At 59.9% G+C, this 57,162-nt stretch carries 52 protein-coding genes and 2 pseudogenes (1 of these 54 only partly in view); 21 read left to right on the forward strand and 33 right to left on the reverse strand.

The window, feature by feature from the left end:
• A partial coding sequence (gene tnpC, locus ACTJLC_RS24530) for an IS66 family transposase (RefSeq protein WP_440845489.1) occupies nt 1-681 on the forward strand: 681 nt, incomplete at its 5' end.
• 149 nt (nt 682-830) lie between these two features.
• Nucleotides 831-1,189: pseudogene (locus ACTJLC_RS24535) on the forward strand (tyrosine-type recombinase/integrase); the annotation flags it as partial.
• 226 nt (nt 1,190-1,415) lie between these two features.
• Here ACTJLC_RS24535 and ACTJLC_RS24540 read toward each other — a convergent pair.
• From ACTJLC_RS24540 to yiaK, 4 genes are all read right to left on the reverse strand, one after another.
• Nucleotides 1,416-1,859: a hypothetical protein gene (locus tag ACTJLC_RS24540; protein WP_310134042.1), complete on the reverse strand. Its 444-nt coding sequence runs from the start codon at nt 1,857-1,859 to the stop codon at nt 1,416-1,418.
• Between the two features lie 388 nt (nt 1,860-2,247).
• Complete coding sequence (locus tag ACTJLC_RS24545) at nt 2,248-2,592, reverse strand: BON domain-containing protein (RefSeq protein ID WP_310134213.1); 345 nt, start codon at nt 2,590-2,592, stop codon at nt 2,248-2,250.
• A gap of 463 nt (nt 2,593-3,055) precedes the next feature.
• Nucleotides 3,056-4,345: an MFS transporter gene (locus ACTJLC_RS24550; RefSeq protein ID WP_310134044.1), complete on the reverse strand. Its 1,290-nt coding sequence runs from the start codon at nt 4,343-4,345 to the stop codon at nt 3,056-3,058.
• 162 nt (nt 4,346-4,507) lie between these two features.
• Nucleotides 4,508-5,530 carry a 3-dehydro-L-gulonate 2-dehydrogenase gene (gene yiaK, locus ACTJLC_RS24555; RefSeq protein WP_310134047.1) on the reverse strand — a complete coding sequence of 341 codons (1,023 nt, stop codon included), beginning with the start codon at nt 5,528-5,530 and terminating at the stop codon, nt 4,508-4,510.
• A gap of 467 nt (nt 5,531-5,997) precedes the next feature.
• Between yiaK and ACTJLC_RS24560 the strand changes: the two are divergent.
• A pseudogene (locus tag ACTJLC_RS24560) lies at nt 5,998-6,144 on the forward strand (NAD(P)(+) transhydrogenase (Re/Si-specific) subunit beta); the annotation flags it as partial.
• A gap of 135 nt (nt 6,145-6,279) precedes the next feature.
• Here the strand turns inward: ACTJLC_RS24560 and ACTJLC_RS24565 are convergent.
• From ACTJLC_RS24565 to ACTJLC_RS24595, 7 genes are all read right to left on the reverse strand, one after another.
• Nucleotides 6,280-7,188 (reverse strand): LysR substrate-binding domain-containing protein, encoded by a 909-nt coding sequence (locus ACTJLC_RS24565; RefSeq protein WP_154873657.1) that lies wholly within the window; start codon nt 7,186-7,188, stop codon nt 6,280-6,282.
• A 99-nt stretch (nt 7,189-7,287) separates the two neighbouring features.
• Nucleotides 7,288-8,280, reverse strand: a complete 993-nt coding sequence (gene iolG, locus ACTJLC_RS24570) for an inositol 2-dehydrogenase (protein WP_310317738.1) — start codon at nt 8,278-8,280, stop codon at nt 7,288-7,290.
• 415 nt (nt 8,281-8,695) lie between these two features.
• Nucleotides 8,696-9,499, reverse strand: a complete 804-nt coding sequence (locus ACTJLC_RS24575) for an SDR family NAD(P)-dependent oxidoreductase (RefSeq protein ID WP_310317735.1) — start codon at nt 9,497-9,499, stop codon at nt 8,696-8,698.
• A 142-nt stretch (nt 9,500-9,641) separates the two neighbouring features.
• Nucleotides 9,642-9,926: a YciI family protein gene (locus ACTJLC_RS24580; protein ID WP_154873653.1), complete on the reverse strand. Its 285-nt coding sequence runs from the start codon at nt 9,924-9,926 to the stop codon at nt 9,642-9,644.
• 22 nt (nt 9,927-9,948) lie between these two features.
• Complete coding sequence (locus ACTJLC_RS24585) at nt 9,949-11,025, reverse strand: maleylacetate reductase (protein ID WP_310317731.1); 1,077 nt, start codon at nt 11,023-11,025, stop codon at nt 9,949-9,951.
• Nucleotides 11,012-11,362, reverse strand: a complete 351-nt coding sequence (locus tag ACTJLC_RS24590; RefSeq protein WP_310317728.1) for a Dabb family protein — start codon at nt 11,360-11,362, stop codon at nt 11,012-11,014. The genes ACTJLC_RS24585 and ACTJLC_RS24590 overlap by 14 nt, the downstream gene beginning before the upstream one ends.
• On the reverse strand, nt 11,359-12,240 hold the full coding sequence (locus ACTJLC_RS24595) for an intradiol ring-cleavage dioxygenase (protein ID WP_310317725.1): 882 nt from the start codon (nt 12,238-12,240) through the stop codon (nt 11,359-11,361). Before ACTJLC_RS24595 ends, ACTJLC_RS24590 begins: the two co-directional genes overlap by 4 nt.
• Nucleotides 12,241-12,542: 302 nt before the next feature.
• On the opposite strand from ACTJLC_RS24595, the gene ACTJLC_RS24600 reads away from it, so the two are divergent.
• Nucleotides 12,543-13,466 (forward strand): LysR family transcriptional regulator, encoded by a 924-nt coding sequence (locus ACTJLC_RS24600; protein WP_073430256.1) that lies wholly within the window; start codon nt 12,543-12,545, stop codon nt 13,464-13,466.
• Between the two features lie 162 nt (nt 13,467-13,628).
• Here the strand turns inward: ACTJLC_RS24600 and ACTJLC_RS24605 are convergent, their stop codons facing one another.
• The 4 genes from ACTJLC_RS24605 to ACTJLC_RS24620 all read right to left on the reverse strand — a co-directional run bounded on the left by ACTJLC_RS24605 (nt 13,629) and on the right by ACTJLC_RS24620 (nt 18,739).
• Nucleotides 13,629-14,609, reverse strand: coding sequence for an ABC transporter permease (locus tag ACTJLC_RS24605; protein WP_310317722.1), 981 nt, complete (start codon nt 14,607-14,609; stop codon nt 13,629-13,631).
• A 14-nt stretch (nt 14,610-14,623) separates the two neighbouring features.
• A complete protein-coding gene (locus tag ACTJLC_RS24610; protein WP_310317719.1) occupies nt 14,624-15,634 on the reverse strand; it encodes an ABC transporter permease in 1,011 nt (336 codons plus the stop codon).
• The gene (locus ACTJLC_RS24615; RefSeq protein ID WP_310317717.1) at nt 15,627-17,210 is read right to left on the reverse strand and encodes a sugar ABC transporter ATP-binding protein; all 1,584 of its coding nucleotides are present in this window, start codon (nt 17,208-17,210) and stop codon (nt 15,627-15,629) included. The genes ACTJLC_RS24610 and ACTJLC_RS24615 overlap by 8 nt, the downstream gene beginning before the upstream one ends.
• Before the next feature lie 563 nt (nt 17,211-17,773).
• Entirely contained in the window at nt 17,774-18,739 is a 966-nt protein-coding gene (locus ACTJLC_RS24620) for a sugar ABC transporter substrate-binding protein (protein ID WP_440845494.1), read from the reverse strand.
• A gap of 361 nt (nt 18,740-19,100) precedes the next feature.
• Between ACTJLC_RS24620 and ACTJLC_RS24625 the strand changes: the two genes are divergently transcribed.
• Nucleotides 19,101-19,967, forward strand: coding sequence for a sugar phosphate isomerase/epimerase family protein (locus ACTJLC_RS24625; protein WP_310317710.1), 867 nt, complete (start codon nt 19,101-19,103; stop codon nt 19,965-19,967).
• A 653-nt stretch (nt 19,968-20,620) separates the two neighbouring features.
• Nucleotides 20,621-21,355 carry a hypothetical protein gene (locus tag ACTJLC_RS24630; protein WP_310134050.1) on the forward strand — a complete coding sequence of 245 codons (735 nt, stop codon included), beginning with the start codon at nt 20,621-20,623 and terminating at the stop codon, nt 21,353-21,355.
• 395 nt (nt 21,356-21,750) lie between these two features.
• On the opposite strand, the gene ilvB is transcribed toward ACTJLC_RS24630, so the two are convergent.
• On the reverse strand, nt 21,751-23,616 hold the full coding sequence (gene ilvB, locus ACTJLC_RS24635; RefSeq protein WP_310134054.1) for a biosynthetic-type acetolactate synthase large subunit: 1,866 nt from the start codon (nt 23,614-23,616) through the stop codon (nt 21,751-21,753).
• A 484-nt stretch (nt 23,617-24,100) separates the two neighbouring features.
• Between ilvB and ACTJLC_RS24640 the strand changes: the two genes are divergently transcribed.
• From ACTJLC_RS24640 to ACTJLC_RS24675, 8 genes are all read left to right on the forward strand, one after another.
• Nucleotides 24,101-25,129 carry a GlxA family transcriptional regulator gene (locus ACTJLC_RS24640; protein WP_073430249.1) on the forward strand — a complete coding sequence of 343 codons (1,029 nt, stop codon included), beginning with the start codon at nt 24,101-24,103 and terminating at the stop codon, nt 25,127-25,129.
• A gap of 184 nt (nt 25,130-25,313) precedes the next feature.
• Nucleotides 25,314-25,895: a G/U mismatch-specific DNA glycosylase gene (gene mug, locus ACTJLC_RS24645; RefSeq protein ID WP_310317707.1), complete on the forward strand. Its 582-nt coding sequence runs from the start codon at nt 25,314-25,316 to the stop codon at nt 25,893-25,895.
• Between the two features lie 245 nt (nt 25,896-26,140).
• Entirely contained in the window at nt 26,141-26,815 is a 675-nt protein-coding gene (locus ACTJLC_RS24650) for an antibiotic biosynthesis monooxygenase family protein (RefSeq protein WP_310134057.1), read from the forward strand.
• Nucleotides 26,812-27,036 (forward strand): hypothetical protein, encoded by a 225-nt coding sequence (locus tag ACTJLC_RS24655; RefSeq protein WP_310134060.1) that lies wholly within the window; start codon nt 26,812-26,814, stop codon nt 27,034-27,036. The genes ACTJLC_RS24650 and ACTJLC_RS24655 overlap by 4 nt, the downstream gene beginning before the upstream one ends.
• 198 nt (nt 27,037-27,234) lie before the next feature.
• Nucleotides 27,235-28,863, forward strand: coding sequence for an MFS transporter (locus ACTJLC_RS24660; protein ID WP_310134062.1), 1,629 nt, complete (start codon nt 27,235-27,237; stop codon nt 28,861-28,863).
• Nucleotides 28,864-28,875: 12 nt separating this feature from the next.
• Nucleotides 28,876-29,952 carry an HlyD family secretion protein gene (locus ACTJLC_RS24665; RefSeq protein WP_310134065.1) on the forward strand — a complete coding sequence of 359 codons (1,077 nt, stop codon included), beginning with the start codon at nt 28,876-28,878 and terminating at the stop codon, nt 29,950-29,952.
• On the forward strand, nt 29,949-31,472 hold the full coding sequence (locus ACTJLC_RS24670) for an efflux transporter outer membrane subunit (RefSeq protein WP_440845498.1): 1,524 nt from the start codon (nt 29,949-29,951) through the stop codon (nt 31,470-31,472). Before ACTJLC_RS24665 ends, ACTJLC_RS24670 begins: the two co-directional genes overlap by 4 nt.
• Before the next feature lie 169 nt (nt 31,473-31,641).
• On the forward strand, nt 31,642-31,899 hold the full coding sequence (locus tag ACTJLC_RS24675; RefSeq protein ID WP_310134071.1) for a hypothetical protein: 258 nt from the start codon (nt 31,642-31,644) through the stop codon (nt 31,897-31,899).
• Nucleotides 31,900-32,457: 558 nt separating this feature from the next.
• Here ACTJLC_RS24675 and ACTJLC_RS24680 read toward each other — a convergent pair.
• Nucleotides 32,458-33,417 carry a LysR family transcriptional regulator gene (locus ACTJLC_RS24680; RefSeq protein WP_440845500.1) on the reverse strand — a complete coding sequence of 320 codons (960 nt, stop codon included), beginning with the start codon at nt 33,415-33,417 and terminating at the stop codon, nt 32,458-32,460.
• Nucleotides 33,418-33,548: 131 nt separating this feature from the next.
• Here ACTJLC_RS24680 and ACTJLC_RS24685 point away from each other — a divergent pair, with 131 nt between their 5' ends.
• The 3 genes from ACTJLC_RS24685 to ACTJLC_RS24695 all read left to right on the forward strand — a co-directional run bounded on the left by ACTJLC_RS24685 (nt 33,549) and on the right by ACTJLC_RS24695 (nt 36,669).
• Nucleotides 33,549-34,715 carry a mandelate racemase/muconate lactonizing enzyme family protein gene (locus tag ACTJLC_RS24685; RefSeq protein WP_310134075.1) on the forward strand — a complete coding sequence of 389 codons (1,167 nt, stop codon included), beginning with the start codon at nt 33,549-33,551 and terminating at the stop codon, nt 34,713-34,715.
• Between the two features lie 163 nt (nt 34,716-34,878).
• Nucleotides 34,879-36,234 (forward strand): C4-dicarboxylate transporter DctA, encoded by a 1,356-nt coding sequence (dctA, locus tag ACTJLC_RS24690; RefSeq protein WP_310120374.1) that lies wholly within the window; start codon nt 34,879-34,881, stop codon nt 36,232-36,234.
• A 252-nt stretch (nt 36,235-36,486) separates the two neighbouring features.
• A complete protein-coding gene (locus tag ACTJLC_RS24695) occupies nt 36,487-36,669 on the forward strand; it encodes a Flp family type IVb pilin (RefSeq protein WP_114164607.1) in 183 nt (60 codons plus the stop codon).
• Nucleotides 36,670-36,904: 235 nt separating this feature from the next.
• Here the strand turns inward: ACTJLC_RS24695 and ACTJLC_RS24700 are convergent, their stop codons facing one another.
• The 7 genes from ACTJLC_RS24700 to ACTJLC_RS24730 form a co-directional block, all read right to left on the reverse strand.
• Nucleotides 36,905-38,056 (reverse strand): porin, encoded by a 1,152-nt coding sequence (locus ACTJLC_RS24700; protein ID WP_310134078.1) that lies wholly within the window; start codon nt 38,054-38,056, stop codon nt 36,905-36,907.
• A gap of 161 nt (nt 38,057-38,217) precedes the next feature.
• The gene (locus ACTJLC_RS24705) at nt 38,218-39,423 is read right to left on the reverse strand and encodes a DUF1624 domain-containing protein (RefSeq protein ID WP_310134080.1); all 1,206 of its coding nucleotides are present in this window, start codon (nt 39,421-39,423) and stop codon (nt 38,218-38,220) included.
• A gap of 70 nt (nt 39,424-39,493) precedes the next feature.
• Nucleotides 39,494-40,081: a hypothetical protein gene (locus ACTJLC_RS24710; protein WP_310134083.1), complete on the reverse strand. Its 588-nt coding sequence runs from the start codon at nt 40,079-40,081 to the stop codon at nt 39,494-39,496.
• Nucleotide 40,082: 1 nt separating this feature from the next.
• A complete protein-coding gene (locus tag ACTJLC_RS24715; RefSeq protein WP_374709874.1) occupies nt 40,083-40,814 on the reverse strand; it encodes a HupE/UreJ family protein in 732 nt (243 codons plus the stop codon).
• Between the two features lie 81 nt (nt 40,815-40,895).
• A complete protein-coding gene (locus tag ACTJLC_RS24720) occupies nt 40,896-41,276 on the reverse strand; it encodes a hypothetical protein (protein ID WP_073430230.1) in 381 nt (126 codons plus the stop codon).
• Nucleotides 41,277-41,369: 93 nt separating this feature from the next.
• On the reverse strand, nt 41,370-42,149 hold the full coding sequence (locus ACTJLC_RS24725; RefSeq protein ID WP_310134086.1) for a DUF4198 domain-containing protein: 780 nt from the start codon (nt 42,147-42,149) through the stop codon (nt 41,370-41,372).
• Nucleotides 42,150-42,613: 464 nt separating this feature from the next.
• Nucleotides 42,614-43,051: a YqaA family protein gene (locus tag ACTJLC_RS24730; protein WP_114164744.1), complete on the reverse strand. Its 438-nt coding sequence runs from the start codon at nt 43,049-43,051 to the stop codon at nt 42,614-42,616.
• A 400-nt stretch (nt 43,052-43,451) separates the two neighbouring features.
• Here ACTJLC_RS24730 and ACTJLC_RS24735 point away from each other — a divergent pair, with 400 nt between their 5' ends.
• Nucleotides 43,452-43,745, forward strand: coding sequence for a hypothetical protein (locus ACTJLC_RS24735; RefSeq protein ID WP_310134089.1), 294 nt, complete (start codon nt 43,452-43,454; stop codon nt 43,743-43,745).
• A gap of 105 nt (nt 43,746-43,850) precedes the next feature.
• On the opposite strand, the gene ACTJLC_RS24740 is transcribed toward ACTJLC_RS24735, so the two are convergent.
• Nucleotides 43,851-45,086: an EAL and HDOD domain-containing protein gene (locus ACTJLC_RS24740; protein WP_083085648.1), complete on the reverse strand. Its 1,236-nt coding sequence runs from the start codon at nt 45,084-45,086 to the stop codon at nt 43,851-43,853.
• A gap of 537 nt (nt 45,087-45,623) precedes the next feature.
• Here ACTJLC_RS24740 and ACTJLC_RS24745 point away from each other — a divergent pair.
• Nucleotides 45,624-46,049, forward strand: coding sequence for a hypothetical protein (locus ACTJLC_RS24745; protein WP_310134093.1), 426 nt, complete (start codon nt 45,624-45,626; stop codon nt 46,047-46,049).
• A gap of 48 nt (nt 46,050-46,097) precedes the next feature.
• Here the strand turns inward: ACTJLC_RS24745 and ACTJLC_RS24750 are convergent, their stop codons facing one another.
• The 4 genes from ACTJLC_RS24750 to betC all read right to left on the reverse strand — a co-directional run bounded on the left by ACTJLC_RS24750 (nt 46,098) and on the right by betC (nt 50,642).
• Nucleotides 46,098-46,388 carry a DUF6723 family protein gene (locus ACTJLC_RS24750; RefSeq protein WP_374709873.1) on the reverse strand — a complete coding sequence of 97 codons (291 nt, stop codon included), beginning with the start codon at nt 46,386-46,388 and terminating at the stop codon, nt 46,098-46,100.
• Between the two features lie 281 nt (nt 46,389-46,669).
• Nucleotides 46,670-47,818 carry a porin gene (locus ACTJLC_RS24755; RefSeq protein ID WP_073431103.1) on the reverse strand — a complete coding sequence of 383 codons (1,149 nt, stop codon included), beginning with the start codon at nt 47,816-47,818 and terminating at the stop codon, nt 46,670-46,672.
• Between the two features lie 268 nt (nt 47,819-48,086).
• Nucleotides 48,087-49,040: a choline ABC transporter substrate-binding protein gene (locus ACTJLC_RS24760; protein ID WP_090518820.1), complete on the reverse strand. Its 954-nt coding sequence runs from the start codon at nt 49,038-49,040 to the stop codon at nt 48,087-48,089.
• 63 nt (nt 49,041-49,103) lie between these two features.
• On the reverse strand, nt 49,104-50,642 hold the full coding sequence (betC, locus tag ACTJLC_RS24765; protein WP_310134096.1) for a choline-sulfatase: 1,539 nt from the start codon (nt 50,640-50,642) through the stop codon (nt 49,104-49,106).
• Between the two features lie 132 nt (nt 50,643-50,774).
• Here betC and ACTJLC_RS24770 point away from each other — a divergent pair, with 132 nt between their 5' ends.
• Together ACTJLC_RS24770 and purU are read left to right on the forward strand one after the other, a co-directional pair.
• The gene (locus tag ACTJLC_RS24770; protein ID WP_310134099.1) at nt 50,775-51,689 is read left to right on the forward strand and encodes a choline sulfate utilization transcriptional regulator; all 915 of its coding nucleotides are present in this window, start codon (nt 50,775-50,777) and stop codon (nt 51,687-51,689) included.
• Between the two features lie 126 nt (nt 51,690-51,815).
• Nucleotides 51,816-52,691 (forward strand): formyltetrahydrofolate deformylase, encoded by an 876-nt coding sequence (gene purU, locus ACTJLC_RS24775; RefSeq protein ID WP_310134101.1) that lies wholly within the window; start codon nt 51,816-51,818, stop codon nt 52,689-52,691.
• A gap of 94 nt (nt 52,692-52,785) precedes the next feature.
• On the opposite strand, the gene ACTJLC_RS24780 is transcribed toward purU, so the two are convergent.
• The 4 genes from ACTJLC_RS24780 to ACTJLC_RS24795 form a co-directional block, all read right to left on the reverse strand.
• The gene (locus ACTJLC_RS24780) at nt 52,786-53,643 is read right to left on the reverse strand and encodes a glycine betaine ABC transporter substrate-binding protein (protein ID WP_073431160.1); all 858 of its coding nucleotides are present in this window, start codon (nt 53,641-53,643) and stop codon (nt 52,786-52,788) included.
• 138 nt (nt 53,644-53,781) lie between these two features.
• Nucleotides 53,782-55,020, reverse strand: coding sequence for a hybrid-cluster NAD(P)-dependent oxidoreductase (locus ACTJLC_RS24785; protein ID WP_310134105.1), 1,239 nt, complete (start codon nt 55,018-55,020; stop codon nt 53,782-53,784).
• A gap of 33 nt (nt 55,021-55,053) precedes the next feature.
• Nucleotides 55,054-56,367, reverse strand: coding sequence for an aromatic ring-hydroxylating oxygenase subunit alpha (locus ACTJLC_RS24790; RefSeq protein WP_310134107.1), 1,314 nt, complete (start codon nt 56,365-56,367; stop codon nt 55,054-55,056).
• A 73-nt stretch (nt 56,368-56,440) separates the two neighbouring features.
• A protein-coding gene (locus ACTJLC_RS24795; RefSeq protein WP_310134109.1) for an electron transfer flavoprotein subunit beta/FixA family protein crosses the window boundary here: on the reverse strand, nt 56,441-57,162 show its 3' portion. It continues 64 nt past the right edge of the window; the window shows 722 of its 786 coding nt (coding positions 65-786); its start codon lies off the right edge, out of view — the gene reads right to left on this strand; it ends in the stop codon at nt 56,441-56,443.

A 57,162-nucleotide genomic window follows, 5' to 3' on the forward strand; every position in this document is an offset into this window, starting at 1 on the left:
CCTCAAACCCGGCTCGCCGCATTCCACGGCATCCTGCAGGCCGATGCCTACGCTGGATTTGATCAGTTGTACGCGAGCGGCGAGATCCACGAAGCGGCATGCTGGGATCACGCGAGGAGGTACATCTACGATGTTCACGCGCGCACGCCGACTGCGGATACCCAGCAGCTGCTCGAGATGATCGGCGAGCTCTACAGCATAGAAGCCGACATCCGCGGCAAGGCACCAGACGAGCGTCTGCGCGTGAGGCGGGAGAAGAGCAAGCCGTTGCTCGTGAAGTTCGAAACGACGATCAGGGCAAAACTCACGACGCTGTCGACGAAGTCCGCGCTCGCCAAGGCGATCAACTACTCGCTGAACCACTGGGCAGCCCTCACGTTCTACTGTGAGGACGGTTGGGCCGAGATAAGCAACGTGCTTGCCGAAAACGCCTTGCGCTGTGTCGCGCTCGGACGCAAAAATTATCTGTTCGTCGGCTCCGACAGCGGGGGCGAGCGGGCCGCCGCGATGTATAGCTTGATCGGCACGTGCAAGCTCAACGGGATCAACCCGCGTGCCTACCTGGAATACGTCCTGACCCGCATCGCTGATCACAAGATCTCTCGCATCGACGAATTGCTGCCCTGGAACGTGGCTGACAAACTGAAACCCCTCACCCCGCCCACACTCTCAACCGGGTAGATCTGGATAGATTTGGATGGATCGTGTCCACGATCGCCGATCGTGGACACGATCTCCCTTGATCTACACGGACTCCCACACGCCATCACCATCATGCCCGACGCGCGCGCGAACGGGGAAACGGTCGGGTCGAGTCGCTTACCGAACGGGGATTACCGGCACTTCCATCTCAGGACGAAGACACGCCCCTGTTACTGCCGATCGGGCAGTCGCTCAAACCGTTGACGCGCGCCGCACTGCACCGCATCGTCAAGCAGGTTTTCGGCGGCACAGCCGACGCACTGCGTGCCCGTGGCGAAACGCATGCACCACGAGCCGATCAACTGGAGCAGGCGTCAGCGCATTAGCTGAGGCCAGCGTAGGGTCGCATATCGCGGGCCAACAGATCGACTTGCGGCTCGTGCGTGACAATCTCGGCCATGCGTCGCTCACGACCACCGGTCAGTATCTTCACGTGGACGGCGATCGTCGTCATCGTGAAACCGATGAAAAGCACCGCATTGACTAGTAGGCCAGCCGGCTGAAGTTCGGCATTTGCCGACGTTCGTTGTTACCTGGGATCGCGGATGAATGTCCGCTTGCGGCCTGTTCCGCGTCAGGCAACAACCGGCCATCTCCCGCCGTTCGCTAGGTGCTTTGACGGACATTCGAACGTCAGATCCACTCGGAGAGCAGACCTTTGCCTGGGCGATTTCTAGTGGAAATCGACATCGTCGCCCAGAACGTTTGTCTGACTAGGTTTTTGCTCGCCGTACACCGAAAAATGCGCTTGCTCCACGGGTAACGAGTAAGAGTGAAATGCAGAGGTAGAAGACAAGTCCGGCCCAACCGTACCCGGATATTCGCCCGTGCCCGAAAAGCACCGGAAATGCCGCTTTGACACACAGAAACAGCAGACAGGGGATCGCCAAGGCGCGGGACCAGCCTGCTCCACGAATGACGCCAATACCCGAAGCCACCAGCGCGACCGAGACGATCGTTCCGACACCGATAAGCACAGGCACCAAAAGCGTGTTGCGCATGTAATGGTGAAATATAGGGAGGAAAACGAACAGTGAAAAAACGATCAGATTCCAAACGCCGACCGCGATCAAAGCAAGCGCAGTGCCAATAAGATAGAAAGGGCGCTTTTGTTTCTCGAGTTGGTCTTGAGCTTCATTTAAATTCTGGCGAGACACGTGTATCCCCCGTTTTTAGGTGAAGCGCATCAGGCGCGTCTATTTGTTCTGCATGTTCACTGCCTGGCGACTGCTTATCTGTGCGAATGCAAACACTAATTTGAGCTATCCCCTCAATGACTGCATGCCCTCGAAACCCGCCCTTGACGCACGCGGCGGCTATTGACCGGAAAGGGTCGTTCACGGTCGGCCCGGAAACCGGTGACCGTCATGGAGCGCAGGGGAATGGTCATCAAAACGCAGATGCACTATGCCATTGGCGGAACCGCCCTCGCGCAGCACACGCATTGCTGTCTCGCGCCAGGATCCTGTCGCTTGTGAGACAGCCCTCGTTTTGGCGCCCTCTCCTGCGTTACTTGGTTCGTCATCTGTTTTCGGCGAAGGCGCGTCATTGCGGCCTGAGGTGCAGATCGTTGCTCACGGATCGCACCCCCGGCACGCCGCGCGTCACGGCAAGCGCTTTCTGGATTTGTACCTCCGAATCCACGTATCCCGATAACTGCACAACACCCCGATACGTCGCGACGCTCATCGGCAACGCTCTCAACCCCGGGTCCGCGACGAGCGCCCGGTGCACCCGGATGGCAAGCGCAGCGTCGTCAGTGGCGATCTCCCCCGGCGCGGTCGCGGACGGCGTCGCCGTCGACTTACAGCCAATGGTGAAAACGAACGCGGGCAACGCGAGCGCCGCGACGATCAGCAACCGGCTTTTGATGTATGGCGCGTTTCGCATGTCGGTCATGACATCCAGATTGGTGCATCAGGCAGGGACCGCGCCATGAAGGGATCTAAACGCACAACGCATAGCGGGCACTTTCCGTCGATGTACAACGTCAACGAAGTGGTTTTCATGGCCTCTTCCCTCTGCACAGGCTTCGGGTGTTTCTGCCAGAAAGGAAAGTAGATCGGTGCGGATCCGCCGTCAAACGTTATTTCTCTCTAAAGCGTCAACCGCGGTGCAATCCGCTTAGCGGAGCACACCGACGCATAAATTGGAAGCGTGGTATAAGAGCGCGCCAACGACGTCACTTTTCTAGTGGCAAGTCCATTCGACGCACTTCTGTTTGGAAGAATTGGCCAGGATGGACGGTGTCAGCCCACACCGGCCATCCGAGACCAAAGAGAATGAACGGCCGAACGTTCGCATTGTTCAAGTAGGCGATAGAGACGGGCAGATAGTCTCTATCGCCGCGTCGTCACGCTGTCTTAGCCGGACAAACCAGATAAAAGAGCATCCCACACAGCAATAGGAAGGCTGAAAGGATATACATACCCACCTGAATGCCAGAATAACCGATGATCAATGACCCCAATACGCCGGACAAACTACCACAGGAATTGATCAGCGCAAGCCCCGCTGCGGCCGCCGAACCAGACAGGACTCGACCGGGCAACGTCCAGTAGATCGGCATCAAGGAAAGAATCCCAGATGCGGCCATCGTCAGCATCGCAAGTGAGAACCAGAACTGATCATGAAAGAGGGTTGCCAGAAAAAGACCGATGGAAGCCAGTAAAACAGGAACCATTCCATGCAAGCGCATCCGACCAGACCTTTCAGCTTTCTTGGCGTTGAAAAACATGCAGAATGCAGCGGCGCCGAAAGGAATGGCGGTGTAGAGCCCAACGTGAAAGCTGTTATCGATGCCGGAGTTCCTGAAAAGTGTCGGCATCCAGAAAGTCAAGCCGTAAAATCCGGTGTTGAATAAAACCATGACTACAATCAGCGCATAGACTTTGCCGGATTTAAACGCATCCGCAACGCGATGCGACTTGTGCGCGGCCTCGCGGGCAACGTTGGTCTCGATGATTCTCTTTTCACTGTCGGTGAGCCACTTGACGTCGCTCGGTTTATTCCTGAGCAGCAGTAGAATGACCACGCCGAGAACAACCGAAGGCAGACCTTCAAGGATAAACAGCCACTGCCATCCCTTGATTCCCACCACGCCGTTCATGGATTCAAGAATCGCCCCTGAGATCGGTGCACCAAGCACAACTGCGATCGGCAACGCCATCAGGAACAGTGAATACATCCCGCTTTGACGCTTCGAAGGCAGCCACGTATTCGTGTAATACATCACACCGGGAACAAATCCAGCCTCGCAGACGCCCAGCAAGAAGCGAAGCGAATAAAAGACCGGTTCACTCCTGGAAAATATCATCAACATGGACACGATTCCCCACGTGATCATGATCCGTGCGATCCACGCTCGCGCGCCGACCTTTTGCAAAACGAGGTTGCTGGGGATTTCGAACAGCATGTACCCCCAGAAGAAAACGCTGGCGCCGACAGCAAAAGACGCATTGGTCAAACCAAAATCAGCCGCCATCTGAAGTTTGGCAAAACTGATATTTACTCTATCGAGGTACGACAGAATAAATCCGATAAAAAACAACGGTACAATCCGGAGGATGACCTTCTTATAAAGGGCATCCTCCTCTTCAACACTTATGCTCGAACTCATGTCGAGGGCGAGATCTGCTTTCATGGTTGTCTCCTCCGATGAAAACAACGGATATAGCGGCGCGGCAGTGGTCGAGTTAATCAACTTGTATGGGCGTCAGGTAGGAACGGTCCACAGACTCGTGAATACCGCTGGCCCGTGGCCCGCACAAATATATTGCGGTGATTCTTTAGTCGTACGCCGCGGTCATTTCTTTGCCGCCGCCAGAGCCAACACCTCAGACCAAACGGTGTCATCCACGACGATTCCGTTTTCTCGTTGCTCGTTTCGCGTCCTGAGGGCGCTTTGTCCCGGGTAGAGCACCTCGCGGCTGTCCTCAGCCAGTTCCGAGCTATTGACGTAGTCCGCAACGCTATCTGCGACCTGGTTCGTAAAAGCTTCGCCTCCGAGCTTTCGCGGATCGATCAAAATGAAAATCTGCGAGCTGCCTGTGCAGCTACCCTCTTGAATCTTGTCGATTTCGTTTGTTGCCAAACCCTCGGAGAGGACCGCAGCAAGCACATCGAGGATGATCGCGAAACCGGAGCCCTTCCAATACCCCATCGGCAGGATTCGCATCGAAGCCTCGATCGGACCGGGTTTGACCGTGAGATTGCCATGGCTGTCGAAACCCGCCGGGAAAGGCATGTCTTTTCCCTTGAGTCGGGTGACTTGGAGCTTGCCGTAGGAGTACTGGGACATTGCCATGTCGAGGACAATATTTCCCTTTGCTCGCGGCACGGCCATCACGAAGGGGTTATTCCCAACCCGCGTCTCTTTGCCTCCCCAGGCGGGCATGCAAGACTCGGTGTTCGTCCAGCTAATCGCGATGTAGCCGCGATCCGCCGCTCGCCAACCGTAGGCGCCACCCCGCATCCAATGCGTCGTGTTCCGCAGCGCGACGATTCCTACCCCCTGCTGCTCCGCAATCTCCATCGCACGGTCGGTGGCAAAAAGTGCGTTCATAACCCCAGGCCCACGGTTGCCATCGTAGACCTCAATCGCGCTCAGACCTTTAACCAGCGAGGGCTTCCCTTCGAGATTGATCCACCCCTTGTTCACGTAGTCCACAAATCGAGCGACACGATTGACGCCATGAGAGTTGACTCCATCACAGGTCGACTCGGTATGGATGCGAGCACACGTCTGTGCGTCCTGCTCATTCATACCGGCGTTCAGAAACGCTGACGTGATCATCTTCTGCATCTCCGCCAAAGGAATGCGGCTCATATTGCTTGTCTCCAGTGTTGCTCGGTGCAACTTGCATTCGAACGTAGGTAGGCGCGCAACGACGCTAGACGTCCGCGAGAGCGGTCCAATGGGATGTCCGCACAAATGGCGCACCGCGTCCGCTCACCTGTTCTGGTCTACCATACCAGAATGGTGAATCGCAGCAAGGGTTTTGTGTGGCCTGCGTACGGGATCGTTCGACGGCGTTCCTCTGTCAGTCACAGAAGTTGCAGCCGCCCTACCGCCCCGCACTCCGTATGGCGCTTAGGGTTGCCGACCGGCGTCAGATTGAAATACTGCGGCTGATCTCACGAAAAGTCCTCTCGCGGTTGTTCTCGAATTCGGGAAAGTCCTTACGTCGAGACAACGGCGGACAAGCTCAAAACCCCTTGCACAAACAGCTTTTACAGAGAGGAATTCCAGTTTCGATTATTGTCAGGCTTGTATGGTAAGGATGCGTATGATGGGCAGCCGGCGCGTACATTGCAGCGAAAGTCGAGATGACGAAGATGCGCGAACTCGTCGCTGCTACGCACTCGCTGATCGGTCTCGCTGCGGTCGCCATTGCGTATGCGGTCGTCGCCGAGCCTTCGGCGTTCGGGCTCGCGCCTCCGCGCGTCACGCAGACGGCCCGCTTGGGCAGTGCAGCAAATGAGCGGCGAGAATGAAGTAGCTGCTGCGCAGGAAAGACGGCAACCGGCTTCGCCAAGACGCTGCAAATCACTTGCGTATGCAGCGGGTAAGCGCGCTCAGGCTAATCGGCCTTGCTCACCAAGCTCCACGAGCGTATCAACGACGTGCCGTACTTTTGGTCGCAAATGCGCCACCTTCGGCCAGACAGCATGCACGTCGATGAGTTCGTTTGAGATGTCATCGAGCACGGAGCGAAGCGCCCCTGTCTCCAGGTGCGGCCTCAACAATGACATCGGCATTTGGCAGAGCCCTAAGCCAGCAAGAGCCGCCTCGACGATGGAGTCGCCATCACTTATCTGATGGATTCCTGGAGGTGAGAAGCGCTTCGCTTCACCGCCGATGCGTACTCGCCACGACAAAGGCTGTCCACGTCTATAGCCGACGATACACGAATGTCTATCGACGTCTTCAAGTTGGCCAGGTGTGCCTCGCTGCTCGAGATATTCGGGCGACGCCGCAATCACCATCCTTTGCCTGGTAAGTCGACGTGCGACGAGGCCGCTTGAGCTTTGAAGTTCTCCGAAGCGGACTACAAGGTCGACGCCTTCCTCAATTGGATCGATGAGATGGTCCGAAAACGTCATCGTGAGCTGCAGGTCGGGATGCTTCCGCGCGATGTCCAGCAAGATTGGAACAAGTATGCGGCGCCCAAACGCTGCTGGCATGTCGATGCGAAGCCGACCGACCGGACGATGGAGTTCCGGCCCGAGCGCGGTTTCTGCCGTGGAAATTTCGTCGAGGGCGGAGGCGCACGCGGCGAAGTAGGCTTCGCCATCGGCTGTGAGGGAAATGCTCCGGGTAGTGCGATGGAAGAGCTGAGCGCCCAGGCGCTCCTCCAGCTTCGCAATCGCCTTTCCAACAGCGGACTTTGTCAGACCGAGCTGCTCGGCGGCGTCCGTGAAACTGCGTGACCGTGCCGCCGTGACGAAGATAACGATCCCGCTGAAACTGTCGACCTGTGCCACATCCAGCCCTATCGAAGAATTTCATTCTTCATATAGGGCAGTAAGCCGCCCATTGTCAACCCGGCATGACCCATAGCCCGCGCAATGCGGCGGGATTGTTCAGATTCTCACCGCGCAGCCCGAATTTGCTGCCTCGATGGCAGCGTTCGCGATGCGCAGCGCACGGATACCGTCCCTGGGCGTTGCCGGCATCGGACCGTTCTGTCCGAGAGCCATCAGGAAACGGTCGAGTTCGACCCTGTAAGAGTCCGCATGTCGCTCAAGGAAGAAGTTGAGGAGCGGCTCGCGGGCTTCCGTCCTTTCGCTCGTCCAACGGCGCAGGCTGGATGGGCGATGGTTTTCATTCAAAACCATTCCCTTTGAACCGAAGACTTCAAGACGTTGGTCGAAGCCGTACACAGCCTGACGCGAACCGTTTATATGACACTGCTTGCCCGACCCCGTACGAAGTAACACCATCACGCTGTCATAGTCCGGGAGCTCGTCCAGGTCGGGGTCGACCAGTCGATTGCCCATCGCCATCACCTCGACCGGGTCCTCGCCAAGCAGCCAGCGAGCCGTGTCGAAATCGTGGATGGTCATGTCACGGAAAATGCCGCCGCTGTGCCGAAGATATTCGCGCGGTGCAAGCCCTGGGTCGCGGCTGGTGATGATGACCTGGCGGACGTCACCGACTTCACCTTCATCGATAGCCTGCTTCAGGCGCATCGCGTCGGGGTCAAATCGACGATTGAATGCCAGCATCACGCGGCCATTGAGGCGCTCGATTTCCTCGACAGCCGCCAGAGCGCGGTCAATATCGAGGTCGATGGGCTTCTCGCAGAGCACGGGCTTACCCAGCCGGACCGCTTGCAATGTCAGGTCAATGTGGGTGTCGGTCGGTGTTCCGACAATAATGGCATCGACGTCCTCGCGGTCAACCACTGACTTGCAATCGAGCGACGCATCGCAGCCGAGGTCAGCGGCGAGCGCCTCGACGGCCTCTTTGTACGGGTCTGCAATGGCGACGAGCTTCACCCGGCGGTCTGCTGCGACATTAGCAGCGTGGATTTTTCCGATGCGGCCAGCGCCGAGAACGGCAATTCGTAGCATTTGAGTCTCCAGTCATTCGTCGACGCATCGAGGTGCGCCGACTGTTCAATGTTGCTTACAGAAGCCTAGGACGTCCGTCGTCGGCCTGTACTCACTCTTGTCTCCACCGGCGCCTGTGCCTCCAACCAACCCTCGTTCGGGCCAGCCCCTGCACCGTCGGAGAGCTGTCGGCTAAGACGCAGGATGTCATCGAGGCCAAAGTCCTGGACGTCGGGAAGCCGGTCGCCGCGCGCTGCGGCCACAGCTATCGCAATGCGTAATCCATTCAAGCGCTCGCGCATCAACAATTCCAGTGCTTCGACGAGAAACGCTCGCTCTCTTGGCGACACGTTAGAAGCGAGGAAGCGGTCATAAGCCGACATGCGCTGGTCCTCTGGACAATGTCTCTGTGAAATCCGTTCGCGACCCGGCTCGCTCAAATGAGGCTGCGGATACTGCCACCATCGACACCCCACACCGCCGACGTGACGAACGACGCGAGGTCTGAAGCCATGAATACGATCACATTGGCTACTTCGTCAGGCTGCCCCAATCGGTTGAGCGGCAGGTGGCGCAATGACAGTTCGTGCTCGACAGCGTCCCTAGGCGCCATACCATGGAACTTTCCCATCGTGTCAGCGAAGCCGCCTTCTTTCGTCCAGAACGGCGTCCAGACCGGTCCCGGTGCAACGGCGTTCACGCGGATCTTTGGCGCCTCGGCTCGGGCAAGGCCTTTCGTTAAGGCAAGTACCGCGGCCTTCGATGCGGAATAGTCAATCGGGACAGGCTCAGGCTGCCGCGCCAGGTCCGACGCGTTGTTGATGATGACCGCCTTCTCACGGTTTCGGAGCACGGGCAGCAGGTAGCGACATGTCCGCACGTAACTCATGAAGTTGAGATTCATCGTGTAATCCCAGTCCTCGTCCGAGAGCTCGTCGAACGTGCGGACTTTACCGGCGCCGACGTTGTTCACCAGAACGTCGACCTGGCCGTTGTATGACTTCAGGGCTGCATCGACACCGCTTTTCACCCCTTCGGCCGTGGACAGGTCCGCCTGTGCAATCGCCACTTTCACGCCGAGCGCCCTGAGTTCCAACTCGGCCTCGTTCAACGCGTTAATGTCGATGTCGATGAGGCAAAGCCGCGCGCCTTCGCGTGCAAAACCCAGTGCTGTGGCCCGTCCGATGCCTTGCGCACCACCCGTGATGAGCACGATCTTCCCGTCCAGTCCTGTCCGCATGATGTCTCCACTCTGATGTTATGTTCGGTGCGAACGCCAGAAATTGAGAGCTTCGCCATCCGGTTTGCCCTCTTCGAGGACGAACGCTTCCCGCTCCTGGCATACCGCGAGGAGCACCTTGATCCGAAATAAAGCAATCGTGTTAGCGGTTGTCTACCCGCTTGATGAATGGCCTGATATCGACCGACGCCCAGATTCCTGCCTTGTTGAACGGGTCCGTATCGACAAACTTCCGGATCTCTTCGATGCCATCGGCTTCGTAGAGAAAGAAACTTCCAATCATCGTTTGCCCGTCTGATTTCGTCAGCGGACCGGAAATCAGTGTCTTCACCGGCGCGATCTGCAGGTACGCTTTGTGGGCGTCATAGTTTTCAAGGCGACGCTCGACCATGTTCGAATGGTCGAGGCAATAGACGGTGAAATGCATTGTTGTCTCTCTGCTTCGATGCTCAGGCCGAGGCCGCACGGGGTGCGACGCCGTCAAAAGCATTCTGCAAAAGCTTGAGAAGCGCGTCGTGCTGAATCGGACGCGGATTCCAATAGGGGTTTGAACTGGCAATGTCCGCGGCCTTCGATACATCCTCAGCCGACATGCCGATGTCTTTGAGCGCCAGCGGTGCACCGCAGCGCTTCGCGAGTTCATAGACACCGATGGCGGCGTCCTCCGAACCCAGCGCACGTGCAATCCGTTCCATCGCTTCCGGTGCAGCATGTCGGTTGTAGGCGAGCGCGTGTGGAAGGACGATAGTGTGCGTCTGCGCGTGAGGAAGATTGAAGCTTCCGCCGAGCGTGTGACACAACTTGTGATGAAGGGCCATGCCAACGCTGCCTAACACCGTTCCGCAGAGCCAGGCGCCATATTGAGCGTCGGCACGAGCCTCAACGTCGTGCGGGTCGGCGACGATCGCGGGCAAGGCACGCGCGAAAGCGGCGATGCCTTCTTCCGCCATCAGACTGGTCACCGGGTTTGCATCGCGCGAATACAACGCTTCCGCCGCATGGGCGATCGCGTTGATCCCACTGGTGACCGATAGCGGGACCGGGAGTGACATGGTCAGGTCGGCATCGTAAATCACGATCTTCGGTAGAACCCGCGGGTCTGTACCGGTCTTCTTCAAGCCGGCGTCGGTGATGCCGTAGATAGGTGTCATCTCACTGCCGGCGTACGTTGTCGGCACGGCAATAATCGGAAGGCCCGACGCCAGCGCGATAGCCTTGCCCAGGCCGATCGTCGAGCCGCCACCAACAGCAATCGCACAGTCTGCGTTCAGTTCGCGAGCCAGCGCACGAGCTTCCTTCGCCAACTCGAGCGGCACATGCATGACCGCCCGGTCGAATACTCCTGCGGCACGTGCACCGAGGCGGGTCGCCACGGCTTCGCCCGTTTCCTTCTGTTCGGGGCTGCACAGAATGAGAGCGCGCTCCGACTTCAGCTCGAGCATTTCCCGCTCAAGGTGCTGCAGGCTACCGGGGCCAAACACGACTCGCCCGGCCCGCGCCTGATATACAAACTCACGCTTTTGCATGAAGAAACTCCGCTTTAGGCTCGGCGCTCACACCAGCGTCTGCCAGGTAATCAACCTGGAATCGCGCGGTGCGCAGATCCCCGAGCTCGTTGCGCACGCGCAGGTGTTCTGGATGCAACGCGTACGCCTCCAAGGCTTCCTGCGAGTCGAATTCGGTGACAAGAACCGCGTCGCATGCGTAGTCGACCCGGCTATGGTCGAGTCCGACTTCAAGGTGACTCATTCCCGGAATCCGGCCCCGCAATCCTTCGAAGCCCGTTTTCACGCGGTTCGAAGCGGCCAGACGCTCGGCCGGCGTGTCGCCCCGAACACGCCACATGACGATATGCCGAATCATGCATGTACCTCCGACGGGTTGAGCACGAAGTCATATTCAAGCGAGTACCACGGGACAGAGATGTCTCGGCCATCGGGTGCGACGCCCGGTTCGTGTCGCTTCCACTCCGAGATGAGCGACGAGCGCACACCAAATACAACGTCCGAATCGAGGTACTGGTCGCCGTCCCGGAACACGTGAGTGATGAGTGTCTGGTAACCGGGCGCTTCAATCATGAAATGCAGATGCGCGGGACGCCATGGATGGCGGCCGACCGCCGAGAGCATGCGGCCCACGGGCCCATCATGGGGAATGGGATACGCCTCAGCCAGAATAGAGCGGAAGTTGAAGAATCCTTCGGCGTCCGTTCTCAATCGGCCTCGCGCGCTATGGACTACGTTGCCAGCTTCATCCTGGTTCTGCACGTCATAGAAGCCGTCCTCGTCCGATTGCCAAACATCGAGCTGCGCGTTTCCGACGGCTTCGCCGCCTGCACCACGCACCTGGCCGCTTACATAGCAAGGCGCGCCTTTGGCTCCGTTCGAGATGTCGTCGCCGTTACTGTAGAACGGAGCGCCCTCGACGTAGAAAGGGCCGAAAACCGTCGCTTCCGTGCAGTTCGCGGGTTTGCGATTGTTCTGGGACGTGACCAGCATCGAGAGTCCCAACGTATCGGACAGAAGGATGAACTCCTGTCGCTTGTCGTCAGTGATATGACCGACTTCCGTCAGAAACTTGACTGCCTTGAACCACTCGTCCTCGGTAAGGTGGACATCGCGGGCAAAGGCGTGGAGATGCTGAACCAGGCTCGTCATCACCGTCCTCAGTCTCGGGTTCCAGCAGTTCGCGAATGAGGCAATGACGGCTTGTGTGATGGTGTCTTCGTTGATGTTGCGCATCGTGCGTGTCTCCGTTGTGCGCTCAGGCGTCTCAGAACGAAAGGTAAAGGGTCGCTTGGGTAAATAAAATGCCCAGAAGTGAAATGACATTTCCTCCTGAAGGAAAAATACGTTCGCATGCGTGGGAGAGCGCGAACTACTGAACACCAGGCCCTCCCGTTTTGCGTCGAATTGTAGAATTTTCCTCTACAAATCGAGGACTTCCGGTCGGTTTATCAATCGCCTCGCCTCCGGCATATTTGGCCTCGCCGAATTGGAAGAATCGCACCTGATTCTTCCAGTAGAACTCGAAGAGGGTGACGATGGACCGCTGGACGCAACTGCAGCTATTTGTGCTGACCGCTGACTTGGGTAGCCTGTCGAAGGCCGCCGAACAACTGGACATGTCAAATGCCGCAGCAAGTCGAACGCTCAGCTCTCTCGAAGAGCGTCTCGGTGCGAGGCTCATAGAACGAACTACGCGGCGCATGTGGCTCACTGACGCCGGCCGCGAGTACCACCGCCGATGCACGGCTGTGATTTCCGAGTTGGCCGAAGCTGACTCGATTGCTTCTGAGGAGGCGCTCAGTCCAAGAGGCGTGCTCCGGGTGACCAGTTCTGTTTCTTTCGCGATGATGCACATTGCGCCGGCGCTTCCTGAGTTTGTCACGTGCTACCCCAATCTGTCGGTTCAGATTGTCGCGGCGAATCAATACCAGAACTTCATCGAGGCTGGGATAGATATCGCCATACGTACGAAAGAGCATGAAGGAGATTCGGGCATCACGATTCGACGTCTGGCCGAGACGAGACGAGTGATGGCAGCATCGCCAGCCTATCTCGCGGCCCACGGACGTCCTGAGAATCCAGAGGACCTCCAGCAGCACAACATGCTTGTCTACAATCTCGCCGTCGACCCCTATCTGCTTCACCTGCGTCGAGGAAAGGAAGAACGCAATATCCCGATTGAGAGCGCTCTGGACTCAAACGAAGGTCAGGTCATCGTCGCCGCAGGGCGAGCAGGTTTGGGCATCGTCGTTCAGCCTCTCTACATCATTCATGATGACATCGTGTCCGGGCGTCTTATCCCAGTGCTTGGGGACTGGCAGTTGCCACGACTGACCATCAACCTGGCTTACCAAAGCCGGCGATATCAGCCCGCGAAAATTCGAGTGTTCACCGAGTTCCTGATTGAGCGCGTGAAGAGCCTCAAACTTGAGGAGCGCTGGATGACCTTTGCAACCTAGCTTCATCCGCGCTGTAGATCACGGGATGCCATCGGGACTCGCAGGTGGGACGTTCTTCCTTCAGGCAACAGTCAGTGCGGCCATGGTCTATCCGGGCTCAAGATGACGAAATACTGACGCGCTCTTCAGGAGCACGTCGGATTGCGCCAATGCGAGCAAAAGTCAGACGGGCGCGGATGCCTTTCTGCGAGCGAACCGTTCCAGCGGCGAGGCCAATACCGCACCCAGACGCCCGTCAAGCAAAACCACGATGAGCAGCAACAGCCCATTCACGAGAAGAATCTGTGTGGACGTGGCACTCAACAAACCCAGGCCGTTATTCAGGATGGTGAGAATGAGAACGCCCATCGCGACACCGAGTGGTGAACCGATACCGCCGCCCAGCGCAATACCGCCGACGATGGCCGCTGAGGCCGCCTGGAGCAGGATGTTGCTGCCCATCGTCGCGGAGGCGGTCGCGAGGCTCAGCGAGAGCAGACCCCCACCCAGCGCCGACAACCCACCGGAGATGACAAAACCAACCGTCAGTGCTTTGCCGACCCGTGCACCACTCTGAATCGCCGCCTTTCGATGGCCACCTGAAGCGTAGATGTCGCGACCGAGCGTAGTGAAGCGCAGGAACAACGAGATCACGACGAAACAGGCGATTGTAATGAAGCTTCGAGGCGAGAAAATGCCTGCCACGTTATGGTCGAGAAAGTCGCTGACGTCCAGATTGCCGTAGCTCAAGACGCGCCCCCCTGCGAGCCAGTACCCTACGCCGGTCAGAAACATCATCGACCCAACGGTGGTCACCAGCGAGGAAACGCCGAGCCGTGGCAACAAGGCTGCGTTTGCAACGCCCACCACCACCCCGAAGACAACCGCGTACAGAATGCCGAGCAAAGCACTATCGCCGCCGAATTTCACAGTGATGAGCCCAGCCACCGTCGAGATTGCCGCTACGCTCAGGTCGAATTCACCAGCAACCATCGTGACCGAAAGCCCGAGTGCGATGATTCCAAGGAACGCAAACGCCTGGAAAATCGCGTAGAGGTTGGCCTGCGAAAAGTAGTGATTGACGCTGAGGCCGAAGATAACCGGCATGCCAACAAGCAGGACGATCCGAATCGCCAGATTGAGAAGTCGTTGAGATTGATGCATTTCCGAGTCTCCTGTTATTTCCGTCCCGGACCGAGCCGGGCGAGCAACGCGCCGAACACCACCGCTGCGAGAACCACGATGCCTTTCGCGACCAGCTGGTACTCGTAGCTCACGCCGCTGACCAGGAGGATGTTGCCGATGACCGCGAGGAAGATGGCACCGGTGACCGCATCCGAAATATGGCCACGCCCGCCGCGAATCGAAATGCCACCGACCAGCACGGCTGCGATCGCGTTGAAGTCGAGGTCGATGCCGTACGTCAGATTGCCTTGGGCCGACGATGAGGCGATCAGAGAGCCGGCCAGTGCCGCTGCTGCGCCAGCGAACGCGTAGCAGACGAGTGTCGCGGCCATCGTCCGGAGTCCGGCAATACGCGCAACCTCAGCCTGCATTCCGAGCAATCGGATTTCGCGTCCAATGCGCGACTTCTGGAGGATGAAACTCGCAATTGCAGCAAAAATGGCCAGCACGAGGATTTGAGTCGGCAGCCAGCCGAACAGCTTGCCCTGACCAAGCCAGGCGGCATCGCCTTTGCCGATGACCGTCAGGCCGCCGGTGTAGATGACGCCTGCACCGATGATGATTGACGAGGTGGCAATCGTCGTGATGATGGGGTTCGCCTTCCCCAGAGCGATGATTCCGCCCTGCACAATGCCCATCAGCAGGCCGCTCAATACGACGAGCAGCAGCGTCGTACCCAAGCCCAAATGAATGAGCGCTGCAAACATGACGGTGGAGACCGCGGCCGTCGCACCCATCGAAAGCATGAACAGATTCCCGCTGAGGGTGACGAGCGCCATACCGATAGCGCCAATGCCGACTGCTGCAACCGAGTACATTAGCGACTGAACGTTCCCGAACTCCGTGAAGTGCGGCACGATGGCTGCTGCGACGACGATGAGGACGAGCGTAGCGATTCGGATCGACGCCGCATGAATGCTCGTCGTTCCAAAAAGTGCAGATGCCCACCGTCGCAACGCCGTTGGCGACACCTGTGCAGTGGGTTCCAGAGCGGTCTTATGCATTACCCACCTCCGCAGGTTGATTTCGGAAAGAGACGTGGCCGTGAGATACGTCGCTGTCGCCCGCGACGATGTCGTGGAGCAGCGTGTCACCATCGATTTCGAATCGAGGTTTATGGCGGACCATCCGGCCACGGAAAACAGTGAGAACGGTGTCCGCGAGTTCGAGAATTTCTTCGAGGTCTGTCGAGTAGAAGACAATCGCCAACCCGTCATCCGCCATTTTGCGAAGGGTCGAATAGATCTCCGCGCGAGCGCCAATGTCAACACCTCGGGTAGGCTCGTTCAACAGCAACAGCCGAGGTGCGAGCGCGACGGCTTTAGCGAGCGACACCTTTTGCTGATTGCCGCCGCTGAGCGTCGACACTTCATGAGGAAGGCGCTTCAGGTCGATGGCGAACATCGATGCGAGGCGCCGGGCCTCTTCCTGCTCGCCGGCGCGCCGCATAATGCCAGCCTTGCTGAACTTCGCCATTACAGAGGCCGTGATATTGATTGCTATCGGCGCATCCAGAAACACGCCCTTATCCGCACGGTCCTCGGCGACGTATGCGATCCCGGCCTTCAGGGAACTGCGGATGCTGTCAAGTTTGATTGCCTGTCCGTCGACCTTGACTGAGTTGGAGATGTCGCCGCGAAGTCCGGCGAGCGCCTCGACAAGGACTTCGGCTCCCGAACCAAGCTGACCGACAACCGCGAGAATCTCGCCTGGCGCCACATCGACCGACAGGTCTTCGACCTTGTCTGCAACCGTCAGGTTGGAGACCGACAGTCGAGGCGCGAGATCAGCGCGCCTCTCGGGCGGCTTGGCCCTGCCATGCACAAGTTCACGCCCGATCATTGCCTTGACCACTTCAGCAGTCGTCATGTCGGAGGTACGTTGCGTCAGAACGTGCTGGCCGTTGCGGAAAACCGTTACCCGGTCCGTCAGTGCAAAGACCTCATCGAGCCGGTGACTCACGAAAATCATTGCGGTGCCCTGGTCACGCAGCCTGCGCGCGACGTCGAAGACTCGCACAATCTCCGCATCCGACAAGGTCGCAGTCGGCTCGTCGAGGAGCAGCACCCTCGCCTGCCGCGACATGCCACGCGCGATTTCCACGAGTTGGCATTCGGCAAGGCTGAGCCGGGACGCCGGCGCATCCAGCTTGACGTGTGACAACCCCACCGAGTCGAGACGCTCGCGGACAGAGTCGCGATACTGGCTGCGTCGGTAGATTTCGCTCTGGTCGGCGCCACCGAGAAGAATGTTGTCGAGTACCGACAGCGTCGGAACGATTGCAAGCTCCTGGTGAACGATGGAGATCAGTCGGGGATCCGTGCGACTCCCAAGCTTCAGATGGTGGCCGTCGACGGTGATTTCTCCGTCGTCAGGCTGAACGAGGCCACCGAGAATTTTGATGAACGTGCTCTTGCCCGCGCCGTTCTCTCCGCACAGCGCATGAATCTCGCCCGGCGCCAGTTCGAGGCTGACGCCTGTAAGCGCTTTGACGCCACCATAATGTTTTGTGAGATTGCGAGCGCAGAGCAGACTCTGGGCAGCTACCGGCTCGGCGTCGGGATTCGCGTCTTGTAGCATTGTCTTCCTCCAAACGCGGAGACTCTTCGGTCATCCGCTGTCAAGTGCTGATGCCTGTCACAGTGGCCCACCTCCTGCGCGTAGCTGGTCGTGTGTGGGTGCCGGCATACATGTCGATTACCGATGTCCTGCGTCGATGCTGGGCATTTCGCTGTCCAGGGCTTCGAACGAGCCAGGAGGCGCTGCGGCATCAGCGACGCTGCTGTTGGTGGTCTTTGAGGAGAGAAATTCGCAGGGAATCGCTGCGTGCGCAGGAACGCATGTCGTCTCCAGCAGAAACTCGCGTCAGCGGCTTCGGTATTGTTGAGTAACAGGTTATTAGTTCGCCTGGAAAAGAAAAATGCGCTGCGGCGAAATGATATTTCCGGTGGAAGGAAATATCCGTATTGGCCATAGACGGCACGATACGCCAGTGCGTGCGCCTTTCCCATGAAGCCAGTGCCAATCACAGCTACGCCAATCTCTCGTCTCATGGTTGTCTCCGTTCGTAAAACGAAAGCGACCCCGAAGGGTCGCGAAAAACGTTCCGCCGCCTGCGCGACGGTCAACTGTGCAGAACGGCGTTACTTCTTCTGCGAGTAGCAGACGTTCAGCGTCGTCTTCGTTGCAGCAGGATTCGGTAGATACTGAATGGCTTGCGGCGCCTTGCCCGACGCGAGATCTTTGGCGGCCCGTGCAGCGTACGCACCGTCGTCAAACGGGGACTGCTCGACCGTGGCGTATGCCTTTCCGGCGGAAATGGCTTCGACCGCACCAGAGTCGCAGCCGTGGCCAATGATGACGAGCTTCGACGGGTCGAGTCCGAGGCGCTGTGCCGCAGTCACGACACCGCGAAGTTGCGAGTCGTTCTCCGTGTAGACGCCTTTCACGTCCTTGAATTGAGTAAAGAGCGCCGACGCGGCCGCTTCTGCCTTCACAGCGTCCCAGTCTGCCGGTTGCGAACCGACGACTTCAATTCGAGGCGCGTTCTTCTTGAGGCCCTCCACAAAGCCTTGATAGCGCTGAACCTGCGGCGGCGTGCCCATCGGCCCGTTAATGACGATGACCTTGCCTTTATCGCCATAGCCCTTTTCCTTGAAGCCCTGAATCATCGTCTTCGCGGCTACTTCGCCATTGCTGATGTCGTTCGGGCCCGTGAAGACCTTCCAGTACCGGGAGTACTTCTGGTCGGGCATCGAATTCGAGATGACTAGCGGAATTTTGGCCTGGTCAATCTTGCGAATCGACGGGACCATCGCGCTCGAGTCCACCGGGACAAGGACGATGACATCGGGCTTCTGGGCAAGTGTCTGGTCGACCAGAGTGGATTGTTCGTTCGGGTCGTAGTTGCTTACCTTCACATCGAGCTTGAGGCCCTGGGCGGCGGCTTCCTTCTCGAAGCCCTTCACATAGAGCGCCCAGTATTCAACGCTCTGCGTCGGCATGAGCAGCGCAACGCGAGGCTGGTCGGCCGCACGGGCGCTCGTACCAAATGCGCTTGCGACGGCCGCGAGAGCAAAACAAGAAACGATGGATTTGCGGAAGTTCATGCTGTGTCTCCAATAGGCCCATGTCGTGGAAGAGCCGGGTTTTGATGTTCTGGTGGAGGCACAGTAAGGCCTGGTATGGGAAAGAAAAATGCGACAGAACGAAAAGTTATTTCCTCTCACTGGAAAAATGACGACAGCTTCGGAGAGATTGTCACCGAACAGTTCAAGAATCGGGCGATAAGCCAGATGCGGCGGTCCCGCAGCGGCAAGCAACGCTCGGCTTCGCCCGATTGTGTACTTTTATTCTACGGAAAGACGATCCGGGGGCTCTTTATCTGCTGTGACTTCTCCGTGATAGTCCAGGGCATCGATTCCCCCGCGACGCGCCGCATCGCTCGTCGTCACTTTCAAGAGGTCTCACATGTCCAGGTCCAAAGTCGAACTTGTCGCCGCTTATTTCACGCTCTCGGGCGATGTCTATCCCTTCGGTCCGACCGAAATCAGCCCTTTCAGCTTCAAGGACCGAGTGGAAGCGGCAGCGAAGGCTGGTTGGGACGGCATCGGCCTGATTCACTCGGACATCTACGCCACCGCCGACAAGATTGGCTTCCCGGAAATGCGCCGCATCCTCGAAGCCAACGGCATCAAGCACGTTGAGTTCGAATTTTTGGTCGATTGGTATCAAACCGGCGAGCGTCGCCGCACCTCCGACAGCATGCGGTACTACTACCTCAAGGCTGCCGAAGAGCTGCGCGCGCGCATCGTGAAGGTCGGCCCAGGTATCGGCGAGGACACCGCAGACGTCCCGCTCATGGTCGAAGAATTTGGCAAACTGGCGGAGGACGCTGAGAAGCGCGGAACGCAAGTCATGCTCGAAATCATGCCTTTCAGCAACGTCCGTACGATTGAAACCGGCAAGGCCATTGTCGAAGGCGCGAACAAGGCGAACGCCGGTCTGCTGCTCGACATATGGCATCTGAGCCGCGGCAATGTCGATTTCAAGGAAATCGCCACGATCAAGCCCGAGTTCATCAAGGGCATCGAACTGGACGACGCAGACCGTTACGCAATCGAGCCGCTGTGGATAGACACCTGTCATAAGCGTCGCCTGCCGGGCGAGGGTGTCCTCGACGTAAACGGGTTTATCAAAGCAGTGCAAGCAACGGGCTTCGATGGTCCGTGGGGCGTCGAGATTCTCTCGGAAGTCGAGCGCAAGCTCCCGTTGGAAGAAATGGCTATGCGCGCATACGACGCGACGATTCGCCACTTCGAAGACCAGGCAGGATAGCGAAGAGTCTCCCGACGGCTGCAACCACAGGTTAGCGGCCGTCTTGCTACTTTCAATTCCACCGCCGACTGCTCGACGAAATGCTCTATAGGCCTCGCAAAGAGCCTGGTCGCGATCTTCAAAGCGAACACTGACAACCACGCAAAATGCTGGCTCTCTACGTCCGATTCAAACTCGTTGCCTCGGCCAAGTGCCAGTTCTTGCCGCATCCCGACGAGCTGATTCAAGCGATGGCGGAGTCCAGGCTCGGCTAGGCAGTTTGTCCGTCGGCTTCGGAGCTATTGCCGACGTTCGAATGGCAGCAGTATCCGATGGCCAGATGACTGCTTGTGGCCGCGTGCTCCGATGCAGTCGGCATACGTCGACCGCAATATTCTTTGTTCGCCTGAGTGCGGCCGGCGCGGCGCAACGAAGGGGCGCCTGGCGCCCCGCTCCTGCGTCCGGCGGCGGTACAGTGCCGCCTGCACTGCACGGGGCCAGACCTGGATGACCATGGTCTTTTATCGAGAGTGATGCATCTCAGTTAGAAATTTAAAGTTCATGCAAACAGCGCCGATAAATAGCTTGCCTGTGTCTGAATTTGCCGTGAGGGTGGCCTCCATTCAAAGACACCGGCCAATGGCGTCGCACTCTCAATCCACAAATAAAAGGTCATGGATAACAAAACGCTTTCAACTTCTGCAGTCGCGGGTTTTATCGTTGCAACAACACTACTCACGGGCTGTGCTTCACTTCCGAAAACCGATCTCGCCGCCAGCAATCGTGAAAAGCTCCATTCGATCGCTATGCTAGATGTCACCGAACCGCGCGGAGAGAGCGTTGTCAACTTCGGTGGTGCTGCCGGAGCATTTGGATTGATTGGTGGACTGGTGCAAGGCGGGATCAACGCCAATCATACGAGTACATACACGCAGCGCGTGGCAAGCGAAAAGATTGCCTTCGCTCCCGTCGTTAACGATGGCCTGACAACGCGACTGTCCAGTAATGGCTATGAAATTGTTCCGTTGCACGACCAGCACGCCAAGCTCTCAAGCGACGGCAAGTCCGACGACTTTTCCGATGTCAAGACCAACGCCGACGCGATCCTGAGCGTATGGATCACCTCGTTTGGTTACGTATCCCCGCCGGAATCGAGCGATTTCATTCCGTGGGTCGTCGTCCGCGCTCGTCTGCTCGACTCGAAGTCCAAACAAGACATGTACTTCAAGACATTCGCCTGCGGCTGGGATATCAAGGCCAACTCTGTCCACGTCGAAGCGGACGCAAAATATCACTATGGCAGTTTCGGCACCTTGATCGACCAGTTCGATCAGTCGGTCGCAGGTCTCAAGGATTGCGAGCAGGCGGTTGTCGTCGCAATTGGGCAGGATCTGACCAAGCCGCAGTAAGGGTCCCGGTCATGTGGGCGGACATTTGAAAGTTTGCTTCTGGCCGCCCACTATCGAACGCAATCGGCATGCGCAATGTGAACCGCGCGATTAGTGGCATCGGCAGCAGCCGACCAGAACCCGACGGTTATACCGCCGAGTGTACAGCGGCAGATGTCCGATGCGGAGCAGCCTTCCGGTTGCGCTTACTTGCCTAGACCGCCCGCCCAGGGAAAGGCAGATGTGGAAATTCATCTGGATCGCTACACCGGCAAGCTCAATGAGCCGGACAAGTAATAACGCGCTTCTGAGCTGGACAGGCGATGAGCCGCCGCCGCATGCCCTCTCCTACTACGAAAAGCAAGCTTACGAGCAGTTGAGCAGAATCGTCGCAACGCACATCGTTACTGCCATGACTAAAACATATCCGCAGCCGCTTGACGTCCGGCGCCCTTCCCTTGGGTTTCTCGCTCAGAGCGCGACGGAATGAAGGGACCGGTAATCATATTCGAGTAGCTTTGCCCAGGCCCCACCATCGGAAACACATCCGCGTTCTCGTCGACCATGATCTCGAGGAAAGCCGGTCCGTCGAATGCCACGAAGGCCTTGAGTTGCTTATCGAGTTCGCTCATTGCATCAACGCGACGGGCAAACTCGAACCCATCGGCCCGAGCTGCCATGACAAAATTCTTGCGATGGAGCGACTTGTCGCTCACGCACAACCGGCCGTCATAAAAGAGACGCTGCCACTGCCGGATCATTCCGTCACCGAGATTGTTGAGCAGCAGTACTTTGACGGGCACTCCATAAGTGCTCGCCGTCTCGAGTTCGCCGACATTCATGCGGATGCTGCCGTCACCGTCGATGTCGATCACAAGGGCATCCGGTCGCGCCAGTTGCGCGCCAATAGCGGCGGGCAGCCCGAAACCCATCGTCCCCATGCTGCCCGAAGTCAGAAAGCTTCGAGGCTCGACAAAGTCGAAAAACTGCGCGGCCCACATCTGATGCTGGCCGACGCCAGTGCAGATGATCGCTCGCCCGCCTGTAATTTCACTGAGTTTTTCAACGACGAACTGGGGCTGAATCGCCGGATTGTTCCGGTCGTAGCTCATCCCGTAGGTTCTCTTCAATGCCTTGATATGGTCGAGCCAAACCGAGGGCGGTTGCGCTGGCGGCTCCTGTTTCATCAACGACAGCAATGTGTTTCTTGCGTCGCCTACGTGTGCCCAGTGCGCCCGTTTGACCTTGTTGATTTCCGCCTCATCGATGTCGATATGCGCGACATACCGCGCTCGTGGCGCAAATGCATCGGGGCGGCCACCGGCGACACGATCATCGAATCGGGCACCCACGGCGATCAGGAAGTCGCAGTCTTCCACCGCGTAGTTCGCGTGGGCCATGCCGTGCATGCCGAGCATGCCGAGATACAGTTCGTCTTTCGCGGACATTGCGCCGAGGCCCATCAGCGTGGTCACCACGGGAATCCCATAGCGCTCTGAAAACTGCCGCAACTCAGCCGTCGCGCCAGCCGCGATGACGCCGCCGCCGGCATACAGCAACGGTCGTTCGCTTTGCGCCAGCAAGTCGAAGAACTCAGTGCGCTTGTGTTCTTCCAGACGAGCGCCTTTTGCCACCATTCGAAGGCGGTCCGAGTAGCCTCGAAACTCCAACGTACCTTGCCCGTGATAGATTCCGGTCCAGTTCTGGATGTCCTTCGGCACGTCCACGACAACCGGGCCGGGACGGCCGCTGCGAGCGACTTCGAATGCGGTCCGCAGTGTCCGTTCCAGCTTTGCCGGGTCGGTCACCAGAAACACCTGCTTTGCGCATGCCGACATGATGTTGAAGACGGGCGCTTCCTGAAAAGCATCCGTGCCGATCATCGCACGCGGTACCTGTCCGCATATGAGAACCACGGGCACCGAATCGCCGTTGCAGTCGGCGATCGGGGTCACCGCGTTGGTCGCCCCCGGACCTGAGGTCACCATGAACACGCCGACTCTTCCGCTCGCGCGCGCATACCCGGCGGCCATGAAGCCGGCCGCCTGTTCATTGGCGGGCACAACGAGATTGATCTGGCGCTCAGGGCTCTCGTGGTGCATCTCGTTGAAACGAAAGACAGCGTCGTAAGTCGGCAAAATCGCACCGCCGCTATAGCCGAATACGGTATCGACGCCCTGTTCGCTGAGTACCCGCAGGATGATATCGGCTCCCGACATCAATTCGCCGGCAACGGGTGGTGGCGGCAAGACTTCCAAGGCAGGGTTCGGATTTCGGGTCATGGCTGGCTCGCATGGAAACGGGCGCCGACGAATGTCAGCGGCCAAAATCAAAAGGCGGTTTCCCTTCCAACTCGAGAACAGCGTATGTTCTTTACCAGCTTACGGACGATTGCTCAGACGGGTTCTCCGTACAAGGCAGCGTCCGTCCAGCACTTTTTTGATGTGCTTCTGGAAGAATCGTGAGGAATGGTTCTGGCCATTCTGACAACGATTGAAACAGCATGCGCGTCCACGAAGGCTGTATATGGGCCAAGATGCAGCACATTCGAGCCATGACGATCTCCGGGTCGCGGGCCGCCTAAGCGCCGGTCTGCGGGGCAACAATCCGGCGGACATTTGCCCGATACGGCATAGCCGGCATACGGCCATCGCGGTAAGCTGATATTCTGCCCTTCAAATTGCTGTCATCGCGCTTACTCCGCTCGTCTTGGGAAGGGTCGCCTGGCGGCACCCGCAAGCGCTCACAATCAAAGAAGGTCACAGCATGAAAGTCGCCATTGTCGTATTCGATGGTGTACAGGCGTTGGATGTTGCAGGTCCCCTGGACGTATTCGCAGAAGCAAACACGTATCTGTCTGAACATCAGAGGTATCAGGTCTCTGTCGTGGCATGCGACGCCGGCACGGTGTCCTGCTCGAACGGCATGCAGCTTTCGGTTCCCTTTGGCTTCGCGGACTTCGACACGCCGTTCGATCTGCTGCTGATCGCGGGAGGACCGCAGTTGCCCAATACGCAACCGCGAAGCGAATTCCTGCAGTGGTTGCGAGACCAGTCGCGCGGCGCCGCACGGTTCGGCTCCGTGTGCAACGGAGCATTCCTGCTCGCGCACGCTGGGCTCCTCGATGGCAAGGATGTGACGACTCACTGGGCAGATGCCGGGCGCCTGGCCGACGAATTTCCGCAGGCGTGCGTGCAGCCCGACAGCATTTTCATCCGTGATGGGCGCCTGTTTACTTCCGCCGGCGTGACGGCGGGTATCGACCTGTGTCTATCGCTCGTGGCGGAAGACTGGGGACACGAGCTCGCCGTGCGGGTTGCGAAGCGTCTGGTGGTCTACATTCAGCGGGAAGGCGGTCAATCTCAGTACAGTCCTTACCTCGGAATACGCAAGGACCAGGATCCGATCGTCGGCAAGGTGCTCCAGTATGTGACCGAGCACATCACCGATACGCTGTCGATCGAGCAGCTTGCCAGCGCAGTTTCGGTCAGCCGGCGCACCTTCTCCCGGCTGTTCGCGAAGTATGCGAAGGCGACACCGTCCGCGTTTGTCGAACAGGTTCGCGTCGACACCGCAAGGAGGCTGCTCGAAGAAACCGATGCGCCTCTCAAGACGGTGGCGTACAAGTGCGGCTTTCACAGCGCCACGCATATGCGAACGACTTTCTCGCGGCGGCTCAATGTCACGCCCAAACAATATCGCCAACGGTTTCGCGGCGTGGCAGGCACACAGCCGGTGTCGTATAGCGGTGGCAGCGGGCAAGTCGCGTCAGCAGGGATCGAAAGCGTAAGGTAGTCGCGCCTCGTCAGAACCGGCACGGTTCGCCATCCCTCGCCGCCCTCGCATCGAAAACGGATGGCGTCTCTTAGTGGTGGCCGGAATCACGCTACATCTGACCTGAAATCGGCGCTCTTTCCGCTTGTCCCTGTTCATGGGGCAGCCCAAAGTGGTGGCTCGTCAATCGCACGCAGCGGCTCGAATGAACCTCATAAAAAGATCTGCCCCATCCACGATCCGCTCGGATTCGCTCGAATCTCTTCCGGACATCGCCGAAATGGGTCTGTCAGTCATATTTTGCGGAATAAATCCGGGCGCCCTGGCAGCATCGAGCGGCCGCCACTTTTCGGGCAGAGGCAACCGGTTCTGGCGGGCCATTCATCTCGCCGGCTTTACCCCTGAACAGATCCGTCCTGAAGACGACCGCACTCTGCTGCGGTATGGCTGCGGGCTGACAACTGTCGTTTCGCGTCCGACCGCACGAGCGGACGAACTAACGTCATGGGAGTTCAGTGCCGCCGCATCCGGTTTTGAGCGGAAGATTGAACGGTATGCACCGCAATGCGTTGCGTTCCTCGGGAAAATGGCCATCTCCGCAATGTCCGGCGTGCGCGACATCGAGTGGGGTCCGCAACCCCTCGCATTCGGCGGCGCCCGCGCATGGGTCTTGCCCAATCCCAGCGGACTGAACCGGACATTCAGCCTCGATGCATTAGTGATTGCATACCGCGAACTTCGTCTTGCAGTGGCGTCGACTGATGCGGTTTCGACAACCGAAGACTAGCCCGTTCCGATCCCGCTTGCCTGCAACATACCAATCGCGATGAGCCTGGCAAAATTCCGGTACGGAATGGCCCAATAGGCTGCCTACCCGTACTTCAAGAACCTCGGTCCTTCTTCCACAATAAGCTGACGCATCGCGCGCCGGCCACATCGCAACGATCCGGTTGATCCAGATCGGACGATCACGCTTGCCGCGTCCTCTGCCGTTGCCGCGTTACCGGCAACCTCAACCAGACGAAGGAATCCATGTTCTCTGCAATGCTCGAAGTCAACCCGATCCACGACCAGTTCGATGCCTACCTCGGCATGGCGAAGATGCTGCGCCCGGAGCTCGAACAGATCGAAGGCTTCGTCGACAACACACGCTACGCGAGCCTCACGCGCCAGGGGTGGCTCCTCTCGCTATCGAGCTGGCGCGATGAGAAGTCGCTGGTGCGCTGGCGTGTCACGACGAATCACCACAAGGTGCAGCAGGCGGCGCGTGATCGTGTGTTTGCCGATTACCGCTTGCGCATTGGGCAGACCGTCGCCGATACGCACGTACCCGCCGGGCAAGAACTGATGGAGCAACGCCTCGATGCGACGGAGACAGGCGTCGGCAAGGCCGTCACTCTGCTCGACACAAGGTGCGCGCCGGACTGGGTCAAGCAGGCGAGTGCGGACGCAGTCGCGAAGTCGCTTGGCCTCGACATGGAGGCGTCCGGCCTCGTCGCATGGGACGCGCTCGACGCACTGATGACGCCCGGCGACGTTATAGCGGTCGCGACGTGGAGCGATCTCGCCGCCGCCCAAACGTTCGAGCGCACCGCGGCATTGCCGGAGGGCGTTCGCCTGCGGCACATCCGCGTGGTCCGGGAATATGGCATGTTCGATCGACGCGAAGCGCCACAGTACTTTGCAGAAGTGCAGCGCAAGGATTGAAACACACGCGGCAGGAAAATCACCGCTGCCCCGTCTTCCCGTCGATGAATGATGACGACGTTGACCATCGCGTCGACGTCGACGCTCTTCATTGCGTTCTCTCGGGCCAGGCGTTGACCGAATGGAAAAACACCCTTTCCAGCCTGCCGCGTTATCGCCATAGCCGCGACGGCATTGGCCCGGTTTGCGAACGGAATGGCCTGATAGGCAAGCTCTGTTGACTTCAAGAAAGCCAAGCCGTCTCCTAGAATGATTCGACCCATTGCGCGGCTGCGACGCACCCGCCGAACTGATTGAAGTTACCGCGAGAAAAGACCTAATGTCTTGTTCGCCGAGCATCCGGGTTCCTTCGAACATCGGGCGTGAGAGCGCAATCTCCCGATGTAATGCCCCCAACAGCACCAGCCTAGCGGACCCATATGAACACCGCCAACCCAAGGACATCTGGAACGGCAGAACCGAACCTCGCACAATCGTCGGCGCCGGTTCGCGCGTCGGAAGCCGCGGCTCCTCCGGTACAGCAGGCGCCCAAGGAAGCCGAGCTGCCGCTTCGCCTCGCCATCGGTTTGATTGGAATGCTGCTGGCGTCGTTACTGGCGATATTGAACGAACAGGTCACCGCGGTGGCGCTGGCCGATATCCGCGGCGCGTTCTCGATTGGACGCGACGATGGAACATGGCTGACCGCTCTCTTCGAAGCGACGAACGTCGCCACGATGATATTCGCTCCGTGGTTCGGGGTGACGCTCACGCTGAAGCGATTCACGATCGGCGCCGTGCTGGCCGTGATGTTCGTCGGATTCCTTTGTCCCTTCGCGCCGAACCTGCCTACGCTCTATGTATTGCGTGCGCTGCAAGGCGTGGCGAGCGGATGTCTGCCCCCGATGCTGATCATCGTGGCGCTGCGCTATCTCCCGCCGAAAATCAAGTTATACGGACTCGCTGGATACGCACTCACCGCGACCTTCGGACCGGCGCTCGGCACGCCTCTCGCCGCGTTATGGACGGAGTATGTCAGCTGGCGAATGGCCTTCTGGCAGATCGTGCCGCTCGGCATCGTGAGCTGCGTGGCCATCCACCAGGGGCTGCCGTCGGATCCCCTCAGGCTCGAACGCTTCCGTTCATTTAACTGGAGCGGATTCGTACTGGGATTCCCCGCGATAGCCATGCTCGTCATTGGTCTGCTGCAAGGCGATCGTCTCGACTGGCTGAATTCAACGTTCATCAGCACGATGTTCTATAGCGGCGCGCTGTTGTTCGTGGCGTTCCTCGTCAACGAGTGGTTTCATCCGCTGCCATTCTTCAAACTCCAACTGCTTGCCCGCAGGAACCTCGCGCGCGGACTTCTCACACTGATTGGCGCCGTTGTGCTGCTGGTTGGCGTTGCGGTCATACCCGGCCAATATCTCGCGCAAGTCCACGGTTACCGGCCGCTGCAAACCGCGCCGCTGTCGTTGCTGCTTGCAATTCCCCTGTTGATTGCGCTTCCCGTCACCGCCGCCGTGCTGAATCTCCGCCAGGTCGACCATCGCTGGGTCATGGCCATCGGACTGTGCCTGATAGCCACCACGTGCTTCCTGGGGAGTTTCATGACCTCCGCGTGGGTTCGCGAGAACTTCTATTGGCTTCAGTCGTTGGAAATTGCCGCACAGCCCATGGTGATCATGGGAATCCTGATGGGCGTCACGACCGGCCTGCCCCCAACGGAAGGCCCGTTTGCTTCGGCCATGTTCAACACGCTCAAAGCGTTTACCGGCGCCGCCGCAACCGGTCTCATCGAGGGCGTGGGAACCGCGCGCGAGCATTTTCATTCGAGCATGCTCGTCGACCGCCTGGGCAACAACACCCTGGTCACGGGACAAGGCATCGACGCGGCTCACGGTCTCGGCGAACTTGCGCATCGGATCCACGAGCAAGCCGTCGTGCTGACGTCAGCGGATCTCTATCGCCTGATGGCAGGTGTCGCCCTCGCATTTCTTTTCGTTATTCCGGTGTTACCCGTGCGTGTTTATCCGCCATGGAGCACGACGCCGCCCTCTTCCCGCTAAGCGACGATACCTATGTCATCCATCACCCGATTTCCGCCTAAGGCAATTTATCTCCCCGCGTATGTGGTCATACTCGGTGTTGCAATCTGGGCTTGCATAAGGCTGTTCGCCGACTCGAATAGCGAGACCACCAACGATGCCTACGTGACCGCCGATTTCACACTGGTCGCGCCGCGCGTCGCCGGCCAACTTTCAGAGGTACTCGTAGAGGACAACCAGCAGGTGAAAGCCGGGCAGCTACTGGCACGTATCGACGACCGCGATTTCCGCGCGGCTCTGATGAGTGCGCAAGCTGACGTGGCGGCGGCAAAGGCAGCGGTTGCGAACTATGACGCCGAGATCGCGCGGCATCCCGCGCTTGTCGACCAGGCACGCGCCACGCTCCGCGCAGACGATGCGACACTCCAGTTCGCGCGGGCAAACGCCGCGCGTTACCGGAATCTCTCGGACGCCGGCGCGGGAACGACGCAGGAGCAGCAGCATGCCTCGAGCGCACTGGCCGAGGAACTCGCGCAGCAGGCGCGCAACCGCGCCGCGCTCGTCGCCACCGAGCAGAACCTCGACGTTCTGCGCAGCCAGCGCGATAAGGCGGCCGGCGCATTGGCTCACGCCGAAGCGGCTCTCGAGCAGGCGAAACTCAACTTTTCCTATACGCAGATTCACGCGCCCGTCGACGGCAAGGTTGGACGACGGTCGGCGCGAGTCGGCGCATTCGTCACAACCGGCGCGCCATTGCTCGCGATCGTTCCGCTGTCGGACGCCTATATCGTCGCCAACTTTCAGGAAAACCAGCTGACCCATATGCGACCCGGCAATACCGTGCGTATCAAGGTGGATACGTTCCCGGACGTCGTGATTCGAGGGCATGTCGATAGCCTCGCTCCCGCCACGGGCGTGAGCTTCGCGCCGATCGCGCCCGACAACGCAACGGGCAACTTCACCAAGGTCGTCCAGCGCGTGCCGGTCAAGATCACGATCGACCGCGGACAGCAGGCCGCGTCGGCATTGAGCGTGGGGCTGTCGGTCGAAGCGGATGTCGCCGTGAGCAGGCGCGCGGATGCGCCGGGTGCGGAGGCAGACAAGCAATGACCGCCAGCGAATTTTCGATCCGCACGCCGGCGCTGGCGGCGTTGCTGTGCTTCGCGCTCGTGGGCTGTGCCGTTGGCCCTGACTTCGAACGTCCGCAAACAACCACGCCTGCCGTGTTTGACCGCACTCAGTCGGCGCAGGCATCCAGTAAAGCAATCGAGTCCGAATTCAGCGCGCAGTGGTGGATGCTGTTCAACGATCCCATTCTGGACTCGCTGGAAAAACAGCTCTCCGATGCCAACCTCGACGTGGCGGCGGCCTCGGCACGCCTGCGGCAAAGCCGGGCCGGGCAACGCATTGCCGGCGCCGAAGAATACCCGCGGTTGAGCAGTGCCGCCTCGTATAACCGCGAGCGCGGAAGTCCGAACGGCATCCTGTCATTGCTTGGCGTTAGCCCAGCGGGAAGTCAGCCGCAATCGGCATCGGGCAGCGCGCCGGCCGGCGTCGCGGCACTGCCGGGACCCTCGGGCTCGCCGGCCTACGACCTTTACCAGGCCGGCGTCGATGCATCGTGGGAACTCGACATCTGGGGCCGGGCGCGACGCGGTGTCGAGGCCGCGACAGCGCTGACGGATGCCTCATACGAGGATCGCAACGCGATTCTATTGTCTGCGCGCGCGGAACTCGCGCGAGACTACGTTCAGTTGCGCGACGCACAGGCGCTGCTTCAGATCGCGAGACAGAACCTCGTCATCGCCCGCGACGCCACCAGGCTCACGCAAACGCGGGTACGCGAAGGCGTCACTACCGACCTGGACGTGGCCAACGCTTCCGCCCAGGCAGAGTTGATCGAAAGCCTCATTCCGACGCTCGAATCGCGTTCCGAGACCACGATCAACGCAATCGGCGTGCTGCTGGCCGAGGAGCCGGGCGCGCTGCGCGAGACGCTCGGCGAACCGCATGATGTTCCCGCACTCCCTGAACAGGTGCCCATCGGTATCCGCTCGGAACTGGTGCAGCGCAGACCCGACATCAGGAGAGCAGAGGCGCAATTACACGCGGCCACGGCGGCGATCGGAATGGCGAAGGCCGACTTCTATCCACGCATATCGCTGAATGGCAGCGCGGGGTTCCAAAGCCTTCAGCTCTCGAATCTCGCCAGTTGGGCGTCCGGTCAGTTCGTCGTGGGACCGTCGATCACGCTGCCGATCTTCGAAGGGGGACGCCTCAAGGGAACACTCCATTTGCGCGAGGCGCAACAGCAGGAAGCTGCGATCGTCTACAGGCGGACCGTACTTCAGGCATGGCGAGAGGTGGACGATGCGCTCGTCGTCTATGACGCTGAACAGCGGCGGCGCGATCGGCTGAAAGCGGTCGTTGGCTTGAACCAGCGCGCGCTCTCGATTGCGCGGCAGCGATACAAAGCGGGCGCGGTCGATTTTCTCGACGTGCTCAACGTGCAGAAACAGTTGCTCGACGCACAGAGCAATCTTGAGCAAAGCAAGGCTCACGCCGCGGCTAACCTCATCGCGCTATGCAAGGCACTCGGCGGCGGATGGGAGTCGACGTATGCCAGATAGCCGTGAACGAGTACTCAACTATCGGCAAGCTCTGTTGCCTCCTGGACGTTCACATATCTCTGGTATTCCGCTCGAGGCAAGCCTATAAATAATTTCCTGTTAGCCAACGCGTAACCCACGTGCTCTGCCAAGCCCGTTCAGAACCTGTTCACGAAATAAAGGTATTTCCATGAAAGCCAAACATCTTGTAGCGAGCGGCGCCGTGCTGCTCTGTAGCATGACCGGCATTGCGCATTCCCAACCAACTCAGGCCGTCGCCCCGCCAACCCCGTCTTCTGCACAGCAGCCTGTCGTGAACACTGCGCCGCAAACGGTTGACCAGTCGGTAGGCGGCGCATCCATGTACGGGACGCACGACAGCGGGCGCGGCAGGAATGGCAGCCTGTGCATCGTCGGGTTGTCCTGCGATATCTACAAAGGAAATTGACGGCACGTTGTATGCATGGCGACGACGCGCCCCCGCATACCTGCCGCGGGGGCAGCGTCCACTATTTCTTGCCGTGCTGCATTCGGGCAATGAGCGTCGCCTGTTCGACGAGTTGCGATATGGGTGCGATATGGGCGCTTCGATTTCTTCCCACGAGAACAATGATGGCAAAAGCTTATGACTCGCGAGTCAGCCGCCTTCGGGTCGACCGGGTACTGAATAGATCGCCTCCCGATTCAGTGTAGCAGACGAATTACAGGGCAACAGAGGAAGCTTTCAGCGCGAGTGCCGCCAGCGCTCGCTCTTCCCAATACGTCACCAAGCCGTCGCAGATTTTCTCGAAAGCAAACTGTCAGAAAGCGTTTTGACGTGCTCCTGATCGAACGCAAAAGTCGCTTCGCGAGCGAGGCGCTAAATGGCTAGACCGTGCCACGCGCTAAGTCACTTCAGTTCTCGCGCCAAGAAGGCTGACACTTTTTTAGCAGCGCGTTCTGCAAAAACTCCCCATTCCGCGTCACACAGGACATGCGCTACCTGGCTCGTGCGCCCTGCACCCCCTCACCCCTTCCGCCCTGCCCGCTGTTTCTTGGCGTAAATCAGCGCTCCCGTCTCAACCGGCACGAAGGGCGCCTGAAAATGATCGATCAGAAAATCAATGAACGCTCTGGCGCGTGCGGTCTGGTTTCGGTGACTTGGGTAGTACACGAACAAATCGGCTGAAGGCAGTGGCGTATCCGGCAACACCAGTCTCAATCGGCCGCTCTGGACGTACTTCGCCAGGTCCCATTCGGATCGAATCAGGATTCCGTGACCGTCGAGTGCCCAACGCAATACGATGTCGCCGTCATTGCTCGAGAGCGCCCCTTTGACTTTGAGCGCTTCGAGGTGATCATCCTGTATGTATCTCCAAACGCCGTAAGCATCGTCATTCTGGCGATGAATGATGCACCGGTGGTGAACCAGATCTTCGACGCGCTCCGGCGTCCCAAAACGCTCGAGGTACCTGGAAGAGGCGCAAAGAAAACGCCGGTTGCTCATGATGCGCCGCGCGCTTAGGCGGCTATCGGGGAGTTCGCCAAAACGGATCGCCATATCGAACCCATCGGCAACCAGATCGATGGGGCGGTCGGTCACTTCAAACTGGATCTCGACCTTGGGAAATCGCTTTGCGAAATCAGACACCAGCGGCGCGATGGTTGTGCGTCCGAATCCCAGCGTCGCATTGATACGCAGAAGACCGTGAGGATCAGTACGAGTCCCTGATATCTCCTCCTCCATCTGCCGGACCTGTTCGACGATGTGCGTTGCGTAGCGCAGGTAAGTCTCGCCTTCGGGCGTCAGGCTGACATTCCGGGTTGTTCTGTTGACCAGCCTGACCCCTAGTCTCTGCTCGATCAACCCCAGGCGCTTAGTGGCTGCCGGCGGCGTGAGATCGAGCGCGCGGGCCGCACCGGACAGGCTCTTGAGCCTCGCGAGGAGGATAAAAAAATTGAAGTCGGAAGCGATGTCGGTTGCCATTGCCGTTATTCACCCACGGTAAAAAATGAAATGAATTGAGGCGAAGTATAGCCCCTGCTTTCGCGGATAAGCTACGTTCCATTGCAGCCCCATGCAATGCAATACATGCTCAGAACTCAGGAGACACCGTCATGAGAATCGTTGAAATCCGCGAAAAGACCGTTCCGATCAGTTCTCCGATCCGCAATGCCTACATTGACTTCAGCAAGATGACGCTGAGTCTCGTCGCCGTGGTGACAGATGTCATCCGGGACGGAAAGCCGGTGGTGGGTTACGGTTTCAATTCCAACGGCCGCTATGGCCAGGGCAAGCTCATGCGCGAGCGCTTCATGCCGCGCATTCTGGAAGCCGATTCCGCCAGCCTCGTCAATGACGCAGGTGACAACCTCGATCCCCACAAGATCTGGGCAACCATGTTCACCAACGAAAAGCCCGGCGGCCACGGCGAGCGCTCGGTGGCGATCGGCACGATCGACATGGCGATCTGGGACGCGGTAGCGAAGATCGAAGGCAAACCGCTGTTCCAAGTGCTGGCCGACCGTTATGGCAATGGTCAGCCCAATCGCAAGATCTTCGTGTATGCGGCCGGCGGTTACTACTATCCGGGCCAGGACCACGAAAAGCTCAAGGACGAAATGCGCAGCTACATCGACCGGGGCTATACGGTCGTGAAGAAGAAGATCGGTGGCGCTTCGCTCGACGAAGATCTGCGCCGCATCGACTCGATTCTGAGCGTGCTGCAGGACGGCCAGAAACTCGCCGTCGACGCCAACGGGCGCTTCGACCTCGACACCGCGATTCAGTACGCGAAGGCGCTGTCGCAGTACGACCTGTTCTGGTACGAAGAACCGGGCGATCCGCTCGACTTCGAACTGCAGGCGACGCTGCGTAACTACTACGACAAGCCGATGGCAACGGGCGAGGATCTGTTCTCGATGCAGGATGCGCGCAATCTGATCCGTTATGGCGGCATGCGTCCCGACCGTGACTGGCTGCAGTTCGATTGCGCGCTGAGCTATGGCCTCGTCGAGTACCTGCGCACGCTCGACATGCTGCATCAGCACGGCTGGTCGCCGAGCCGATGCATTCCACACGGTGGTCACCAGATGTCGCTGAACATCGCGGCGGGCCTTGGTCTGGGCGGCAATGAATCATATCCCGACCTGTTCCAGCCGTATGGCGGCTTCCCCGATGGCGTGAAGGTGGACGGCGGCTACATCACGATGCCCGATCTGCCCGGCATCGGTTTTGAAGGCAAGACGGATCTTTACGCCGAGATGCAAAAGCTCTCTGCATAAGCCGTCAAGCGGCGAACGCCGACAAAAGCGTCGGTGGAGCGTTCAGAAAAATACATCAACGGAACGCAGGCGAAATAAGGTCGTGGTTGCCGCAGCGGTAGATCCCGCTGCGCTGCTCGACCTGACTTCATCAAAAGATGCCACGCATAGATAGGAGACAGTCATGCGGGTTTCAAAGATCGGAAAGTCCCTTTCCAGGCTCTATGTACAGGTTCTGATTGGCATTGTCGCTGGCGTGCTGGTCGGCCACTTCTACCCTGACATCGGTTCTCAACTCAAACCACTCGGCGATCTGTTCATCAAACTGATCCGGATGCTGCTCGCTCCGATCATTTTCGCCTCCGTCGTGGTCGGTATTGCCCGCATGAACGATCTTCACGAGGCTGGGCGGGTCGGCGTCAAGGCAGTCGTGTACTTCGAAATTGCCTCGACCATTGCGCTTGTTGTCGGCCTTATCGTCGTGAATGTCATCAAGCCAGGCAGCGGTATGAACATCGACCCGGCTCATATCGACAGTTCCGCCATCGCCACCTATAGTCACGCGGCACAGCAGCACGGCATGCTTGAATTCTTCATGAACATCGTTCCCAACAGTATCGTTGGGGCGTTCGCGAATGGAGAGATCCTGCCGATTATCTTCTTCTCGCTGCTGCTCGCAGTATCCCTCGCGAAGCTCGGTCCCCGCACCGCGCCGTTCGTCGACATGCTCGACATGTTTCTTCAGGGCATGTTCGGGGTCGTGCGAATCGTGATGTACGTCGCGCCTATCGGTGCGTTTGGCGGCATGGCATTCACCATTGCGAAGTACGGGATCGGCACGCTGGCATCGTTTGGTCAGTTGATGCTGTGTCTTTACCTGACCTCGATCTTCTTCGTGGTCATCGTGCTCGGCCTCGTCATGCGCCTGAGTGGGCTGTCGTTGTGGAAGTATCTCCGCTACATCAAGGACGAGATTTTCATTACGCTCGGTACGGCTTCGACCGAAGCGGTTCTCCCGCAGATGCTCATCAAGATGGAGAAGCTTGGCTGCTCACGCCCCGTCGTCGGCATGGTGTTGCCGACAGGCTACACGTTTAACGCCGATGGCACGGCAATCTATCTGACGATGGCTTCGATGTTCATCGCACAAGCGATGAATATCCATCTAACGATCTGGGATCAGTTGCTATTGCTTGGCGTGTTGCTGCTGACTTCGAAAGGGTCGGCTGGCGTGGCCGGAGCGGGATTCGTGGCACTGGCGGCCACGCTCGCGACGATGCACAAGATTCCGGTGTCCGGGCTGGTGCTGCTGCTGGGCGTGGACCGTTTTCTCAATGAGGCGCGTGCGGTCACCAATCTGATCGGCAACGGAGTAGCGACCATTGTGGTTGCTCGTTGGGAGGGTGCGCTCGACATGAATCAAGCCCGTGCGATGCTCGACCGTTCTGACACGAGCCTCGAGGCCCTATCGTCCATCGACGACGCATCGGCGGGCCTCACGCACCCGAACGAGACCATTATCCGGCCTCACACTCACTGAGTTGCCCCGAAGCTCGCAGGTGTCGTGTACAAAGGCTGGCTTGATTGATGGCTCCGACGCAGCGCGAGAAAGGTCGTGTACTTTCTCACTGGCTTATCCCAAATTGTCATACTATATGAGGCGCCAGCATCGGTTCGACCGCGGAGTTGCGAACGAGTGCTGGTGCGACAGGATTCCAGTCTTTCCACTCGGGCGAATATCCAGGTCGTCCATTGACCCGGAATTTCGCCCTTTGTTACGGGAGCCAAGAAAATGCAAACCCTTATGAAAGCATTCGTTCGTGACGAACGTGGCGTGAGCGCCATGGAATACGCCGTTCTGGCCGGCATCGTGGTGCTCGCGCTGGGCGCCATGGCGGTCGCCTTCAATGACAACGCCAGTGCGATGTTCGCCAACCTTTTCACGCAAGCCACGACCGCCCAGGGCAAGGCGTAATGCATTGGACGCGCCGCGTCGGCTTTCGCTTCCTTCAGCACGCACAACACGACCGGCTTACCCTTCTCCAGCAGATAGACGATCTGTACGAGCGGCTTGTCATGGAAGCCCGGTCGCTGCACCCGTTTGAACGTGAAACCCTGGCTGCGCGGCATCCGCGGGGCCAACCGCCTCCGCGCACGCACCCGCGAGGTGCTGGCGGATCAGTGCCTCGACATTCCGGCGCACCAGTAAATCAGAATCGATGTCTGAGGCCCACGTTGACACGCGTTTGCGACGCCTTGCCGGCATCGATGTCGGTTGCGCCGATCACCGCCTGAGCGTCCCCTGCGCCGTTTTGTCCCGACGCGTGCGCGTAGCTGACGATCGTATAGATATCGGTCCGTTTGCTGAGCAGATAATCGGCACCGACGCTCACCTGGTGATAGCGCGCCCCCGAATCGCCAGATGACTTCAGGAAGTTATACGCCGCCTCTGCCAGCCACGAGGGGGTCACCTTCCACACGGCAAACGCCGAGGTATTCCGGTAAATTTCGGTGCGCGAGAAACTCGACGCCCCGTCAGCCGAATAACGCGAGTCGCTGTAGTACGCGCCCACCGTGAACGCAGAGAACACGTATTGCGTCGCGACACGCCACACGTCGATTGCTTTCGCGGAGGCGTAGGCCGCGTTGACCGAACTGTTGAACAGCGTATCCGATGACGCGGTCCCGCGCGTCGACAACGTCGCATTGCCCCGATCCATGTGCAGATAGCCGCCCGCAAGCGTAAAGCCGCCCTGCCCGTAATTGAGCGCCGCGCTGTATGTCTGGCCCGACACGACGCTGCCCGCGACGCCGCCGAATCCGTACATCATTTCGCCGCTCAAACCGAACCACTTGGGACTCGCCCACTTCAACGCGTTGTTGAAGCGCGCGCTACTGTCGGCGTTGTCGACGTCGCCTGGCGACGTGAAGGTCTGTCCGAGATAGTTGTCGCCCTGCGCCGGCTGAACGAGGTCCGTCAGCGGATCGTAGATGCGGCCCATCGTGAGCGTGCCGGCCGTCGCGCTCTTCAGGCCGACATAACTCTGGCGGCCGAACAGCCGGCCACCCTGGTTCATCTTGCCGGTATTGAGGTTGACCCCGTTCTCAAGCTGGAAGATCGCGGACAGTCCGCCGCCGAGCGGCTCGACGCCCTTGAGCCCCCAGCGCGACCCCGACAGACTGCCGCTGATGAGACCGACCTGTGTCGACTTGCCGCCGCTGTTGTGCGTATAGACAAAGCCGTTATCGACGATGCCATACAACGTCACCGAACTTTGTGCCGATGCCGGAATGGCAAACCCGAGGGTCGCGACGATCAACGCCCCGTTGATAGCGGTGCTTGCAGCGCGCGTTCTGTTCATCATGAACGTCCAGTGAAGAAAAGTGATGATGCGGTCCGCGCACGAGACGCGCAGACCGGCCTGCCACGCAATGTGGCGAGTCGAGCGGAAGATGTCTGTGAGATTTGGGGCAACGCTAGCCGCGTTGAACACGCAGCCGGCACTTCATCCCCAACGGATGCTCAAAGGTATTTCAGCCACCAGATATCCTTGCGACGCTGCTTGAGTTTCGCAAACCAGCGCACGGGCGGATACAGCGCGACCGCGAGGATCGCCCACCACAGCCAGATGCCCGCGAGGCCGTCGAAGCCGTAGTACTGCCCCTGGTTCGCCCCCCACACATGCACCGCAATCAGGTAGAGCGCCTTCAATACGTACAGGTGAAGCAGATAGAAAAACATCGGTGCGCCACCGAGTACAGCCAGCATGCTCGCGATGCGCTGGTCCTGAATCTTCTCGAAGCAGGCCAGCAAGATCAGGCCGAGCCCCAGCGTCGGCAGCAGAAACATCAGCGACGGCGGGTACTTCCTCGCGCTCATGAAGCTCATGAACGTGTGCAGCCCGTCGCCCGCCTGCACCCACGGCTTTTCGCCGTAGAAGTTCAGATAGCGGATCACGACAAAAGCGACCAGCACGCCAGCGCCCACCTTCAGCAGTCGCGACATGCGTTCGGCCGGGTCGACCTGTTTGGCGAACCACGGTCCGATCGCATAGCCGAGAAGGATTACGCCGATCCACGGCAAAATCGGATACGTGGTGCGTGCCCGCGTGATGCCGCCCAGGTCGATGAACACGCGCTGATGCAGGATCGACCACGGCACGAACAGCGGCGAATCGGGCCCGAGCGTGATTCCGTCGAGCAGGTTGTGTCCCGCGATGATCGCCACACCGAGCGCGATCTGCCACTTGCGCGGCAAGTGCAGCAGAACCGACAGCGCGATCATGCACAGACCGATGCACCAGATCACCTGCAGCCACAGCGTCTTGGGCGGAAATTCCGCGGTCCACGCGAAGCACACGAAGGTCAGTTCGAGAAACACGAGGAATATGCCGCGCTTGAACAGGAACGTGGAGGTTTCCTTCGGCGTATGCGACTGCCCATACAGGTACGCCGACAGACCGGTCAGAAAGATAAACACCGGCGCGCAAATCTCACTCACCATCCGCGTGAAAAACAACTCCGGCGCTAGCGTGAAGGCATCCATCGGATCCGTTACCTGACGATGCAGAAAAAATGTCTCGCGTACATGATCGACGAGCATGCACAACATCACGAAACCGCGCAGTGCGTCGATGGCGATCATCCGCGTGCGTGACTGCACTGCCGGCGTCGCGACGGACTGTGCGGCGGTAGCCGCGGGGCTGGATAAACCCGAAGAGATAGTCATTTGATCACCCTTGTCAAAGAGAGGGCATAGCGTTCAGGAAAGTGTCGGGCGCTTGCGGCCCGCCACCCGTTCAATGCCCGTCAGGGCGAAAGAGCTTTTCGTAGAAACCGCTGGTCTTCACCTTGATCGTCACGGTCTGATCTCCGCGATTGCGCCAGTACCAGCCATGCGTGCCGTCGAACGGCGCGGTGAACGAGCCTTGCGCCGAGCTCTGATCGACATCTTTCCAGTAGCTGGTGAAGGCCTTGCCGGCATGCGGCCGTTCACCGTGCATATCGACGTTGACCGGCCCGCCCGTCGCGGCCCACTGGAAGATGTAGTGGTCACCTTTCTTCATCTGCGCCTTGATCTCGGCGCCCGCGTTTGGCGGCAGGACCAGTTCCATTTCATCGCTGCGATACGCCGTCGCCTGCGAAATCGACTGGCGGTTCGGCACCGGCAGATCGCCCGCTGTTTGCGCCGGTGCAAGCGCCGGCATCGAATCGGCCGGCGGATTTTTCGCGCCCATCTTCGTCAAGCCGAGCGCACCGCCAATTCCGGTAATGTCGATACCGCGTTCAGCGGGCAGGACAAATAGCGCGAGGATCACGAGCGCCGCGACCGCGGCGCCGGATGTCGCCTTCATCAAGCTTTGATTCGATACTTCGTATGTGCTCATGTCATGCCACCGTGGGAAAGAAATAGCCGGAGAGCTGAAAGCCGACGAGTACGAAGCCCGCGCTCATCAACACCGCGTTGGCGAGCAATGCGTGGCGCTGAAATCCCGGCGAACGGCGCCAGTACGTCATCGCGATCAGGATCATGCTGAGCGCGATCAACTGACCGATCTCGACACCGACGTTGAACGCGATGATGTTCGGCACCATGCCGTCGCGCGAGAGGGTCATTTCCTGGAGTTTCGTCGCGAGCCCGAAGCCGTGAAAGAAGCCGAAGATCAGCACGGCGAGACGCGGATTCGGTTCAAAGCCGAGCACCTTTCTGAACGCGCCGAGGTTATCGAGCGCCTTGTAGACCACCGACAACCCGATCACCGCATCGATCAGATACGGGTTCGCATGCACGTTGGCGATGACGCCGAACAGCAGGGTCGTGCTGTGTCCGACGGCGAACAACGTCACATAGCGTCCAACGTCCTTGAGCCGGTACAGAAAGAAAATCACGCCGAACAGAAACAGCAGATGGTCGTAGCCCGTGACCATATGTTTCGCGCCGAGGTAGATATACGGAATCAGATTGATGCCCGCGCTTCCCTCGATGAACGACTTGTCGTCGTCCGAGACGCCGTGTGCGTAGGCGAGCGCCATGGTGCCGGCAAGCAGCACCAGCATCAGCGGGCTGCCGTATGCGAGCCGCGCCAACCACGCGCGGCAGAGCTTGCAGATGCGATTCATCCGCTGTTCCTTTGTGAACGAAGTTGAAGAAAGACGAGCATCGCCGAGCGCCGATCGATCGCCCGCGGAACGTTCCCGGCTTCACTGCACCTTGAACCGCGCGCTCACCTTGGTCGTACCGTCGGCCATCGTCAGCAACGCGGTGACGCGCGACCCAGGCGGCACCTCGACATCCTGCGAGCGAAGCTGATTGCCGGAGACAGCGGCGATCGGTGTTTCCTTCTTCGCGCCGCTGGCGGATGTGACGGTCAGCACGCCCTTGATGTTGCGGGCGTCGACCGGGGCGTCATCGTCGGTGACGAACAGTTCGACGGTGCGGTTCTTCGCGACCATTTCGACGGCGACGAGGCCGGCGTCGTCCATGATTCCGCCGTGCTGCGGCAAAGGAACGCCGTGCGCGACGGCCTGATTGATCGTGAACGCAGCGGTGGTGACGGCCAGGATGCGGGCGAGGTAGTTCATCGATGCTCCTTGTCGGATATCGGTTGGATTGGGCGTTGCGGTGTTTGCGCGGCTGAAAGCGCCGCGAGCGATGCGGAGGCTGCGCGCCGAACGCTATTTCTTCGCGTTCAGTCGGGCGATCTCCGACGCGGGAAGCGTCGACGGCGCGCGCTTCATCGGCTCGGCGCCGGTCGGCTGATAGAAAGAGAGCGTCGAACTGAAGCCGCGGACCGCGTATTTTTCGGTGACGCCTTCGGTGTTGACTCGCTCGCCAGGTGTACGGTCGCGGTACTCGATGCCGAGTACGTACGTGCCTTTCCACGGCAACGCGAACGACACCTTGCCTTCCCCGTCCGTGGTGCCGAGATAGTCCCAGCCACCCCATGACGACAGCGTGACCGGCTTGTTCGTCAGCGGCTCCTTCTGATAGAAGACCTGGAACTGCGCGACATTGCCCTTGACCACGCCCGTCGGCACGATATCGAGTTCGAGTTCCGGCTGGCGCGCGCTGAAATCGCCCACCCAGCGCGTAGCCGGGGTCCAGTAGCTATCGACCGTCGCGCCGTCGTCGTGAACCTTGAAGATCGGATACTTATGGTCCACCGCGACGAAGGAGTCTCCTTTAGCCGGCTTCTGCGCTACCGAAAAGCTCGCGCGTTGCAGTTTCATATCCAGCGGCTTCGCGCCGGAGTCCGAAATCGACTGGCCGGCGAGCGCCTTGAAGCGGTCCATGCCTCCGGGCGTGACTTCCAGCATGTTCCTGTCGAACTCGCCGTAGTAGAACGTCATTGTCCTGTTAGGCGACTGCTCGAACCAGATCTGATGGGCGCTTGCACTCGCGGTGCACAGCATCGACGCAGTAACGAAAGCAAGAGTAGAGACGGCCAGCTTCATTGAAGATTCTCCGTTGTTGGATGGTGTGAAGAACGCTCGAACCATCCGGGCGACCTTCGTTACGCCAGTCTGCAATTACGCCATGCAACCGATGGCGCGATCCGTTTGATGAGGTGTGTCGTTCCTTTCAACTAACCGCTATTAAAACGACAGATGAATTACAGCACCTGCATTTTTCGGATGATTTCGAAACGCCCCGCGTCGATGCGTGGATATGTTGTTTTGGACGTCCTGATTAGCGCAATATGCTGTTGCACACGTTTTGCGCGTGTCTTTCCCTGATATGGAACAGCAGTGCTCGGCACGTGTGCACAGAGCGCACGTGAAGATAAATAAAAGACCTTGGCGGGTGCTGCGTCGCGGTTGCCGGCGTTGCCGCACAGCGGATGGAGAAAACGAAAGGATCGTCCTAGCGGGAGCTAATACGTGATGCGAGAGTAACGGGAAGTACGTCCGCTCGCGCGCTAGATGAACTGGATCGTTACGGCGGCGAGCAGCATATACCGGCCCGCTTTCGCGATCAGCACCAGCAGAAGGAAACGTAGAAACGGCTCACGCATCACGCCGGCGAGCACCGTCAGAGGATCACCAATAACCGGTGCCCAACTGAGTAGCAACGACCAATGCCCAAAGCGCTGGTACGCACGCTGCGCGCGCCTGAGTTTGTCGTCGGAGAGAGGGAACCAACGTTTGTGACGCCACCGCTCGATGTATCGACCGAGCAGCCAGTTGACCGCCGAGCCGAGCACGTTTCCAGTGGTGGCCACCAGCAGCAGCGCCCAGACCGGATACTTCGCGCTCAGGAGCAGCGCAACCAGCACCGCCTCCGATTGCAGAGGCAATAACGTTGCCGCGCCGAAGGCGGCCAGAAAGAGGCCGCTGTATGCGGATATCGCCCACATGCCGATGCCGAGCATCGGCTTAACCGTGCGCGGCGAACGCGCCGGGCACTACCATCCTCGAGTGCCCAGGTTCGAAGCCATGCGGCGCCGCGGGAAGGATCGCGCCACGAATAAACAGCCACGTTCTCGACGCGCCTTGTCGTACAAAGGAAGAAAAATCAGTCATTGATTGTTTTACAGGTACCTGGTAATGGCTTTGAGTTCGTTGATCGCATTGGCCGGTGACTGTTTTCCCTTACCGGTCGCCTGCTCAGCTTCTCCACCTATCAATCCAACCTATCAATTGTGGTAGGTGACACCGCTGGTCGAACGAGTAAAGATCCACGATAGACCGCGCTCCTATCCGATGCCGCAGTCGTGCCGCCTCAGTCCAACAATGATGCAATGGTGGAGATTCCTCGTGACCAAAATCGTCAACCCAAAGATGACCGCGGCAAATGAGCCCGAGCCGCAAAAGCCAGGCGACGCCCCTCTTCCTGACTCGTTGGACCGGATACCGCCCTGGTCTACCAATACCGAACTTCCCGCCGTCGAGAACGCGGCCGATTCCGCGAATCCCGTTCAGCCAGGCGACGCCGCGGTCGACGATCCTCCCGAATACTCCGCTTCCGATCCCGATGCGCTCGGGCAGGCCAACGCGTCCACGTCGCCTCAAACTCAAACGCAGAATGATCGAGGCCAGCTTAAATGGTAATGAGCGGGTAATGAGCGCCGTAGTGGAGAATCAACGCTACGCCGCACGTTCTGAAGCGTGATACGCGCGTGCGAATGACGGGTCTCACCGCACGCGCACCTCACCTCACCACAATCTGCCCTGATAGATTTGAAGAATGTCCCGTATGTCGTTTCCGGTCAAAGATCTGAACGACTTCATCCGCTCCGGCGATTGCGTGGAATCGCCCGAGCCGCCGAGCCGTTCGAGCCTGACGATTGCCGCCTGAGCATCGCCCTCTTCGAGCAGCACGGCAATCGACAGCAACTCGCCCAGCACGCCGCCTCCGTTCAGAAGCGCATTGCGGATGACATCGGAAACCGGCAACTCATTCACGAAAACCGGCAATTCCATCCGACACGCAACGTGCAGTAACGACAGCACGCCGGTGAGATAGGCGGTGGCCGCCAGCGAACCCGGAACCTCCACCAGCGTGTCGATCGCCTTTTCCATGAAACGCGCGCGCCGCTGTGCGAGCAGCGCAAGCGGGTCTTCCTCGACCGGAAGCCCGGCCGCGTTGGCATAGAGCAGCAATCCGCACCAGTGCATGAGCCTGCGGCTGCCGGCTATCGACAATGCCTGCTTCAACGATGAAATACGCTCGGTCTTGCCGTTCGGCTGTTTGCTGCTGTTGGCAAGCCGCAATAGCTGCGTGATGAGCATGGGAGCGCCCTTTAGCGCGCGCGCGATACTCCCCAGAGGCGCATCGTTGCCGACCAGTTCGAACACGTGAAGGATGGCCTTCACCGGCGGCATCGAGCGCTTGCCGCTGACTAGCTGCGGCTTCGCAAAATAATAGCCTTGCAGCAGATCACAACCGAGTTGAAGGGCCAGCTCCGCGTCCTCCGCGCGCTCCACCTTCTCCGCCAGCACGACCTTGCCCGCACGTTTGAACTGGCCGATCAGTTCCGGCAACGCGTCGCGCTGCACGAACGGCCAGTCGATCTTGACGATGTCGACGGAGGGCAGAAAGCGGCGGATATCGTCGGTCATGCTCGTGACGTCGTCGAGAGCGAGTTGGAAGCCCGCGCCTCGCAATTCGTTGCAGCGTCGCGAGAGCGCCGGCGTCAGTTCGACCGACTCGAGGATTTCCAGAACGAAACGCGACGCCGGCAGCACATCGGGGTAGTCGGAGAACAGAAAGTCGTGCGGACAGTTCAGAAAGGCGGCCTTGTTGCCGACCAGCCGTTCGAGACCGATCGCGCCCACCGCGTGCTCGACCACCGCGGTCGTGCTGCGCAGTTCGTCCTCGATCCGCACGGACGCGGTGGGTCCATCCCTGAACAGAAGCTCGTAGGCGACCACGCGCCCGGAGCGGTCCATGACCGGCTGTCGCGCCACGAACACAGCCGTATCGCCAGGTGTTACGGCATCTAGTGGCACTGTTGTCACGATTGGCTCCCCGTTGAATCCTGTAGTGGATATGTCGACGCTGCTGCCCCGCCCTCGCCTGCTGCGCGCGAGATGGCGCGCCGGCCCGGCGCACAGTCTGCCTTAATTCGTCGTAGGAGTGATTATGCCGAAGTATCGTCCGCGTCTACGCGTCTACGTGTTCCGGGAAGGTGAGCGATCGGCTTTCGATCTGCGCAAACGTCCGCGTCCGCGTCAGCCTCGCCGCGAGACGCCCGCGCCTCGCCGCCTCGCCACCTCCGCCAGGTATCCGCCTTGCTGCGTCCACGCAATGACGCCGCAACTTTGTGTTCGATCCAGGACATCCGCCGGGCGCGTCATGAACGGCGTGCCGTCGCCGCCAGTCGACGCCGGCAACGGCGCCGGACGAGTCCGCCGGCGCGCACCGCATGCGTGCATCCGGGCGCATGCCGGTGCTGTGGATCATCACGCAATTCGGAGGCAACCACGATGATGCTCACCGACGAGGAAATCGCCCGGCTTCAAGCCGTCGCGCCGTTTCTGCGCAGCGAGGCCGCCGAGGCACTCAAATCCAGCGGACGGCATGAAGTGACGCTCGAACTGGAAGCGCATCTGCAACCCGGCTTGCGCATCCGCGCGCCGCAAACCGCCCAAACGCCACGGTCCGCCCGCGACCGCGACGCCGCCCCGCCCTATCCGCTGGACCTGTTTGTGGGTTTGCCGCTGAACGAACTGCGCGCGCTCGCCAACGGCGGCGACGCGGCGCGCGAGCGCGGCGTCGCCCATTTCGGCGCGACGTTTTTACCTCGGCTTGTAAGCGCGATCCAGACGATGACGCCGGATGAGATCGATCTGACGGCCGGTGTGCAAAGCAAACCCGGCACGCTGTCCGTGATGCTGGACGACGAACAGTAACCCGGAGAGCGGCCGAACTCACCGCGCGCGGGCTTCAGGTTTCGGGATTCAAGCTTCGGGATTCGCGAGATCCGCCGCGACGATCTCCGCGCCTTTTGCCCTGGCGCTATCGCGTGCTTCGCCGGCGGTGTCGAACGGGCCGATCGGCGGCGCGCCGTCGAACGGGAAGATGAGGCGGTCGTCGATCATCCGCACGACTTTCAGGTCGCCCATGAACGCACCGCTCGGCGTGCGCCGGTAGGTCGCGTAGATCTGGTAATCGCTGGCTTGCACGGGCACGTCGATTCCCACCGACGACTCGCCGGCATTCTTGCGGAAGCTGAATTTTCTTCTTACCACCACTCCCCCTGTTTCGCTATGAATAACGCGATGTGTCGCGCATGCCAAAGCCGGTTCCATGCGACTAGCCGCAAAGCCACGCGGCAGGCGCATGCACGCTGCTGTCTCGCCAGCAACACAGCAAGGGGTATTCCAGAGAAATGGGCGGTGAATGGACGATGATTTCTTGCAAGCCCACGCGCGAGTCGCGAAAGCGAATTGCAAGGATCGCAAGACGGCAAAGCGCGGGGGCGGCCCCCTCGATAGGGAAGCCGCCCCCGCGCAAAAGCGATGAATATCGCCTAGAACGCGTGCTTCATGCCGATCCGCACGTCGGACTGCGTGTTCGACGTGGACGGCGCGAAGCTATAGCCGATCACGGCGTTCACGCCATCGGACGCGCGCAGATAGTCGCCGGAAATATATACGTCCGTGCGTTTGGACAACAGGTAATGCAGGCCCAGCGATCCCTGATTCCAGTGATTGCCTTCAAAGCGCGTGTGCTGATAGCCGCCGTACAACGCGAGCGCCGGCGTGAAGTTGTACGATGCGCCGCCCTCATAAACCTGCATATGCGAGGTCTGACCCAGGCCCTTGATGGTCGTATACGTGAAGTCGCCGGTCAGCATCAGCTTGCCGATCGTATAGGCGGCGCCAATGCCGAACGCGCCTTGCTTATCGACCGGAAAGGATGACGAGCTATACAGATCCGTCACCGCGCCGGTTGCCGGATCGACGGAAACAGTCGGCCGGCCGAGGAAACTGCGCGTGCCGATCATCGCATACGGATCGAACGCATAGATGCCGTACGGGTTGTTCAACTGCGTATAAGCGGTGCCGATGTTGAACGCGCCGTGCTCGTAACGTGCGCCCACGCTCCACGCGCTTTTCTGATGGAAGTCGCCCGCCGTATTGCCGAACGAATACATGCCGCCGAAACTGAAGCCCGAGAAATCGCTCGACAGGAACTTGACCGAATTCGGCAGACGGTCGCCGTTCATGCGGTCGAAGTCGCCCTGGTGGATCGCGTAGCCGCTCGCCCATGCGGAGATGTTGTACAGATAGACGAACTCCTCGGTCATGTCGAGCTGATTGCCGAACGACAGCGTGCCCCACGAGTTCTTCAGGCCGACATAAGCCTGGCGTCCGAATTCGGCGCCGCCGAATCCAAGCTGGCCGTTGCCCAGGTGAAAGCCCGATTCGAGCACGAACACGGCTTGCAAGCCGCCGCCGAGATCTTCCACGCCCTTGAAGCCGATCCGGTTGCCGTACGAAATGCCGTCATCGAATTTGAACTGGTGGGCGCCGCCTGCGTTGTTCACGTAAGTGATGCCGGCGTCCAGAATGCCGTACAGCGTGACGCTGCTTTGCGCATGAACAGCCGTGGGCGCGAATGCGGCGCTGGCCGCGAGAGCGAGTCCCGAAAGACTGGCGGCATTTCTCTTCTTCATCTAGATTCTCCCCTGCTCTTTGCCTGCGTATTTCGTTGGATGAAGCGATTCTTGCCGGGCGTTGTATTCGACGCGCGGCGTTTCTCGCATGAGGGCAGTTCGAAACCGGCTGGGACTGACTGAAACGGAGTGGAGCTGGCGTCGAGGCAGTCAATCCGCATGGCTTGCCTGCCTCGACGGGTCAAGAATACGAGTCCAGATTTATGGCGAATCAACCGCATGCGACATGAATCTGTCGCCTGGCGACCTTGCCGCCACGAATGCCGCTTTATTTCACGCCGAGGGCGGTTTGCACCGCTTGCAAGCCATTCGCGCCGCTGGCCGTGTTAACTCCGTCGAGCCACGACTTCAACAATTCCGGGTGACGCTTGAGCGCTTCGGTGGCCGCGACGTCGACGCCTGTTTTCTTTTCCAGTACTTCGGTGATCACGCCGTTTTCCAGATCGACATTGAACGTAAGCTGTTTGAAAAGGCGCCCCACATTCGGGCATTGCGCGGCATAACCGCTGCGCACCACCGTATTGACCGTGGCGCCGCCGTAATTCGGCCCGAAGTACTTGTCGCCGCCATCGAGATAGGTCAGCTTGAACTTCGTGTTCATCAGATGCGGCTCCCAGGCGAGGAACACGATCCACTTCTTCTCGCGCACCGCGCGCTCCACCTGCGTGAGCATGCCGGTCTCGCTCGATTCGACGACCTTCCAGTTGCCGAGGCCGAACGCCTTGTCGTCGACCATCTTCTTGATGTTCTGGTTGGCCGGCGCGCCCGGTTCGATGCCATAGATCTTATTGTCGAACTTGTCGGCGTTCTTCGCGAGGTCCGCGAACGAGTGGACGCCGGCGGCCGCCACGTAATCGGGCACCGCGAGCGTGAACTTTGCGTTCGTGAGATTCGGATGCACGACCTCGATCGATTTCTCTTCCTCGAACGGCTTGACGACCGGCGCTTGCGCCGGCATCCAGTTGCCGAGGAACACGTCGATCTGTCCTTTCTTCAAGCCCTGATAGGTGATCGGCACCGACAGGTTCGCCACCTTCTGCGTGTAGCCGAGCGCCTTCAGTACAACGCCGGTCATCGCATTGGTCGCGTCGATGTCGGTCCAGCCCGGCCCCGCCATGTTGACCTGCGTGCACGACTGCGGCTCCGCGGCCGAAGCAAGAGTGGCCGCGGCGCAGAAGAGCGCGGCGCCGGATACGGCCTGTTTCAAGAGCTTTTTCATCATGTCGGCTTCCTGTAGGTGGGGTGAATCATGAGCGGGACATCGAGCGGAACACCGGGCGGCAAACTAGTGCGCGACGGCGGGAAAGCGCGCCATCGCTTCCAGCGTATCGAGATCGATGTGGTTGCGCATGTAGCGCTGGCTCGCATCCACCAGCGGCTGCCAGTCCCACGACGCAACCGTGCCCTGCGTCGTGGCCGCGAAATGAAAGTGACGGCGGCGCTGGCTTTTCAGAACCTCCTCGTGCAACGCGGCGAGATCCCAGCGTCGCGCGATCTCCTCGCGCAGCGCCGCCACTAGCAGCGCGTATTCGGCGCGCGCGGCAAGGTTCTCGCGCTCGAACGGGTCCGCCGCGACGTCGTATAGCTGATCGGGATCGGCCGGCGTGTGGATGAACTTGAAATGCCCGCGCCGCAGCATCACGATCGGCGCTATCGCGCCTTCGGCCAGATATTCGCCGATCGCCTCGTCGTGCCCGCCACCGGCGCCGCGCAGATGCGGCATGAGGCTTTGTCCGTCGAGCGAATCCGGCCACACGGCGGGCAACTCGCCACGCGCCAATTCGACGAGCGTGGGCAACAGATCGAGATGCGATACCGACGCCTTCACGCGATGCGCGTCGAACTGCTGCGGCGCATGCACGATCAGCGGCACCCGGCAGCCGCCTTCGAAGAACGTCATCTTGTACCAGAGGCCGCGCTCGCCGAGCATCTCGCCGTGGTCCGATGTCACGACGATCACCGTGTCCTGGGCGAGGCCCGCCTGTTCGAGCGCATCGAGGATCGCGCCGAACTGATCGTCGACATAGGAAATCGCGCCGTAATAAGCGCGGCGCGCATTGCGGATCTGCTGGTCGGTCGGCGGCGTGCGGTCGGTTTGAGAGACGTGCCGCAAGCGCTTCGAATGCGGATCGGCTTCGTCGAACGAATCGCGATACGCGGGCATGTCGATGCATTCGTCGGGGTACATGTCCCAGTACTTTTGCGGAATCGCGTACGGGTCGTGCGGGTGCGTGAGCGAGGCGACCAGGCAGAACGGCCTCGCGTCTTTGCCGGCATGACGCTCGCGCGCGATGTCGAAGAGCTTTTGCCGGGTCGTGAACGTGACTTCGTCGTCGAAGTCGAGTTGATTGGTGCGCACGCACGGACCCGCGTCGATCACCGAACTCATGTTGTGATACCACGTGGGGCGCGCTTCGAAATCGTCCCAGTTGGGCGTCCAGCCGAAATCGGCGGGATAGATGTCGGTGGTGAGCCGTTCCTCGAAACCGTGCAATTGATCGGCGCCGCAGAAATGCATTTTTCCGGACAGGATCGTGCGATATCCTTCCGCGCGAAGATAATGCGCGAACGTCAGTGTTTGCGACGGAAATTCCGCTGCGTTGTCGTAAGCGCCGATCGCGGACGGCAGCTTGCCCGACAAAAAAGAAAAGCGCGACGGCGCGCACAACGGACTCGCGCAATACGCCGACTCGAACACCACGCCCTGCTTCGCGAGGCGATCGAGATTGGGAGTTTTCGTCAGACGATGCCCATAAGCGGCAAGCGCGAAAGGCGTCATCTGGTCGGCCATGAGAATAAGAATATTCTTTTTGGTGTCAAGCATTGGAACTTGCCTCGAATAGAATCGCAAATGGCGTTGCAAGCGGATGAATCAGGCCGGGCAGCAACAGCACTATTGCCGTCCAATTCGCCGCTGTGAAGACGGCAAATCGTTATGTGCCTATAAGGGGGCGTTATGTCGAGGCAGGATCGCTTGCCGCCGATGCAGGCGTTGACGATGTTCGAATCGGCCGCGCGGCTCGCCAGCTTCACGGCGGCCGCTCGCGAGTTGGGTTCGACGCAGCCGGCGGTGAGTCAGCGCGTCGTGCAGCTCGAAGAAGCGCTCGGTGCGCCGCTCTTCGAGCGCGGCCATCGCGGCGTCACGCTGACGGAGGACGGCGTGCGTCTCTTCGAAGCCGTGCACGACGCGCTCGACACGATCCGCGCAGCCACCGCCGAGATTCGCGCGCGGCGCACGCCGCAAACGCTCACGCTCTCAACCGATTTCGGCTTCGCCACGTATTGGCTGATGCCGCGCCTGTCGCAATTCAAGGCGTTGATGCCGGACGTCGACGTGAAGATCATCACCTCGCAGAACGTGTTCGATCCATCGCACGAGCAGTCCGACATTGCGATTGCATTCGGCGACGAGGATTCGGATTGGACCGCGCGCGGCGTGGTCAAGCTGTTTCCCGAACGCGTGACGCCCGTGTGCAGCCCCGCGTTTGTCGCGGCGCATCCGTCCTTGCGCACGCCCGCTGACTTGACGAATCTGCCGCTGCTGCATCTCGAACCCACTCAGCCGGCGCGCTGGCTTTCATGGGCCGACTGGTTCGCCGCGCACAGCCTCGACGCGCCCGCCGCGCATCGCGGCATCACGTTCAACAGCTATACCCTGGTGGCTCACGCCGCGATCATGGGTCAGGGCGTCGCGCTCGGCTGGGCGCCGCTCGTCGACGAACTCCTCGCTACCGGGCAACTGGTCGAACTGTTCGATACGCCGCTCGTCACCGGGCGCGGCTATCTGCTCGTCACGCAGCGCACGGCCACGCCGGTCATCAGCGCGTTTCGCCAATGGCTGCTGGGCGAATGCGGACTCGACGCCGAATGAGCGCCTGACGTTCCCGTTCCAGCGCGACGGCGGTTAGCTTCTATCCGCGCGTCCGGTGGATTTGCTCTACTGCGATGATGCATGCCGCGCCCCGCGGCGTCGCCTTATCGTCTATGTGGAGAGCGCATGTCCGCCGATTCCCGTCCCGATCAACTGGTTCTCACCGTCGCGTGTCCGAGCGCGGCGGGCCAGGTTGCCGCCGTTGTCGGCTTTCTCGACCGGCATCATTGCTATATCGACGAACTGACCGTTTTCGACGACGACCTCAGCGAGCGCTTCTTCGTGCGTTGCGTGTTTCATGGCGTCGAGAGCAAGGAGAGCCTGGACATCGCGGCGCTCAAGCGTGAATTCACCGTCATCGCCGAGCGCTTTCAGATGACATGGGCCATGCACGATGTCGGCATGCGGCCGAAGGTGCTCATCATGGTATCGAAACTCGAACACTGTCTCGCCGACTTGCTATTCCGCTGGCGCATGGGCGAGTTGAAGATGGATATCGTCGGCATCGGCTCGAATCATCGCGACCTCGAACCGCTTGCGCAGCAGCACGGCCTGCCGTTCCATCATCTGCCGATCACCGCCGACGCCAAGCCGCAACAGGAGGCGCGCCTGCTCGATCTGTTCGAGACCTCGGGCGCCGAGTTGATGATTCTCGCGCGCTACATGCAGATTCTTTCCGGCGAAACGAGCCGCGCGCTCGCGGCGCGCGCGATCAATATCCATCATTCGTTCCTGCCTGGCTTCAAGGGTGCGAAGCCTTATCACCAGGCGCATGCGCGCGGCGTGAAGCTGATCGGCGCAACCGCGCATTTCGTGACCGACGATCTCGACGAAGGCCCGATCATCGAGCAGGTGGTGGAGCGCGTCGATCATGCTTACGGCCCGGAGCGGCTGCTCGCCACGGGACGCGACGTCGAATGCATCACGCTGGCGCGAGCGGTGAAGGCGTTTATCGAGCGGCGCGTGTTTATCAACGGCGATCGAACCGTCGTGCTGCAATAAGCAGAGAATAAGCAAAAACGCCGCTAAAAAGCGGCGTTTTCTTTAGAAGTTGCCGCTCTTTTAAAGCGGCAACCGTTTCACAAGAACAAGGCGATCACTTCACCCAGCTATCCACGCGATCGCCATGCGCGCTGATCCATGCATCGGCGGCGGCGGTCGGCTTCTCGCCGTTTTGCGTCGCCAGCATCACGCTGTCGATCTCGCCCGGCTTCCATTGAAACTTCTTCAGGAACGCGACGACCGGCGGCGCTTTCTTTTCGAGTTCCGGATTCACGACGCTATCCACGTGCTCCGCTTCACCGAATACTTTCTTCGGGTCTTCGAGGAATTTGAGCTTGTACTTCGCGAACATCCAGTGCGGTTTCCAGCCGGTCACGATGATCGGCTTGCTCGCCGCTTCCGAGCGCGCCAGTTCGGCGGTCATCGCGCTGCCCGAACTCGGCATCAACGTATAGTTCAGCCCATACGCCTTGATCGCTTCGCTGGTTTTCTGCATCACGCCCGCGCCCGCGTCGATACCGACAATGCGCGCGCCGAATTCCGCCTTCTTCGCTTCCAGATCGCCCACGGTCTTCACGTCGGCATTCTCCGGCACGATCAGACCGATCTTCGCGTCGTTGAAGTTCGGGCCGAGGTCGACCACCTTCTCCTTGAAGTTATTCCAGTACGCACCGTGCGTGACCGGCAGCCACGCGGAGAGCGTCGCGTCCAGATCGCCGCGCGCCACGCCTTGCCACATCACGCCGGCCGCGACCGGCACGAGTTGCACCTGATAACCGAGGCGTTTTTCGATCACGCGCGCAGCCACGTTGGACGTCGCCACGCTGTCGTCCCAGCCTTCCACGTAACCGATCTTGATGGTCGGCTTCGTATCGGCCGACACGCTAACGCTGCTTGCCGCCAGCGCCGCGCTCAAGGTACTCAACACCAATATCTTTTTGATCAGTCTCATCGCCATCTCCCGTTCGCCGTCCAAAAAACAACCCATTGAGCATTTAGAATCGCCAGCCAGAAAGGCCGGGTAACGTTGTTTTCCGACATGCAGTTGTCCGCATGCGACCTCGCCCGAAATCCGGGTCCGATTCTTGTCTTACTTATCGACGACGAGATCGCTGAGCGGCTTGCTGCAGCACAGCAGCACCATGCCCTGGTCGATCTCACGCTGACGAATCCCGCCCGCGTGTTTCATCGCGACTTCACCCGACACCAGCTTTACCTTGCACGTGCCGCACATGCCCTGCGTGCACGATGCGGGCAGCCGAACGCCGGCTTTCTTCGCCGCATCCAGTACATGCTGACCGCTGCCGCATTCGATCTCGCGATGGCTTTTGGCAAAGCTCACCTTGAATTTCGTGTCCGTCGACTCGACCGGCGCGGGCGCAAAACCCGGCGCCTGTGCGCGCGTTTCGACAAAGGTCTCCGCGGTAGCGGCAACCGTGGCACTGGCTGTCTGCAACGCATCCGCGACATGCGCGGTCGTCAATTCGGCGGCTACCTCGCTCACCGTCTCGAACGAAAAGCTTTCCTCGTGATAATGGCTGCGATCGAATCCGCCCTCGTCCAGCAGATTGCGCACGGCCTGCATATACGGCGCGGGCCCGCAAGTGAAGATCTCGCGTTCGAGGAAATCCGGCGCGATCAGCTTGAGCAGCGGCAGCGTGAGAAAGCCGGTCACGCCAGGCCAATTCGTGCGCGCGCCGAGCCGTTCGCACACGAACGCCGTGCGGAAATGCGCTTGGTTAGAGGCAATCAGATCGAGCTCGCGCGCGAAGATGATGTCGTCCGGCGTGCGCGCGCTGTGCACGAATACGATGTCGCTGTCCTGACCCAGTTCGTGATGCGCGCGGCTCATCGACATCAACGGCGTGATACCCGAGCCCGCCGACAAAAACAGAAACTTGCGCGCCGGATGCCGCGCGCAGGTGAACTCGCCCGAAGGTCCAAGCACGCGCACCTGCGAACCCGCATGCAGATTGTCGTGGAGCCAGTTCGACACCTTGCCGCCCGGCACCCGCTTCACGGTGATCGAAATCGTATGCGGTCGCGTTGGCGGCGACGAAATCGTGTAGCAGCGATTCACCGCCTCGCCGTCGATCTCCAGTTCGAGCGTGATGAACTGCCCCGGCTCGAACACGAACGCGCGTTCCGACGGCGCGCGAAAGAAGAAGCTTTTGACGTCGTGCGTTTCCTGGCGAACCTGGCAGCACACCAGCGTGTCGTCGGTATCGCTGTTCCAACGCGCCGGCAGCGTCTCCCAGAACCGCGGTTGCGTCACGCGGTTGGGAGCCGGCTCGGTCCTGAGCTGAAACGTCGCCTGATCGCGCATCATTGTTTTCTCCCGCTCCTGGTTGCGGTATTGCGCTCAGCGCTTGAACGACACGACTTTTTCGCCGTGCGGTAGCGGCGCGGTATTGCCCGCGTCGCTGGTTTGGGGTGCGTTGTCGTAATCGGCAATGCGGCCGATGTACCACTCGCAGAACTTCTCGACCAGGCCCTCGGTGAACGGCGAATACGGACCCGGCTCGTAGGCGCTGCTCGTCGCGCCGCGCTGTGAGTATTCGACGAGCGCGCGGTCCTGATCGTTCGTCGCGCGCCACACGGCCGTGAGGTTGTTCACGTCGTAGTCGATGCCCTCGCGCGCGTCCTTGTGCACGAGCCACTTGGTGCGCACGAGCGTCTTGCCGGCGGACAGCGGAATCACCGAGAAGCTCACGATATGGTCGCTCATGAAGTGATGCCATGAATTCGGCTGCGTCCAGAACGACAGGCCGCCGAGGTCGGCTTGCTCGAAACCGCCGAGCAGTTTCTTCGAGGCGACCTTCGCGTCGAGTGTCTGCGATTCGCCGTCGCGATCGAGCGGCAAGCGTTGCGTGCGGAAACCCGTGACGAGATCGGCGAGCCGTTCGATTTCCGCTGAAGGCAGATTCATCGCCTCCCACTGCGCGGTGCGGCGCGCCACCGTTTCCTCGAAGGCGGCCATGCCTTCCTCGTTGGCCGGCGTACGCTGATAGCCGAAGCCGTATTCATAGAGCGAAATCGTCAACTCGGGATGGTTCGCGACGCAGTGGTAGCACTCGCGGTTGTTCTCCATCGTGAGCTTCCAGTTGCCTTCCTCGATGATGTCGATCGACGCCGCGATCTTGCAGCTCGGCAGATCGTGCGGCAGCAGATACGGTTCCATCGCGGCGCGCACCACGGCGAAGTCGGCCGGCGGATGTTCCGCGAGGCAAATGAAAATCAGGCCCGCGAGGTTTTCCAGGTGCACGGACTTCAGGCTGTGCTTGCAGCGGTCGAACTGATCGCCCATGTGCTCGGCGTACATCAGATCGCCGGTCAGGCTATACGTCCAGCTGTGATACGGGCAGACGATATTGCCGAGCGAACCCTTCTCGCTGTTGCACAGCCGCGACCCGCGGTGGCGGCAGACGTTGTGAAACGCCCTCACCTGCATGTCGTCGTCGCGCACGATCAGGATCGAATCGTGACCGATTTCCACCGTGATGTAGTCGCCCGGTTCCGGCACATCCGGCTCCACTGCGACCTGAATCCAGTGCTGGCGGAAGATCGCGTCCATGTCGAGCGCGAAAATATCCTCGCTCGTATAGAACGGCGCTTCCAGCGTGTGATTCTTCTTGCGGCGTTCGATCATTGCGCGAACGTCTGCGGAAACTTTCATTGTGTGCTCCGTTGCGTATCACGTCTGGTGCCGCGCCAGGCCCTCCTGGTCGCGCGCTGGCCTGAATGAGAAATCAGTAATCCACGAGTTGATGCTCGCGCAAATACGCGAGTATCACTTGTGCTTTTTCGACGGAACTCCCCTCAATTACGACGCTGCCGCCGCGGCTTTCGGTCGTCGTTGCCGAGAGCATGCGGGCGTGGCCGGAGCGCTTTTCGGCGGCGGCGAGGCGCACCGGTTTGGCGCTGGCCGGGCGAACTGTCCAGGCCAGGGAGTCGGGGTCGTGAGGGTTGCTTTCACTATGCGTGGCGACCGGGCGGATCGTGCCTTCACGCAGCCTTGCATACGCATACTTCGGCACGGCGTTGGCCATCGGATGCACCGCGATCAAGGCAGGCAGTTGCACCTCGACGCGCCGGCGCAAACCCTTCGGCATGAATTGCCGGACTTCGGCGCAACCGTCGCGCAAGGTCAGATCGACCGCCGCGCCGATGAGCGGCATCTCCAGCGCATGAGCGACGCGATACGGCAGCATGCCGCTGTCGAATGCGCCTTCGGCACGCGTGCCGGTCAGCACCAGGTCGTAACCTCGCAGACGCGCGGCAAGCGGCGCGGCGGCGTCGGCCTGAACTTCAGGCGTCGCCGGCAATTCGAGCACTTCGACCGAGCGCGCGCCGAGCGCGAGATATTCGTTGAGCGCCGGATTCGACGGATCGCCCGCATGTAGCACGTCGAGTGTCGCGTTGTGCGCTTTCGCGAGCGAGAGCGCCATTGTCAGCGCGGCGGCGTCGTTGC

The organism is Paraburkholderia sp. 22099 (assembly GCF_052045835.1).
Lineage (GTDB): Bacteria > Pseudomonadota > Gammaproteobacteria > Burkholderiales > Burkholderiaceae > Paraburkholderia > Paraburkholderia terricola.

Bases quoted from the DNA above. Each gene is read 5' to 3' on its own strand.
- ACTJLC_RS24625 (WP_310317710.1), top strand. From the start codon at position 19,101: ATGTCCAGGTCCAAAGTCGAACTTGTCGCCGCTTATTTCACGCTCTCG.
- ACTJLC_RS24610 (WP_310317719.1), bottom strand. From the start codon at position 15,634: ATGCATAAGACCGCTCTGGAACCCACTGCACAGGTGTCGCCAACGGCG.
- ACTJLC_RS24755 (WP_073431103.1), bottom strand. From the start codon at position 47,818: ATGAAGAAGAGAAATGCCGCCAGTCTTTCGGGACTCGCTCTCGCGGCC.
- ACTJLC_RS24580 (WP_154873653.1), bottom strand. From the start codon at position 9,926: ATGCATTTCACCGTCTATTGCCTCGACCATTCGAACATGGTCGAGCGT.
- ACTJLC_RS24660 (WP_310134062.1), top strand. From the start codon at position 27,235: ATGAACACCGCCAACCCAAGGACATCTGGAACGGCAGAACCGAACCTC.
- ACTJLC_RS24640 (WP_073430249.1), top strand. From the start codon at position 24,101: ATGAAAGTCGCCATTGTCGTATTCGATGGTGTACAGGCGTTGGATGTT.
- ACTJLC_RS24715 (WP_374709874.1), bottom strand. From the start codon at position 40,814: ATGAATCGCATCTGCAAGCTCTGCCGCGCGTGGTTGGCGCGGCTCGCA.
- ACTJLC_RS24620 (WP_440845494.1), bottom strand. From the start codon at position 18,739: ATGAACTTCCGCAAATCCATCGTTTCTTGTTTTGCTCTCGCGGCCGTC.
- purU (WP_310134101.1), top strand. From the start codon at position 51,816: ATGTCCGCCGATTCCCGTCCCGATCAACTGGTTCTCACCGTCGCGTGT.
- ACTJLC_RS24650 (WP_310134057.1), top strand. From the start codon at position 26,141: ATGTTCTCTGCAATGCTCGAAGTCAACCCGATCCACGACCAGTTCGAT.
- dctA (WP_310120374.1), top strand. From the start codon at position 34,879: ATGCGGGTTTCAAAGATCGGAAAGTCCCTTTCCAGGCTCTATGTACAG.
- ACTJLC_RS24600 (WP_073430256.1), top strand. From the start codon at position 12,543: ATGGACCGCTGGACGCAACTGCAGCTATTTGTGCTGACCGCTGACTTG.
- ACTJLC_RS24680 (WP_440845500.1), bottom strand. From the start codon at position 33,417: ATGGCAACCGACATCGCTTCCGACTTCAATTTTTTTATCCTCCTCGCG.
- ACTJLC_RS24780 (WP_073431160.1), bottom strand. From the start codon at position 53,643: ATGAGACTGATCAAAAAGATATTGGTGTTGAGTACCTTGAGCGCGGCG.
- ACTJLC_RS24675 (WP_310134071.1), top strand. From the start codon at position 31,642: ATGAAAGCCAAACATCTTGTAGCGAGCGGCGCCGTGCTGCTCTGTAGC.
- iolG (WP_310317738.1), bottom strand. From the start codon at position 8,280: ATGCTACGAATTGCCGTTCTCGGCGCTGGCCGCATCGGAAAAATCCAC.
- ACTJLC_RS24745 (WP_310134093.1), top strand. From the start codon at position 45,624: ATGATGCTCACCGACGAGGAAATCGCCCGGCTTCAAGCCGTCGCGCCG.
- ACTJLC_RS24550 (WP_310134044.1), bottom strand. From the start codon at position 4,345: ATGAAAGCAGATCTCGCCCTCGACATGAGTTCGAGCATAAGTGTTGAA.
- ACTJLC_RS24760 (WP_090518820.1), bottom strand. From the start codon at position 49,040: ATGATGAAAAAGCTCTTGAAACAGGCCGTATCCGGCGCCGCGCTCTTC.
- ACTJLC_RS24590 (WP_310317728.1), bottom strand. From the start codon at position 11,362: ATGATTCGGCATATCGTCATGTGGCGTGTTCGGGGCGACACGCCGGCC.
- ACTJLC_RS24545 (WP_310134213.1), bottom strand. From the start codon at position 2,592: ATGCGAAACGCGCCATACATCAAAAGCCGGTTGCTGATCGTCGCGGCG.
- ACTJLC_RS24710 (WP_310134083.1), bottom strand. From the start codon at position 40,081: ATGAGCACATACGAAGTATCGAATCAAAGCTTGATGAAGGCGACATCC.
- ACTJLC_RS24770 (WP_310134099.1), top strand. From the start codon at position 50,775: ATGTCGAGGCAGGATCGCTTGCCGCCGATGCAGGCGTTGACGATGTTC.
- ACTJLC_RS24730 (WP_114164744.1), bottom strand. From the start codon at position 43,051: ATGTGGGCGATATCCGCATACAGCGGCCTCTTTCTGGCCGCCTTCGGC.
- betC (WP_310134096.1), bottom strand. From the start codon at position 50,642: ATGCTTGACACCAAAAAGAATATTCTTATTCTCATGGCCGACCAGATG.
- ACTJLC_RS24725 (WP_310134086.1), bottom strand. From the start codon at position 42,149: ATGAAGCTGGCCGTCTCTACTCTTGCTTTCGTTACTGCGTCGATGCTG.
- ACTJLC_RS24705 (WP_310134080.1), bottom strand. From the start codon at position 39,423: ATGACTATCTCTTCGGGTTTATCCAGCCCCGCGGCTACCGCCGCACAG.
- ACTJLC_RS24595 (WP_310317725.1), bottom strand. From the start codon at position 12,240: ATGCGCAACATCAACGAAGACACCATCACACAAGCCGTCATTGCCTCA.
- ilvB (WP_310134054.1), bottom strand. From the start codon at position 23,616: ATGACCCGAAATCCGAACCCTGCCTTGGAAGTCTTGCCGCCACCACCC.
- ACTJLC_RS24615 (WP_310317717.1), bottom strand. From the start codon at position 17,210: ATGCTACAAGACGCGAATCCCGACGCCGAGCCGGTAGCTGCCCAGAGT.
- ACTJLC_RS24630 (WP_310134050.1), top strand. From the start codon at position 20,621: ATGGATAACAAAACGCTTTCAACTTCTGCAGTCGCGGGTTTTATCGTT.
- ACTJLC_RS24575 (WP_310317735.1), bottom strand. From the start codon at position 9,499: ATGCGGACAGGACTGGACGGGAAGATCGTGCTCATCACGGGTGGTGCG.
- ACTJLC_RS24685 (WP_310134075.1), top strand. From the start codon at position 33,549: ATGAGAATCGTTGAAATCCGCGAAAAGACCGTTCCGATCAGTTCTCCG.
- ACTJLC_RS24720 (WP_073430230.1), bottom strand. From the start codon at position 41,276: ATGAACTACCTCGCCCGCATCCTGGCCGTCACCACCGCTGCGTTCACG.
- ACTJLC_RS24785 (WP_310134105.1), bottom strand. From the start codon at position 55,020: ATGATGCGCGATCAGGCGACGTTTCAGCTCAGGACCGAGCCGGCTCCC.
- ACTJLC_RS24700 (WP_310134078.1), bottom strand. From the start codon at position 38,056: ATGAACAGAACGCGCGCTGCAAGCACCGCTATCAACGGGGCGTTGATC.
- mug (WP_310317707.1), top strand. From the start codon at position 25,314: ATGAACCTCATAAAAAGATCTGCCCCATCCACGATCCGCTCGGATTCG.
- ACTJLC_RS24740 (WP_083085648.1), bottom strand. From the start codon at position 45,086: ATGGACCGCTCCGGGCGCGTGGTCGCCTACGAGCTTCTGTTCAGGGAT.
- yiaK (WP_310134047.1), bottom strand. From the start codon at position 5,530: ATGAGCCGCATTCCTTTGGCGGAGATGCAGAAGATGATCACGTCAGCG.
- ACTJLC_RS24585 (WP_310317731.1), bottom strand. From the start codon at position 11,025: ATGCAAAAGCGTGAGTTTGTATATCAGGCGCGGGCCGGGCGAGTCGTG.
- ACTJLC_RS24790 (WP_310134107.1), bottom strand. From the start codon at position 56,367: ATGAAAGTTTCCGCAGACGTTCGCGCAATGATCGAACGCCGCAAGAAG.
- ACTJLC_RS24665 (WP_310134065.1), top strand. From the start codon at position 28,876: ATGTCATCCATCACCCGATTTCCGCCTAAGGCAATTTATCTCCCCGCG.
- ACTJLC_RS24670 (WP_440845498.1), top strand. From the start codon at position 29,949: ATGACCGCCAGCGAATTTTCGATCCGCACGCCGGCGCTGGCGGCGTTG.
- ACTJLC_RS24605 (WP_310317722.1), bottom strand. From the start codon at position 14,609: ATGCATCAATCTCAACGACTTCTCAATCTGGCGATTCGGATCGTCCTG.
- ACTJLC_RS24695 (WP_114164607.1), top strand. From the start codon at position 36,487: ATGCAAACCCTTATGAAAGCATTCGTTCGTGACGAACGTGGCGTGAGC.